A 54678-nucleotide genomic window follows, 5' to 3' on the forward strand; every position below is an offset into this window, starting at 1 on the left:
CCGAAAAGACCGGCCGGCAGGTGACCTTCTCCACCGACCTGATCTACGACGTGCTCCGCCGCCACCAGCCCGACCATCTGCTGCTGAAGACCGCCCGTACCGACGCCGCCTCGGGCCTGTTGGACGTGGCGCGCCTGGGCCAGATGCTGGCGCGGATCGAGGGTCGCATCCGGCATCAGCGGCTGACCCGTCCCTCGCCCTTCTGCGTGCCGGTCCTGGTCCAGATCGGGCGCGAGCGGGTGGGCGGCGACGCGGCCGAAATGATCCTGGACGAAAGCGCCGAACAGTTGATCGCCGAGGTCATGGACGAGGGCCCCGTATGAACGCCGCCCTGCGCCAGACCCTGTCCCCCACGCGCAAGCCCTGCGGGTCCTTGCGGGTCCAGATCGCGGGCGAGACCTGCGTGCTGCGCTGTTCCGGGGCTTTGTGGCTTCCCGCCCATCGCACCCTGGTCGCGGCGGACCTGCACCTGGAAAAGGGCTCGGCCTTCGCCGCGCGCGGCCAGATGCTGCCGCCCTACGACAGCCGCGCCACCCTGGACCGGCTGGAAGCCGAGATCGCCGAACTGGACCCGGTCCGGGTCATCCTGCTGGGCGACAGCTTCCATGACCGAAAAGCCGTGCCACGCATGGCGGTGGAAGACCGCCTCCGCCTGGACCGGCTGGCGGCCGGGCGCGACTGGACCTGGCTGGAGGGCAATCACGACCGTGAAGCCCTGACCGCCTCCACGCTCGGTTTGCCCGGCGTGGTCCTGGCGGAGATGCGGCTGGGCGGGCTTCGCCTGACCCACGAGCCCGAGCCCCGCACCGGGACGGACGACCGCCAGGGCGAGGTCGCCGGCCACCTGCATCCCGCCGCCCGCGTGGTCGCCTATGGCCGCGGCGTTCGCCGCCCCTGTTTCATCACCGACGGATCGCGCCTGATCCTGCCGGCCTTCGGCGCCTTCACCGGCGGACTGGACGTCTGCGATCCGGCCATAGCGGACCTGTTCGGCTCAGAACCGATGGCCGCCGTCCTGGGGCGCGACAAGGTTCATGCCGTGTCTTGGAAGACCTGCGCCGAGCCCGCCGGCCTGGACCGCCGGCGTTCCGGCCGGTTCGCCTGACGCCGCGATCCGACGAAATTCAGGGCTCCAGCTCGATGTCCCAGTACAGGTAATCGAGCCAGCTCTGGTGCAGATAATGGGGCGGGAAACGCCGTCCCGCCTCCTGAAGCTGCCAGGCGTTGGGGCGGTAGGGTTCGCGCCGGATCGGCATCAAGGCCTGGCGCGGCGTCCGCCCGCCCTTGGTCAGATTGCAGGGACCGCAGGCGGCGACGATGTTCTCCCAGGTCGTGCGTCCGCCCTGGGACCGAGGGATCACATGGTCGAACGTCAGTTCGGTGGAGGCGCCGCAATACTGACAGGCGAAGCCGTCGCGCAGGAAGACGTTGAACCGGGTGAAGGCCGGGCTGCGATCCTGGTCGACATAGGTCTTGAGCGCGATGACGCTGGGCAGTTGCATCTCCATCGACGGAGAGCGCACCACCTTCTCGTACAGGGACACCACGTCCACCCGGTCCTGATAGACCGCCTTGACCGCCTCCTCCCACGGCCACAGCGACAGCGGATAGTAGGACAGGGGCCGAAAATCCGCATTCAGCACCAGGGCCGGAAAGCCCGACGGCGGTCGATGGAGAACCTGCATCAGGCCCTCCCGCTCACAGCGGAGGATATGGAGGCGACAGGATTGAAGACGGATCTCCTTCCCTAGTCAGAGGCTCATAACCTAGCGCCGATTCGAAGACGTCGCCATGACGAACAGACGACGAAACCGGGTCAATTTCGCGCCGGGAACCCCGGCAGGGTCCATCCCCAGCGCAGGGCGCCCGCGCGCAGCATGAAGCCGGCGATCGCTGCGACGATGGCGGCGGGCCAGATCGGCGTCTCGGGCATCCTCAGGACGATGTAGAGGGTCGCGGCCAGGATGGCGGCGGTGACATTGATCTCGCGCCGCAGCAGGATCGACGGCTGGCCGGCCAGGGTGTCGCGCACCACCCCGCCGAAACAGGCGGTCAGGGTGCCCATGACGATGCAGATCAGCGGGTGGGCCCCGGCCGCCTCGGCCTTGGCCGCCCCCATGACCCCATAGGCGCCCAGGCCGACGGCGTCGAGCCACAGAAGGGCGCGGAACCGCCAGTCCCTCTGGCCGATCAGCCACAGCACCACCGCCGCCGACAGGCAGACGGCCATATAGCGCCAGTCCTGGACCCAGAAGACCGGCAGGCCCAGCAGCAGGTCGCGCAGGGTCCCGCCCCCGACGCCGGTGATGGCGGCGAAGAAGGCGAAGGTGACGACGTCGTGCTTTTCCCGCGCCGCCGCCAGGGCGCCCGTGGCGGCGAAGACCGCCACCCCGGCGAAGTCCAGGGCCGCCAGCATGGTCTGGGGGTTGCGCAGCGGCTCCGTCAGGGCGGGGTCCAGCGGGGTCATGGCGTGTGATCCTCCAGCGCGATCTCGCCGCGCCGCACCCCGCCATACCATCCCCAAAGCAGATGCGCCGCCACCCCGCGGTGCGGCCGCCAGATTTCGGCGCGCGCATAGGCCTGTATCTCGTTCGGCCGGACCTCGGCCCGGTCGGCCCAGCGCATGGCCTCCTGCAAGGCCACGTCCCCGCCCGGAAACACGTTCAGCCGCCCCTCGCAGAACATCAGATAGGTCTCGGCCGTCCATTTGCCGACGCCCTTGACGGCGGTCAGGGCGGCGATCGCCGCCTCGTCCGACAGGGTCTGCATATGATCCAGGTCGATCCGCCCCTCCACCTGAGCCAGGGCGATCTCGCGTCCGTAGCGGGCCTTCTGCCCCGACAGGCCGAAGGCGCGCAGCGCCTCGACGTCGTGGGCCATCACCGCCTCCGGCGTCACGGCCCCGCCCAGCCCCTCGACCGTGCGCCCCCAGATGGAGGCGGCGGCGGCGACCGAGACCTGCTGTTCCACGATCATGCGGAACAGACCCTCATAGCCGCCAGGCCGCAGCCGCCATTCGAAGGCGGGCGTCTGGGCATGGGCCCGCGCCAGGGCGGGATCGGCCTGGGCCAGAGCGTCTCGAGCGGCGGCGATGTCCTGGGCGGTCGGGGCGACGGGCATGGTCCACGCTTAGGACCGATATGGGCTCTCGAAAAGGGCGGGGCGCCGTTCGGGTCCGGAAACCGCTAGAGCATGATCGTTTCGGACGGAACCGCTTTGCGGTTCCGACAGAAGCGTGAATCATGCTCTCGCTTTAAATCTGGAGCCTGATTCACCGTTTCAGCGGAACCGCGAAGCGTTCCTCCTCAACGGATCAGGCTCTAGGATCAGGGAGATGTTCGCCACCCGTTTCGCCCCCTCGCCCACCGGCCGCCTCCACAAGGGCCACGCCTTCTCCGCCCTGACCGCCTGGACGGCGGCCCGGCGGGCCGGGGGGCGGTTCGTCCTGCGGATCGAAGACATCGACCCGACCCGCTGCCGCCCGGAGTTCGAGGTCGGGATTCTGGAGGACCTGGCCTGGCTGGGGCTGGATTGGGAGACGCCGGTGCGGCGCCAGTCGGTGCATCTGGGCGACTACGCCGCCGCTCTGGACCATCTGCGGCGTCAGGGGCTGCTGTACCGGTGTTTCCGAACGCGCAAGGACATCCTGGACGGCCTGGGGGATGCGCCCCACGGGGCGATGGAGGCGGTGCGACCCGGCCCCCATGCGGCGGAGGAGGAGGCGGCGTTTCTGGAGGATGGCCGGCCCTTCGCCTGGCGGCTGTCGCTGGACCGGGCGCGGCAGGCCCTGGGCGAGGCGGTCTGGACGAGCCTGACCTTCGTCGAGGAAGGGGCGGGACCGGGCGGCGAGACCGGCGTGATCCCGGTGCGGGCCGAGGCGGGGGGCGATGTGGTGCTGGCCCGCAAGGACGCGGGCGTCGCCTATCATCTGGCGGTCGCCCATGACGACGCCCTGCAGGGGATCGACCATGTGATCCGAGGCCAGGACCTGTTCGAGGCTGCCCATGTGCAGCGACTGATCCAGACCCTGATGGGCTGGCCCTCCCCCGTCTATCGCCACCACCCCCTGCTGACCGGGCCGGACGGGCGGCGCTACGCCAAGCGGGATCGGTCCGTGACCCTGGCGGAACTGCGCGCCGGCGGCCTGACGGCCGAGACCCTGCGGGCCGAACTGGGCTTCAGTTCCGGCGACTGAAGACGCGCGAGGCGCCGTAGCCCGTCAGGGCCGCCAGCAGGACGCAGACCAGGCCGTAAAGCCAAGGCCGACGATGGGCGAACTCATAGATGTCTCGCTCCAGACCCACCTTCTCCACCGTCAGGGTCAGGTTCGAAACCGACTGGGGCTCCCCGTCCTGGAACAGCCAGACCTCGGCGTAATATTTGCCGGTCGGGGCGACGGTGGGCAGTTTCACCTCGGCCCGGAACAGGCCACGGTCCACGAACTCGACCCCCTTGGGATCGGTGTCGTAAAGGGCCGCCGCCTCCTTCAGCCGGATCACCGCGCGCCGCCAGTCCAGATAGTCGTCGCCCAGACGGCTGACCACCACGTCGCGCACGCCGTAGCGGGTGACGGTGCGGCTCTCCTCCGGCGCGTCGATCCTCAGGTGATCGACCCCCACCCCCAGCCGCCGCAGCTGGCCGAACTCAGCGATTTCGGACAGGGGCCGGGTCGAGGCGGTCATGTAGAAGCCGGGCGCCCCCTCGAACAGTACCGGGCGGCTGTTCAGCCAGACGCCCATGTTGCGCGTCTTCTTGACCAGACGCACGGGCGCGTCCGGTCCGCGCACCACCACCACCACATCGGCGGGTTCCGGCGTCGGATTGAAGACGGCGCCGAACAGCACGATCGAGGCGCCGCGGAAGCTGGAATCGACCCGCACCCGCGCGTCGGTCAGGGCGGCTGCGACGCGCAGCTCCCCGGTCGTGGCCTCGGACCGGTCGGGCGCCGGAAGCGTGAGAGGGGCCTCGATCGCGGGCGGAGGGGGTGGAAGCGCCTGCATCAGTCGGCGACCCCGGGCGCGATCAGGAAGATGTCGCTGGGCCGGACGAACAGCTCCAGCCCCATCTGGATCCCCACCAGAAGAACGATCAGCCCCAGGGCGGCGCGCAGTTCCTCCGCCCGGAACCGACCGGCGAACCGGGCGCCGATCTGGGCCCCGACGACCCCGCCCAGAAGCAGGATGGTGGACAGGACGATGTCGACCGTCTGGTTGCGTCCGGCCTGAAGGATAGTGGTGATGGCGGTGGTGATGATGATCTGGAACAGGCTGGTGCCGACCACGGCTCCGGCCCGCATCCGCAGGACGTACAGCATGGCGGGCACCAGGATGAAGCCGCCCCCCACCCCCATGAGGGCCGACAGCACCCCTGCGAAGACGCCCAGGCCGAACGGCGGGAGGGCGCTGATGTATAGGCCCGATTTTGGAAACTTCATCTTCAGCGGCAGGCCGTACAGCCACAGGGGCCGCCGACGCTCCTTGCGCGGCGCGGGCAGACCCCGTCGGCGACGCAGGATTTCGGTCAGGCTCTCGTTCAGCATCAGCCCGCCGATGACGCCCAGGAAGACCAGATAGGACAGGGCCACCACCAGGTCCGCCTGGCCCAGCAGCCGCAGATAACGAAACAGCTCGACCCCGGCCAAGGCGCCGACGGCGCCGCCGCCCGCCATCACCAACCCCATGCGGAAATCGACCGCCCCCTGGCCGGCGTAGCGGATCACGCCCGAGGTGGAGGAGGCCACGACATGGCTGGCCTGGCTGGCGACCGCCACAGTCGGGGGAATGCCGAGGAAGACCAGGATCGGGGCCATCAGGAAGCCGCCGCCGATGCCGAACAGGCCCGAGACGAAGCCGACCACCGCCCCCAGGATCACCAGGGTCGGCCAGTTCACCGAAACCTCGGCGATCGGCAGATAGATATCCAAAGGACGCGCCTTCGGCTGGAGCGAAACGGAAAGCGCCGAACGGCGACAGCTGGTCTTTAGCGACGGGGACGGCGCGCCGCCACCCTGGTCTGGGGCTTTGATCCGAAAGCCGGCCTCAGCCCGTCGCCTTGGCGGACTGCTGCGACACAAAGGCCTCGGCGGCGGTGCGGGCGGCGCGCTGGGCCGTGGCGCTGGCGGTCGGGCGCAGACGGTTCACCGCCGCCTGAGCCTCGCTGTCGCCGCCGCGCGCGGCGATCATGTACCACTTCAGCGCCTCGGTCAGATTCTTGGCCACCCCGTCGGCGCCCGTCTCATAGATGCGCGCGACATTATACTGGCTGTCCGGCAGGCCGTGTTCGGCCGCCTTCACCAGCCAGATCAGGCCTTCCGCCTGATTGGCCGCTCCGCCGTCGCCTTCATACAGCTGCATGCCGTAAAGGTGCATGCCGCGCGGATCGCCGTTCTCGGCCGCGCGACGGCCCCAACGGCGGCTCTCGACCGGATCGGCCGCGACTCCGTCCGCCCCGGCCAGATAGAGCTGTCCCAGATAGGTCTGGGCCGGGGCGTAGCCGAGGTTGGCCGCCTTCTTCAAGGCTTCGAAGCCTTCCGGATCGCCGCTCTCGATCTGTTCCACGGCGCGGTCATAGGCCTCCGCCCCCGCCTCGGCGGTCGGAACGGCGTCGGCGGGCGTCACCGCCATGGCGAGAGGCGGAGCGGCCGGCTCGGCCGCCGCCAGCGCCGCGTCGCGTCCCGACAGGCCGGGCAGGTTGATGTCAGGCAGGCCCGAACCGTCGGCCAGGCTGAGCGAAGCATAGGCGCCGCCCGTCAAAGCCACCGCCGTCACCGAGGCCAGAAAGGCCTTCTTGACGGTCGAACCGTCGCGGGCGGCCTGTTTGTCCAGACGTTCCTGCAGCTTGGACTTGCCGCCGCGTTTCGGCGCCAGGCCGAACCCCTGGCGCGGCGCCTCGACCGGGGTCGGGACGGTCATGGCGGCGCGGGCGGCGTTGATGGTCGAGCGGGTCGAGGAGGCCCGGCCCGCCGCCGCGGCGGCGCCCATGGAGGCGCGCAGACGCCGGGGATCGACGAACTCCGTCTCGCCGCCGAAATCATCCTCGCGTGCGGATACCTCCAGGTCGGGGGTCTCCGCCGAAGCCGGAGCCGCAAAGGCCGAGGTCGCAGCCGGGGCCGTGGCGTCCAGCGCATCCTCGACATCGGCCCCGCCGAAGCCGCCGAACGGCTGAATGACCGGCGCGGCCTCGACCACAGGCGCGGGCTCGGGCGCAGGCGTGACGGGTTCAGGCTCAGGTTCGGGCGTCGCCGGGGCAGCGGCGAAGGACGAGGGGAAGGGCGCCGCCTTGGGCGTCGCCGCCGCATCGCTGGACCAGTCGTCGCCGTCGTCGAAGGAGTCGTCGGGGAAGACGGCCGCGCGCCAGTCCGGCTCCACCGGGGCGGAGACGGCGGCCTGGGCCGTCCGCGCCGCTACGGCGCGGGGCCTGGGCTCGGCCTCGGGAATGTCCCATCCCCCCGCCTCGACCGCGATGTCGGCGGTCGGCGCGGCCCGGTCTTCAAAGGCGGGACGGTCGGCGGAACCGGCTTGGCGAGCGTTGATGCTCTCGCGGGCTTCCGCCAGCAGGCGGGCCGTGCGCTCCTCGCTCAGCCGCATCCGCTCGGCCAGTTCGCCCGAGGCGCGGTCGTAACGCTGCTCGATCTTCTCGGAGCTTTCCGACAGACGCCGCGCGATGTCGTCCAGCGCCTGCTGCGAGCGGCGCTCGGACTGGACGATCCGGTCGCTGAGCTGATCGGAGATGCGGGTGATCTCGCCGCCCAGCTTCTCCAGCGCCAGGGCGTGGCGGTCCTCTGTCGCGGTCAGCCTCTGTTCGACCCGATCGACATGGCGGGCGAAGGTCTGATCGACTTGGGCCGAATGGCGCGCCAGGTCTTCGTCCACCTTGCGGCTGACGGCGCGGGTCACGGCCTCGGCCTGATCGGCGCCCGCCCGTTCGGCGGCCTGCATCCGCGCATTCAGGTTCTGGGCGATCTTCAGGACTTCGCGGCCCATGGCCTCCAGCCCCTGGGCGCCCTTGCGCTCGGAGGCCTGGACCTGGTCGTTGACGGCCTGAACCGCCCGTTCGATCCGGTCGATCCGAGCGCCCGTCTCGGCGGCGTCGAGCCGCTGCATCATCTCGGCGCGGTTGCTGTCGATCTGACGCGACAGGGTCTCGGCCAGTTTTTCGAACCGGGCGGCGTCGCGGGCCCCTTCCGGCTCGACCCGGCCCTCGGCGGCGCGCAGCCTCTGATCCAGATCGGCGAAGGACCGTTCCAGCGCCTTCAGGGCCTCGGTAGTGCGGCTTTGCGCCTGGTCCAGACGCGCCCCGACCTGGGCCAGAAGATCCGAGCCGGCGCCGGGTCCGGCGGCCTTTTCGACCGCCTCCATCCGCTGACGCAGATCCGCCACGCCGGCGCGTTGACGCTCTTCGATGTCGTACAGCCGCCCCGCCAGGGCGCCGATGGACTGTTCGACCTTGCCGAAGCTCTCCTGAACCTGAGGACCGGTGTCCCGTTCGAAGGCGCGCAGACGGCGGTGCCCTTCGCGCAGTTCCTCGGCGATGTCGTCAATGCGCCGGGCCTGCCCCTTGGTCTGGGCGTCATGACCGTCCAGGCGACGCACCAGGCCGGCGACGGCCTGATCGACCCCCTGGATGGCGACGGTCGAACGGCGCTCGGCCGCCTCCAGCCGCGCGGCCAGGGCGTCGATCGAGGCGCTGACCCTCTGCCATTTCTCGTCCGACGGCTCATAGGCGTCGTCCAGACGGCGGGCGCGATGGCGGCGGTCATAGGTGTCGGCGACAGGACCGCGGCGCGGAAGCGTGGCGTAGCCCTCTTCCTCGTCGTCCATGATCATGGAGTTCAGCCACTCGCCCAGGGTCATGCCTGAACGGCGCGCAAGATCCTTGGCGACCTCGCGGGCTTTCGGGTCGATGCCCTTAACACTCCAAGGCGCGGCTGCGCTCACTGATTCGGCTCCCGACCCATGCGGCAAGGCTATAACGCCAATATCGAGGGTGTAAACGTGTGGTTAACCGCAAGATGTTGCGGCCTCTCTCCAGCCTGTGGAAATCTCGCCGCACCCTGTGTTTCTGGGCCGATCAGGGTTAACGTCGCCTTAAGATTAAGACTTCGGCAAGACTTCCCTTGCGCAACCGACCGGGCTTGGGCAGGTGCAGCCGATGGACCTGAACGCCACACTGATCCTGCTGGTCGCCGCCCTGGCGGTCATGGTCTTCGCCGGCTGGCGGGGCGCCCAGCCGCCCAATCCGTTCAAGGGGCCGCGAATGACGCCCTGGCGGTTCATCATGCTGGGCGCCGCGGCCCTGGCCCTGCTCTTGCTGATTCATCTGGCGACCCTGTTCGGCGCCGAACGCGCGCCCTGGATTCCCTGAGCCGTCCCCCGTCAGGAACCCGATCCGAGCCCGACCATTGTCTCCGCGACCCCAAAAGGAGACGCACGACATGGCCGACACCCTGACCCCTGCCCAGGCCGAGAAGGAATTCTGGGACAGTCTGAAGGACTCCAACACCGGCATGCTGGGCCTGGACCAGGCCGGCTACCACCATCAGCCGATGACCGGCTTCGGCGAGCCAAAGACCGGGACCATCTGGTTCTTCAGTCGCGACGACACCGATTTCGCCCGTGACGTGGCCGTGGGCGGTCAGGCCGGCATGTTCTGCTACCAGGCCAAGGACCAGAAGGTTCAGGCCTGCATCCACGGCGCCCTGTCGATCGACCAGGACCGCGCCCGGATCGACAAATACTGGAACCCGGTCGTGGCCGCCTGGTACCCGGACGGCAAGGACGACCCCCACCTGACCCTTATCCGCTTCGACGCCGAGGACGGCCGGGTCTGGGTGTCGGACAAGGGCGGCGTGGGCTTCGGCTACCAGATCCTGAAGGCCAATCTGACCAAGACCCAGCCGGACGTCGGCGGCGTGTCGGACGTGAACCTGAGCTAGGATAGAGGAAGCGGGGCCGAGGTTTTCATCCCGGCCCCTTTTTCATCAGCCTGCGAAACACCAGGCCAGCACCGCCTTCTGGGCGTGGATGCGGTTCTCCGCCTCGTCCCAGACCAGGGAGCGGGGGCCGTCGATGACGGCGTCGGTCACTTCCTCGCCCCGGTGAGCGGGCAGGCAGTGCAGGAAGACCGCATTCGGATCAGCCAGGTCCATCAGGGCCTCATCCACCGTATAGGGCTCGAAGGCCGCCAGGCGCGCCTCATAGTCCTGATCGCCCATCGAGACCCAGGTGTCGGTGACCACGACGTCGGCGCCCTTGACCGCCTCGCGCGGATCGCTGGTCAGGGTCACGGCGGCCCCGCCCTTTTCGAGATCGCGCAGGTCGGGATGGTATTCCGCCGGGCAGGCGACGTTCAGGTGGAAGCCGAACCTGGGCGCCGCATGCATGAAGCTGTGGCAGACATTGTTGCCGTCGCCGACCCAGGCGACGGTCTTGCCCGCGATCGGGCCGCAATGTTCCTCGATCGTCTGCAGATCGGCCAGGATCTGGCACGGGTGCGACCGGTCGGTCAGGCCGTTGATCACCGGCACAGTCGAGACGCGGGCGAAGCGTTCGACGTCCTCATGGCTGTTGGCGCGGATCATCACGGCGTCGACCATGCGCGACAGGACGCGGGCCGTGTCCTCGACGGGTTCCCCCCGGCCCAGCTGCATGTCCGAGGCGGTGGCGATGATGGAGGCGCCGCCCAGCTGGCGGATGGCCGCGTCGAAGCTGAACCGGGTCCGGGTCGAGTTCTTCTCGAAAATCATCGCCAGGACGCGGTCCTTGGCCGGGGCGTCGGCGTCAGCACGCCCCTGGGGCCAGCCCTTGCGGGCGGCCTTTCGGGCGTGGGCGTCGTCCAGAATGGCGCGCAGGTCGGCGGCGTCCAACTGATGGATGTCGAGGAAGTGGCGGGTCATGGGTGATCCGGTCGAGGCGAAAAAAGTTTCATCACAAAGAGCACAACGGCGTCACGACGAACACGACGGAAGGCGGCCGGTGAGATCATAAAACCAGACGGCGAAAGCCGTCCTTTAGTCTGGGCGTATTGAAGTTGATCAGATAGCCCAATCTGATCTGACTAAACCTCAGATAGGTGAGTATCTGAGCAGTATGGATCGACGCCAGGGCGTCGATCGCTTTCACCTCGACGATCACCTGACTCTCCACCAGTAGATCGAGCCGGAAACCGACATCCAATCGGTCTTCGCGGTAGTGGACGGGGATGGCGACCTGCCGTTCAACGGCAAGACCCGCACGCATCAGATCGCTGGCGAGGCAATGCTCGTAAACCGACTCCAGCAAGCCCGGCCCAAGTTCCCGATGCACGGCGAAGGCCGCGTCCATAACGGCGCGACCGACCTCGTTCACTTTCGGGGAAACAGGCTCCCTCCCGTCGTGGCCGTGGTGCATTCGCCGTGCCCGTTGTGATGAAACCGATCAGGCGGCCCACCTCTCGCGGGCGGCCTCGCAGGCGGCTTCGAACCGGGTGATCAGTTCGCGGGCCTCGTCGAGCGTCAGGTTCAGCGGCGGCAGCAGGCGCACGCAGTTGTCGCCGCCCCCGGCGATCAGCAGCTGTTGCGTGTCGCGCGCCAAGGCCATGAACTCGCGATTGTTCGGGACCAGCTTGACCCCGATCAGCAGCCCCTTGCCGCGGACGTCGACGATGACGTCCGGGAAGCGGGACTGAAGCCCGGCCAGCTGCTGCTTCAGATAGCCGGCGATCTCATTGACGTTGTTCAGGATCTCGGGCGTGTTGATCAGGGACAGGGCCTTGCCGCCCACGGCCATGGCGAGCGGATTGCCGCCGAAGGTCGAGCCGTGCACCCCGACCGTCATGCCCGAGGCGGCCTCGGCCGTGGCCAGGCAGGCGCCGATGGGGAAGCCGCCGCCCAGGGCCTTGGCCACCGCCATGATGTCGGGCGACATGCCGGCCCATTCGTGGGCCCACAGCTTGCCGGTCCGGCCCATGCCGCACTGGACCTCGTCGAAGATGATCAGGACGCCGTGCTGGTCGCACAGCTCACGCAGTCCGCGCAGGCACTGTTCCGGCATGGCGCGGCAGCCGCCCTCGCCCTGGACCGGCTCGACGATGACGGCCGCCGTGGTCGGATTGGCGACGGCCGCCTTGATGGCTTCGTGGTCGCCCCACTTCAGCTGGTGAAAGCCCTGCATGGCGGGGCCGAAGCCCGCGGTATAGCTGGGGTTGGCGGCGGCGTTGATGGCGCCGTAGGTGCGGCCGTGGAAGGAGCCGTCGAAGCCGTAGATGTCGATCCGCTCGGGATGGCCCTTGGCCGAGTGATATTTGCGCGCCGTCTTCAGGGCGCATTCGACGGCTTCCGTGCCCGAGTTGGTGAAGAAGACCACGTCGGCGAAGCTGCTTTCGCACAGGGCGTCGGCCAGGGCCTCCTGGCCCGGGATGCGGAAGATGTTGGACACGTGCCACAGCTTCTCGGCCTGATCCTTGACCGCCTGGACCAGTTCGGGGTGGGCGTGGCCCAGGCCGTTGGTCGAGATGCCGGCGACGCAATCGAGATATTCGGTCCCGTCGGTCGACCACAGGCGAGCGCCTCGGCCGCGTTCCACTTCCAGCGGCGCGCGATTGTAGACACCCATCAGATGGTTCGTGGACACGGGACTAAGACCTCCAAAAGCGATACGGCCCCGACGCGAGGCGCGACGGAGCCGGTTTCATAGGGACAAGGGTTGTCGGATGAGTGACGGTGTTAGTCAACACCGGCGCCATGGGCTTTCGTCAGGGCGCCGCCCGATCCAGCCGCAGCGTCAGGTCGGCGATAAAGCGACCGAAGCGGGCCACGTCCTCGCCGTTCAGATAGGACAGCTTGTCCTCGGTCGAATGGATGCGCTGGAAGACCGGCGGGACGAAGCCCTCCTTCAGGCCGTTGTCCTCGCCGCCGTTGAAGGCCAGCCACATCTGGTGGGCGCCGACGGCGTCCTGGGTTCCCAGCGAGACTACGGGCACGCCGGCCGCTGAGAAGACCCGGTCGTCGCTGGGCGGATAGACGGGGAAGGCGACGCAGTTGACGCCCTGCTCCGCGCACTGGCTGCGCAGGGCCGTCAGGACGAAGCCGGACTGGGCGCCGTTGTTCTCGCCGTACATGACGGTGCGGCCATAGGCGGCGACGTCGGCGTTGATCACGGCGTGAATGCGGCTCTTGTCGTGGCTCTCCAGCCAGGCCTTGGCGCCGATCAGGCCCAGCTCCTCCTGGTCGGTCAGGACGAAGATCAGCCGGTGGCCGGTCGTCTGGCCCTTCAGCGTCTTCATCGCCTCGATCATGGCCAGGACCGAGCCGGCGTTGTCGACGATCCCTTGCGACATCGACCCGTCGCGCAGTTTCACCGCGTCATAGTGGGCGGTCAGGACGATGTCCTTGGGGCCGTCGCCCAGGGTGACGACGACGTTCGAGCCGGCCATGGGACCGGTGCGTTGATTGCCGCCCTCGAAGGTCTGGACTTCGTGCGGCAGACCGGCGGCGGTCAGTTGATCGACGATGACAGCCATGCGCTCGGCGTTCGTCGGCTTGACGAAGGCGGCGGCGGCCGTCTGGATCGTGGCGCCGGACTCCTGGGCGGCGGCCGGAAGGGCGACAAGAAGCGCCGCAGCGGCGACGAGCGAACGGAACAGCATGGCGGACCTCCCCAAGACGATCCGCCAGAGTTATCCGTCTAGCTCTTCAGACGCCAGCCCGAACGGAACACCAGCCAGCAGATCGTTCCCATGACAACCATCAGGACGGCCGATCCGATCACGCCGATCGTCAGATTGCTCTCAGCATGGCCGATGAAGCCGTAACGGAAACCGTCGATCAGATAGAAGAAGGGGTTGTAGCGGCTGATCGTGCGGAAGGGTTCGGGCAGGTTCTCGACCAGATAGAAGGTGCCCGAGAGGAAGGTCATCGGCATGACGATGAAGTTCTGGACCGCCGCCAGGTGATCGAACTTCTCGCTCCACAGACCCGCCAGCACCCCGGTCATCCCCATGATGAAGCTGGCCGAAAGGGCGAACCAGACGATGGCCAGCACATTGGCGACGCCAAGCGGCGCGAACGGCAGGACGCACAGGGCCGTGACCAGACCGACCACCGCGCCCCGCGTCGCCGCGCCCAGGGTAAAGCCCAGGGTCAGCTCCAGCGGGCTGAGCGGCGGGGTCAGGAAGTCGGTGGCCGTGCCCATGATCTTGGCCTGGATCAGGCTGGACGAGGCGTTGGCGAAGGCGTTGTTCAGCATCGCCATCATGATCAGGCCCGGCGCCACGAACAGGGCGAAGGGCGTGCCGTGCAGCGGCGGCCGGGCGTCCTGAAGCGCGACCACGAAGACCAGCATATAGAGCAGGGTCGTCACCACCGGCGCAGCCACCGTCTGGGCCCCCACCTTCCAGAACCGCCGCACCTCGCGCAGATACAGGGTCTGCACCCCGATCCAGTTGATCCCCGGATAGCGCCGCGGCTGCGGCAGTCCGGACGGGCGGGTGGCGATCAGGTCGGGCGTGGTCTCGGTCATGAGCCGCCAGATGCGCTTTGCGCCCTTGCTGCGCAAGGGAGTGGCGAGTGGTTAGTGACGAGTGGCGAGAAGGCGCGGGCGTTCAGAGTGCGAACCATCGCCGACCGGAAGGCTCAGAGACGGCGGACGCAGCAGGCGCCACTCGCCACTCGCCACTCGCCACTCGCCACTCGAGCGATTCAACATCTGGTTTCTGTGGACAGTGCGATTCGCACATATTGCGTCTGTTAACGGCTGGTTTACGATTAGTGGTAGGTCAAGACCCCAGAGGGGGAGCCTGAACCTAGATATTGAATCCAAACTCGCTGGAGGGTGGCATGACCGCAGGCTGGACTGACGACCGCGTAGGCGCGCTGAAGAAGCTCTGGCTGGAAGGCCAATCCGCGAGCCAGATCGCCAAACAACTGGGCGGCGGGGTCACCCGCAACGCCGTGATCGGCAAGGTGCACCGTCTGGGCCTGTCGGGCCGGGCCGCCCCGTCCCAGCCGGCCCGCACCGCCGCGACCTTCCGCACCGCCCGCCCGCGCCCTGCGGCCCCGGCCGCGACGGCGGCCGCCCAGCCGGCCGCGCCGCGCCGCCTGGAAGTGGTCCAGCCCAAGGCGGTTCAACCGGCCGCTCCGGCGCCCGCCCCGATCCCGGACCTGCCCGGCACGGCCACGGTCATGACCCTGGGCGCCCATATGTGCAAATGGCCGATCGGGGATCCGTCGTCGCGCGAGTTCAGCTTCTGCGGCCGCCGCGCCTCGGAAGGCGTCTATTGCGTCGAACACGCCCGCGTCGCCTACCAGCCCCAGGTCAAGCGCGGCAAGGACGGCTCGTCCGACCTGGCCCGCAGCCTGCGGCGCTACATCTAAGGGCGACATGTTTGGAGGCGCTACCGCGCTTCGCGCTACTTGAGCGCCGCGCGGCAGCGGCGCTCTGCGCTCAAGTCCTGAGCGACCGCGTCGCGAACATAGCGCACTAAAATGAAGCGGGTCATGCCCGCGTCACAGATGCTCCTTATGGAGCCGACCTCCCCCTCGCCGGTCGCGCAAGCGGTCGGCGAGACTCTAGGGGGCGGGGCTGCGGTTCATCCGGGTTGACGCAGCCCCATCCGCTTTCGCTCAGTTCAACACCCGTCTTGCACCGGGCGTATCCAGCGAGAAGGCCGGGATCTCGACCTCGAAACTGCGCCCCTCGGCGTCGGTCATATAATAGGCCCCGACCATGGACCCGCTGTCGGTCGGCAGGGGACAACCCGAGGCGTAGGCATAGCTGCCGCCCGGCTCGATCACCGGCTGTTCGCCCACCACGCCCGGACCGCGCACCTCCTCGACATGGCCGTGGCCGTCGGTGATGGTCCAGCGGCGCGCCATCAGCTGGACCGTCGTCCCGCTCAGGTTCACGATCTCGACCTGATAGGCCCAGACCCAGCGACCCTCGTCCGGGTCCGACTGGCCCGCCAGATAGGAGGGCCGGACCCGGATCAGTATGCCGTTCGTTTCGGCGGTATAGGCAGGACCATCGTGCATGGGCTATATGCTCGCCCCGCCGCGCGCGGGCCGCAAGCGCGACTTGGCGACAGGTCGCGAAAACCGTGTGAGACTGACGCCATGAGTTCCTTCCAAGCGCCCCGTCCCGGCATCCTGCCCGCCCAGTCCATCGAGACCCTGATCGCCGCCGGCGCCATCACGTCCGATACCCCGTTCGATCATGACCAGGTCCAGCCCGCCAGCCTGGACCTGCGCCTGTCGGACCAGGCCTGGCGCGTGCGCGCCTCCTTCCTGCCCGGCCGGCGCAAGGTCGAGGAACGGATCGCCGACGTGGCCATGCACCGGATCGTGATCACCGACGCCGGGGTCGTGCTGGAAAAGGGCTGCGTCTATATCGTGCGCCTTCAGGAGCGGCTGAACCTGCCCAAGGGCCTGATCGCCCGGGCCAATCCCAAGTCCTCGACCGGCCGGGTGGACGTCTTCGTGCGCCTGCTGACCGACCAGGGCGCCAGTTTCGACGATGTGGCCGAGGGCTATGACGGCCCCCTCTATATGGAGGTCGCGCCCCAGACCTTCTCCATCCTGGTGCGACCCGGCACCCGGCTGAACCAACTCAGGCTGAAGGCCGGCGATCCGCCCAAGCTGGAGACCCGCTCGGTCGGCGTTGATCTGCAGGGCGGCGACATCGTCGGCTTCCGCGGGCGCCGCCACGCCGGGGTGGTGGATCTGGACCATATCGACGGCCACGACCCGCGCGACTTCTGGGAGCCCCTGTCCTTGCGTCGCGGCGAACTGCTGCTGGATCCGGGCGAGTTCTACATCCTGGCCTCGTCCGACGACGTCGAAATCCCGGTCGATCAGGCCGCCGAAATGACCCCCATCGACCCGTCGGTAGGCGAGTTCCGCGTCCACTACGCCGGCTTCTTCGACCCTGGCTTCGGCACGGATGAGGCGCACGGCGCCGGCTCCAAGGGGGTGCTGGAGGTCCGCACCCACGATACGCCGTTCCTGCTCGAGCACGGCCAGATCGTCGCCCGCCTGGTCTATGAACCCCTGACGGAGCGCCCTGTGCGCCTGTATGGCGAGAGCGGCAGCCACTATCAAAACCAGGGCCTGAAGCTGTCGAAGCATTTCAGGGGGTGGTGATTAAGGGAGTGGTTAGTGGCGAGTGGCGAGTGGCGAGCCAGCCCCGCCTCTCTGGCCACTCGTCACTCGTCACTCGCCACTAACCCCTCACGTCAGCCGATCCGCCTTCCTCAGTCCCGGGAACATCGCCGACCAGGCGCCGGTCGCAGCCAGCGCTCCGAAGCCGCCGAACACCGCCGCCCCGACCGCGCCCAACATGCGGACCATGACGCCGGAATAGGCCTCGCCCAGTTCGTTCGAGGCGCCGATGAACAGCATGGAGACCGACGAGACCCGCCCGCGCATATGGTCGGGCGTGGCCAGCTGGATCAGGGTCTGGCGCACATTGACGCTGATCATGTCCGCCGCCCCGCCGATCAGCAGGGCCAGGCCGGACAGCCAGACGATCTTGGACAGGCCGAAGGTCAGGGTGCACAGGCCGAACACCGCCACGGCCGAGAACATCCAGCGCCCGCCGTTCCGTCGGATCGGGAAGCGGCTCAGATAGATGGCCATGCCCATGGCCCCGACGCCGAAGGCCGCGCGCAGCAGGCCGAAGCCCTGCGGTCCGACATGAAGGATGTCGCGGGCGAAGATCGGCGTCAGAAGCGCCACCCCCGCCAGCAGGACCACGACCAGGTCCAGCGAAATGGCGCCGAGCACGATCTTGGTCTTCCACACATAGGCCAGCCCCTCCTTGACCGCGTCGATCGGCGACAGGGGATTGGCTTGGGGCGCCGGCTTGCCGCTGGTGCGGATCAGGATGAAGGCGGCGACGGCCAAGAGGAACATCCCCAGCGACACCGCATAGGCCAGGGGCACATTGACGCCCACGATCACCCCGCCCAGGGCCGGACCGGCGATGGCCCCGGTCTGGAAGGCGATGGACTGGGCGGCGATGGCGGGCGGCAGGGCCTTGCGGCCCACCACCATCGGCAGGAAGGCCTGGCTGGCCGGCGCCAGGAAGGCGCGCGCGGCGCCGAACAGGGCCGCGACCGCCAGCAGCCCCCACAGGGGCGGGTTTCCGTGCAGGGCCATGGCCAGGAAGGAGCCGGCGCAGGCCGCCTCGACCAGGATGGAGATCCAGACGGTGCGCTTGCGGTCCCGCCGGTCGGCCATGGCCCCGGCCGGCAGGGTGAAGGCCAGAAGCGGCAGGAACTGACACAGGCCGACCAGGCCCAGATAGAGACTGGCCTGTTCGATCGGATGATCGCGCCGGGCGATCTCATAGACCTGCCACAGCAGGGCCGAGGACTGGATCTGGATCGCCAGAACCGCGACCACGCGCCCGAACCACAGGAGGCGGAAATCGCGGATGCCCCAGGGACTGTCGGGGCCCTCGGGCGGAGGCGGCGGAACCGGCGGGGCGGCGGGGGCGGTGTCGAGGGTTTCGGTGCTCACGTGCGTCTGGGGAACTTCGGATAGGGCGAACCGTCGCGGTGGAAATAGCGGTCCGCGCCCGCAGGCAGGACCATGTCGATGTCGGGGTAGTCGCAAGGGGTGACGGTCGGGCTGCGCGTGCCGACCTCCAGCAGAACCGCCTCGCGGCCGGATCGGTTCTCGAGCCTGTGTCCGTTGGCGACGCCGGCCTTGAAGCCGGCGCAGTCGCCGGGGCGCAGAACCGTCTCGCCGTCCTCCTCGACCAGGACGACCTCGCCCTCGACCACCATGACGAACTCGTCTTCGGCCTCGTGCCAGTGGCGCTGGCTGGACCAGGCGCCGTCGGGCAGGCGCAGCAGGTTGACGCCGAACTGGGTCAGGCCCGCCGCATCACCCAGCTTCCAGCGGCGGCGCGACAGACAGGGGCCGGCGAACGCGTCCGGATAGGTCGTGCCGTCGCCTCTGGGCGCGCTGTCGATGTCGATCTTGGGCATGGGCCTTCTCCCCGTTGCGCGATGTCCCTAAAGCATAGGCGCATGAGCCGCGCATCAACTCCTGTGATCGATCCTGTCGAACTGACCCGCGACCTGATCCGTATTCCATCCGTCACCCCCGCCGACGAGGGGGCCATGGACGTGCTGGAACGCCATCTGACGGCCCTGGGCTTCCACTGCCGGCGCCTGGCCTTCGAGGGACCGGGGGGCGAAGGGGTCCATGCGCGGATCGAGAACCTGTACGCCCGGCGCGGAACCGCCTCGCCCAACCTGTGCTTCGCCGGCCATACGGACGTGGTGCCGACCGGGCCGTCCGATCAGTGGTCGGCCCAGCCCTTCAACGCCGAGGTCAGGGACGGCCTGCTGTACGGCCGGGGTGCGGTGGACATGAAGGGCGGGATCGCCGCCTGGGTCGCCGCCGTGTCCCAGGTGCTGGCGGAAGGTGAGCCGAAGGGCTCCCTCTCCTTCCTGATCACCGGGGACGAGGAAGGCCCGGCGCTTCACGGCACCAAACGGGTGGTCGAGACCCTGGCGGCCGAGGGCGAGGTGATCGACGCCTGTATCGTGGGCGAACCCTCGTCGTCGCAGCACCTGGGCGACATGATCAAGGTCGGGCGGCGCGGCTCGCTGAACACCTGGATCACGGTGACGGGCAAACAGGGCCACGTCGCCTATCCCGAACGGGCGGCCAATCCGGCGCCGGTGATCGCCCGGCTGATGAGCCGGCTGAACGACCATGTCCTGGACGACGGCTATGAGAGCTTCCCGCCGTCGAACCTGGAGATCACCAGCATCGACATCGGCAATCCGGCGACCAACATCATTCCGGCCGAGGCCAGGGCGCGGCTGAACATCCGCTTCAACCCCAGCCATACGGGCGATGCCTTGATCGACTGGCTGAACCGCGAGGCCGGGGCCATGCAGGCCGAGACCGGGCTGCAGATCACTCTGGAGCACCTGTGTTCCGGCGAGGCCTTCCTGACCGAGCCGGGGGTCTTCGTGGAGGCGGTGCAGGACGCCGTCGAGGCCCAGCTGGGGCGCCGCCCCGAAGCCTCGACCACCGGCGGCACCTCCGACGCCCGCTTCATCCGCGCCCTGTGCCCGGTGCTGGAGCTAGGCCTGGTCGGCCAGACCATGCACCAGATCGACGAACGGGTGCCGACGGCGGAGCTGGAGGCGCTGACGGCCGTCTATCGCCGGGTGATCGAGACGGTGTTCGAGCGGTTGTAGTCATATCCGTCTCCTCCCCGCTCTGCGGGGAGGGATCGCGAAGCGGTGGAGGGGCCTGTCCGCCGCACCGAGTCCGGGTCAGCAGCCCCTCCGTCACGGCGCTGAAGAAGCGCCGCGCCACCTCCCCGCTAGGCGGGGAGGAGACGACGAACCCATTCCGCTTGTGCAACGACCATCGCTCGGCGACACTCGAATCATGGCCGTCGAAGAGTTCAAGAGCGCAAAGACCGAGTGGAAGGATGTGGTCCTGGTCTGCCGCAAATGCTCCAAGAAGCTGGACGGCGGGTTCGGGCCGGACGGGGACCTGACCCTGAAGAAGGCGCTGCGGAAATATCTGCACCTGAAGAAGGGCAAGAAGGGTCGGAAGGGGGCGCTGACCGTCACCAGCGCCGACTGTTTCGACATCTGTCCAAAGGGCGCCGTGGTCGCGGTCAATACGGCCCAGCCCAAGAAGCTGCTGATCATTCCGGCCGGCGCCGACCTGTTCGAGGTCAAGACGCGGTTGGGGCTGGACGACGGGCGGCGGCTGAAGATGGTCGTTCCCGACTGAGACGTCTTCCTTCCGCCGTCCAGCCGTGTCAGATCGGCGCCATGGAAGACGCCAAGATCGAACGACGCGCCGGGGTGCAGGCGACCTCTGACCGGCTCTGGGAGCTGGTCTCGGACCTGCCCGGCTGGAACCGCTGGAATCCGCACGAGACCGATGTGGAGGGCGCCATCGCCTTTGGCGGCCAGCTGACGATCACCGAGGCCTTTCCCGGCCAGGGCGAGCGGCGGGCGGCGGCCCGGGTTGCGGAATGGCGGCCCTATGTGCGGCTGGTCTGGACCGAGAACCGGGGCTTTCTGTTCCGCACCCTGCGCTACATCGACATCGAGGAGCTGGAGAAGGGGCGCTGCATCGTCTCGTCTGGCCACAAGTTCGCGGGCCTGCGCGGCGAACTGTTTCACGACAAGCACAGAAACGCCCTGCGCGAGGCGCACCAGGCCATCGTCGACGGATTGAAGGCCGCCGCAGAAGGCTGACGCTTCAGCCCTTGGCCATGGTGTCCATGATGTTCAGGATCGCCGGGCCCAGGATGACGATGAACAGGACCGGCAGGAAGAACAGGATCATCGGCACCGTCAGCTGGGCCGGCAGGGCCGCAGCCTTCTTCTCCGCCGCCGACAGGCGCAGTTCGCGGTTCTCCTTGGCCATGACGCGCAGGGCCGAGGACAGGGGGGTGCCGTAGGTCTCGGCCTGGGTCATGGCGACCGCCACCGACTTGACGCCTGGATGGTTGGTGCGCCGGCCCAGGTTCTCATAGGCCATGCGGCGGTCCGGCAGATAGCTGAGCTCGGCCGACAGCAGGGACAGTTCCTCGGCCAGTTCGATCGAGGAGGAGCCGATCTCCTGGCTGACCTTGTTGACGGCCGCCTCAATCGACATGCCCGCCTCGACGCAGATCAGCAGCAGGTCCAGGGCGTCGGGAAAGGCCAGCATGATCGAGGCCCGGCGTTTGGCGATGCGGTTCTTCACATAGAGGTTCGGCGCATAGAAGCCGGCGACCACGGCGCCCATACAGGCGCTGATCTTGTTCATCGTCGGCCAGTCGACGATCTTGAGCACGAACAGATAGAAGACCGCCACCGCCAGGAACAGGAAGGGCGAGGCGAAGCGGAAGAAGTAGAAGGTGGTCAAGGGACGCGGACCGCGATAGCCGGCTTGGGCCATCTGGTCGGCGACCTTCGGGTCTTCCAGCAGCTTGGTCAGGTTCAGCCGGTCGACGAGCAGCTTCTTGAAGCCCTCGTCATCGCTGTGGCGCAGCGCGCCCTGGCCCGACTGGATCGCGGCGCGTGAGCGACGCTTCAGGTCGTCGCGGCGCTCCGAAACCGCCTTCATCCGCTTGTCCAGCTGAACGCCCCGGGTCATGGAAGACAGCAGGGTCAGGACGGTGGCGAAGACCAGCACCCCCACCCCTATGCTGAGCAGGTTTTGCGGGTCGGTGATGAAGCGAATGAAACCGTCCATGTCCCCGCCTCAGATCTTGAACGAGATCATGCGCTTCATGACGAAGACGCCCAGTCCCATCAGAACCCCCGCCAGCAGCAACAGGGCGTTGCCGCGGATGTCGGTGAACAGGGACATCATGTAGCCGGGACTGGTGAACATCACCATGGCCATGACGGCCGGCGGCAGGGAGCCGATGATCCCGGCCGAAGCCAGGGCTTCGGACGACATGGCCTTGACCTTTTCGGCCATCATCCGGCGGGCGCGCAGAACCGCCGACAGATTGCCCAGGGCCTCGGCCAGATTGCCGCCGGTCTTCTGCTGGATGGCGATGACGATGGTGAAGAAGCGCAGCTCCGGCGACGGCATGCGCTCGTACATCCGCTCCAGCCCCTGTTCCAGCGTCATGCCGACCCCCAGGCCCTCGACCAGCAGCTTGAACTCGGGCCCCAGGGGCGCCGGGCTTTCGCGGGCGATGATCTTGAAACACTCGTGGACCGGCAGGCCGGACTTGATGCCCCGCACGATGACGTCGACGGCGTTGGGGAACTCCAGGGAGAATTTCTTCATCCGGCCCTTGGCCAGGAAGCTGACGATCCAGCGCGGCAGGCCCAGCGCCACCCCCACGCCCAGACCGAGCGCCAGAATGACGTGCAGCCCGAACACCAGGCCCAGCAGGGCCGCGATCCCGCCGGCGACGGCGCTGACGATGTAGAAGGTCCGCACGCCTATGCTCAGGCCCGCCTGTTTCAGCCGCACTGACATGGTGGCGCGGGCCTTGCGCTCGCGGCGATCGGCCTCTTTCAACTGTTCGGCGATCTGTTTGCGGCGGGCCTCGGGCGTGCTGGCCGCGGCCGCCGCCCTGCGCGCCGTGGCGGCGTTTCGCTTGGTCTCGCCCAGCTTGTTGGCCCGCTTCAGGGCCTGGCTCGAGGAATCGTCTCCACCGACGAAGACCCAGCCCAGGCCGCCGATGGTGATGAAGGCCAGAACAGCGGCGAGAATCGGCAGCATGCCCCTACTCCGCCGCGTCGAGGGCGTCGGCCAGCTCGCGCTCCAGCCCATAGTAGCGGGCGCGGTCCCAGAAGCGGGGACGCGCGATGCCGGTGGAGCGGTGGCGGCCGACGATCTTGCCGTGCTCGTCCTCGCCGGTGATGTCGTAGACGAACAGGTCCTGGGTCACGATCACATCGCCTTCCAGGCCCACGACCTCGGTGATGTGGGTGATGCGGCGCGAGCCGTCGCGCAGGCGGGCGGCCTGGATGATGACGTCGACCGAGCCGACGATCATCTCTCGGATGGTCCTGGACGGCAGGCCGTAGCCGCCCATGGTGATCATCGACTCCATCCGGCTGATGGCTTCGCGCGGGGAGTTGGCGTGCAGCGTGCCCATCGAGCCGTCGTGGCCGGTGTTCATGGCCTGGAGCAGGTCGAAGGCCTCGGGCCCGCGCACCTCGCCGACGATGATCCGCTCGGGCCGCATCCGCAGACAGTTCTTGACCAGGTCCCGCATGGTGATCTGGCCCTGGCCCTCCAGGTTGGGGGGCCGGGTCTCCAGCCGGACCACGTGCGGCTGCTGCAGCTGAAGTTCGGCCGCGTCCTCGCAGGTGATGACCCGCTCGGTCGGGTCGATGAAGGCGGTCAGGGTGTTCAGCAGCGTCGTCTTGCCCGAGCCGGTGCCGCCCGAGATGACCAGATTGCAGCGTGAAGCGCCGATGACGCCGAGGACGCGCGCCCCCTCGGGACTGATGGAGGCGTACTCCACCAGATTCTTCATCGTCAGCTTGTCCTTCTTGAACTTGCGGATCGTCAGGGTCGGTCCGTCGATCGCCAGGGGCGGAGCGATGACGTTGACGCGCGAGCCGTCGGGCAGGCGAGCGTCGCAGATGGGGCTGGATTCATCGACGCGGCGACCGACCTGAGAGACGATCCGCTGGCAGATGTTCATCAGCTGGGCGTTGTCGCGGAAGCGGACATTGGTCAGCTGGACCTTGCCCCCCACTTCGATGAAGACCCGGCCGGCGCCGTTGACCATGATGTCGGCGATGTCGTCGCGCGCCAGCAGCGGCTCCAGCGGGCCATAGCCCAGGACGTCATTGACGATGTCCTGGACCAGGTGCTCCTGCTCGGCCACCGACATGGAGACGTTCTTGATCGCCACCAGTTCGGCGACGATGTCGCGGATCTCTTCCGACGCCGTCTTGTTGTCGAGCTGAGCCAGGTTGGCCAGGTCGATGGTGTTCATCAACGCATTGAAGATGGTGGTCTTCGTGGCGTGATAATAGTCGCTCTGTTCCCGGACGATCTCGGCGACCGCCTGGGCCTTCTTCAACTGTTCGAAACCGGCGGTCGGCCGGGGCCCTGCAGCCTTGCCCCCCGACGGGGGCGGGGGCGCCTCGGACGGGGATGAAGGTCGGGCCGCCAGGGCGTCCAGCCGGTCCGGCTTGGGCGGGGCCGCCCCGACCGGGTCCATCTCGCCGAAACCGGCCGCCGCAGTCAGATCGTCAGGTCCGCCGAAGGCGAAGGCCTCGGTCTGGACGCCGGGCGTCGGCTGACGCAGGGGCGCGTCAAAACCCGTGGCGGCGGGCGGCGCGGCAGAGGGCGCCTCGCGCAGGGGCGCCGCGCCGACGCCGGGTTGACCTGTGCGTTTGCCGAACATCCGTCAGCGTTTCTTGAACAGAGAGCCGAACAGGGATTTGGACGCCCTGTGCTCGTCGGCGGGTCGCGCCGCCTTGACGGGCTTGCCTGCAGCCGCAGCCGGCAGCTCTCGGCGCGAGACGATCTGGGCCAGGGTCTGGAAGGCTTCGGCCGCCTTGGTCTTGGCGCCGGCGTCCAGGATCATCTGGCCGTTGTTGGCCGCCGCCCCGAAAGTCTTGGCGTCGAACGGGATGATCAGGCTGGGATGCACGCCCAGGGCGGCGCCGAAATCCTTGGCCGGAATTTCCGGCCGGCCGGGCACGCCGACCTGGTTCAGCACCAGACGCGGCGGAGCGTCGTTGGGCCGGCCCTGACGGACCAGGTCGATCATGTTCTTGGCGTTGCGCAGCGCCGCCAGATCGGGGGTCGCCACCACTACCACCTCGTCGGCGCTGATCAGGGTGCGGCGCATCCACGGCGACCAAAGATGCGGCAGGTCCAGGATGACGAAGGGGGCGGTGGCCCGGATGCGGGTCGTGACCTCTTCAAACGCCTCGGTCGAGATGTCCCAGTCGGTGTCCAGGGTCGCCGGGGCCGCGAACAGGCTCAGCTTGTCGGTGCAGCGGACCATCATCCGGTCCAGCAGGGTCGCATCCAGACGGTCCGGCTGGCCCAGGGCATCGACCACCCCGTTCAGCGGATCCTGGTTGAAGTCCAGCCCGGCCGTGCCGAACGGCAGGTCGTAGTCGACGATGACGGTGTTGGCGCCGATCCGCTCAGAGATCGCATAGGCGGTGTTGTGCGCCACGGCCGAGGCGCCCGCCCCGCCCCGCGCGCCGACGAAGGCGATGGAGCGGCCGACGAAGGGCTGGGCCGGATCGTTGAACAGGCCGCCGATCGCCGCGATCAGCTGCAGGGGCTGAAGGGGGGCGACCAGATATTCGCTGACGCCGCGCCGCATCAGTTCGCGGAACAGAAGGATGTCGTTGGTCGCCCCGATCACCACCACCTTGGTGCCGGTGTCGCAGACCTCGGCCAGCTGATCCACCTCCCACAGCAGGGTCTGGGGGTCCTTCAGGCATTCGACGATGATCAGGGGCGGGGTCGGCTCATGGCGATAGGTCTCGACTGCCCCCATGACCCCGCCGATGCGGATCTGGGTGGTGGCGCGCGACAGGCGCCGGTCCTGGGCCGCGCGCTCGGCTGCGGCCAGGGTGTCCTGACGTTCGGCGAAAACATGGATGGCGATGCGGGGCACCGACACCTCGCCGATGGCGCCGACGGGCGCCAGGCTGGTCTCGGCCGACATCATGGGCGCCAGAGCGGGCGCCGAATGTGGCGTCGCCGCAGGCGCGGGCGCAAGCGTCGACTGCGCCCTGGCCACCATCTCGCCGACAGGATTGAAGCTGGAGGGCGCGGGGGCCTGGGGCGAACCCCCGCCGGAGGGCGCCGGCTGGCCCGGATGGGCGCCGGCGCTCAGGAAGGCGGCCGATCGGGCGTCCGACGTCGGGAAGGCGGACGGCTCGGAAAAGTCCATGTCGACGTCGAAACCGTCGTCCAGGGCGTCGAAGGGGCGAGGCGCGGCGGGGTTCATCAGGCTCAGTCCACCGCCGTCGAAATGCGCGCGCTCTCCACCAGCGTCTCCTGGGGTGCGGCGGTCTGCTCGCCGGCGGCGTATTTGTCGAACACCACCGTGCGCCGCCCGGCCGAGGCGGGGGTCATGGCGCGCGGCCCTGCAATGTCGCGCGGGTCGGCGATCTGGGCCGCCAGATTGGCGTTGACCGCGCAGCCGAAGTTGGACGAGGACCTGTTGTCCCCGGTCCGGCTCAGATTGCCCCAGGCCGTTCCGCAGCGGGGCACGGCCGCCTGGACCGTCTCGAAACCGACCAGGACCGGCGCGCGCGGATTGGGTCCGTCGTAGCCGACGATGCGAAGCCGGTCTCCACCCACACCGAGGCGCGTCAGGGCGTCGCGCACGGCGTAGGCGGTCTGGGCGGCGACCGGATCGTCCCCGGCCGGCGCCTCGATCGTGATAGAACCGGCGCCGACGGCGGCGAACCGTTCGACCAGGGCGGCTAGGGCGGCGTTCTGATTGGCCGAAAGGCCGTCGTCGTGAACGGCGAGGGCGATCCGGTCCAGGCCGGTCTCCACCTGGAGCGCATAGCGGGAGGCCGGCGTCAGGGGCGGTTCACCGCCCAGGCTGCCCGGGCCGCCGACGCAGGCGGAGAGGCCGAGCGCCGCGCCGGCCAACAGGGCGAGAGGCAAGAACGAGAGACGGGTCATGAGCTCACTCGATCACATAGCCGACGGCGCCCTGCCAGGCGGCGCCTGAACCGGCCGGTCCGGGAGCGGGCGCGCCATAGACCTGGTTCAGCTGTCCGAACAGGATGGTCTGGGAATCCGTGGCGATCCGCAGGCCGTCGGCAGGGGTCTGCATCCGATCCGGCGAGGTGGGACTGACGATATAGGGCTCGACGATGACGACCAGCTCGGTCTCGCCGTTCAGATAGTCGCGCGAGCGGAACAGGGAGCCCAGCACCGGCAGATTGGTCATGCCGGGCAGGGAATCGACCGCCTGCCTCGTGCTTTCCTGCAACAGGCCGGCGATCATCATCGCGCCGCCTGACGGCAGTTCGACTGTGTTTTCGCTGCGTCGGACGGTCAGGCCCGGCAGGGTGATGGACGAGGCCGTGCCGGCGCCGATGGTGAACCCGCCCTGTTCGGTCAGTTCGGACACCTCGACCTTGACCTGAAGCGAGATGCGGCCGCCCGACAGGACGATGGGCCGGAAGGCCAGGCCCACGCCGTAGGGCTTATAGGTCACGGTGATGTTGCCGTCCCGATCCCGCCCGGTCGGCAGGGGAAACTCGCCCCCGGCCAGGAAGTTTGCGGATTCGCCGTTCACCGACGTCAGATTGGGCTCGGCCAGGGTCCGGGCCAGACCGACCCGCTCGAACGCCTCCAGACAGCCGGTGGCGTTCGTGCCCGTCATGGTGCGGAAGGCGGTGGAGGCGATATCCTGGATGGCGTTCGAGACCGAGGCCGCGCTCGAGGAGCCGGTCGACGCCTGGGCCAGGGCCGTTCCAGGGACCTGAACCAGATTGCCGTTGACGTCGGTGACCGTAACCGTTGTCGGGAAGGGGGCGCCCGTCCAGGTCTGGGAGGCGCTGGCGTTCGAGCCGGCGCTCGTCTGACTGCCGCTGGAGACCGTGCTGGTCCCGTTCGTCGTCCGACCGCCCGTCTGATTGTAACAGAGGCCGCCGCCCCCGGCCGCCGCCCCGTTCACTCCATAGGTGTTCGGCCGACTGAAGCCGTAGGAGTGGATGCCCGAGCCCTTCAGAATGTCGGCGTTGAAACCCAGCTGCTTCAGGCTGCTGCGCTGCACCTCGACCACGCGCACCTTCAGCGTCACCTGGTCCGAGCCGGCGACGCTGATCATGTTGATCACCTTCTCCGGCGCCGAAACGAAGGCGCGGGCGACCTGGGCCGCCTGGGCCGCCTGGGCCGGGCTGTCCGCCGTTCCGGTCAGTATGACGCTGTCGTTGACGGCCTCGGCGTGGATGCCGCCGCCGGGGGCCACGCGGCTGAGGGTGTCCTGCAGGGCGCTGACGCCCGCATCGACCCGGACGCGCAGGCTCAGAATGGTGCGGCCGGCGGCGTCCAGGAAGACGGCGTCGGTCTCACCCGGCGCGATCCCGATCACGGTGATCCGGCGCGGCGAATGCAGCATGGCCTCGGCCACCTGCGGATTGGAGACGATCACGTCACGGGCGTCGGCCGGCAGATCCACGGCGAAGGAGGTGCCGCGCGGCAGGTTGATCAGCCGCGGCGCCGTCCCCATCGACACGGCGGCGCGCGTCTGGGCCGTTCCGGCGGCCGGCGCCAGGACCAGGCCGGCGGCGGCGACCGTGATCAGGACGGCCTTGGACAGGATCGAGGCTCTCACGGCGTCACCACGGTTTCAGGCGTCCCGCCGCGATAGACCCGCACGTTGCGCGTCAGGGCCGCCGCCTGGGGCGCGCGGGTCGCGCCGGACGGCCCCGCCGTATCGGCGTAGGAGCGCAGCGACAGGGACAGTTCGCCCTCGGACTTGGCCTGGGCCAGAAGCACGGCGTCTTGGGGGCGGACCTCCAGGGTGGCGGTCGCCCCGACCACGGCCTGGGCGTCGTCGCCGACGCGGGTGGACTGGTCGATGGCCAGGACCTTGACGTTCTGCATCACTGTGGCCGACGAATATTTGGAGCCCGAGCCGCCGCCTTCCACCGCCCCGGAAGGAGTCTCCTTCTGGGCGGTCAGGACGACGTCGACCCGGTCGCCGGGCAGGATGAAGCCGCCGGCGGCCGATTCCACCGTGACCGCAATGGCCATGGCGCGCATGCCGGGCTCCAGATAGGCCGCCAGATAGCCGCTGTCGCCCGCGCGCACGATCTTGCGCGCCACGATCGGCTCTCCGGCGAGAATGGGTTCGCGCACGACCGAGCCGACATAGTCGGACTTGACTCCGGTCCCGACCAGGCGGCCGGCGGCCTCGCCGACCCGCTGAACCGCGCCGGCGGTCTTGTCGGCGACGGCCTTTTCATCAGCGGGCTTGGCCTCGGCCGGCTTGTCGGCGGCGGCGGGAAGCGGGACGGAGCCGTCGCTGATGAAGGCGGGGTTCAACTGATCGACCGGCCAGTCCTTCCAGGACAGGTCGCCGTCGGTCAGGCGTTTGCCGGGCTCCAGATCGCGGGCAGCGACCAAAATCTTGGCCATGGGGCGCGCCTCGACAGGCGCGGCGGCGGCCGGCGCGGCGGGCTCGCCCTGCCCCATGGCGCGCACGACCAGAGCCAGGCCCAGTGCGGACACGGCGGCGATGCAAAGGACGACGATGCGGGCGGGCTTCATCCAGACGATCTCCGGCAGGCGCGGCGAGCCGGACATGATCCTCGCCCCCTACCGTTAACGATCATGAGGCCCGAGAGTTAACGCTTCCTAAGCGACGCCCGCTTGCGCAACCTTAAGAAACCGCCAGGGCGTGGACGACCATATCCCCCTCGGGAAAGGTCAGCAGGGCGCCGATGGCGATGGCGACGCCATAGGGAATGTCGCCCTTGGGCTCCAGCAGGCGGGCGACCCACGGAAGGCGCGGCGGGACCGGAGACAGCAGAGGATAGTATTGGCGGGCGAGGATCAGCAGGAGGCAGAAGCCGCCGCCGGCCAGGGCGATCCACAGCAGCAGCGGCCCCAGATCGCCGAACCCCAACCACAGGCAGGCCGCAGCCAGGGCCTTGGCGTCCCCGCCCCCGATCCAGTTCAGGGCGAACAGGCCCATGCCGAGGATCAGGGCGGCGAAGCCGACGCCCAGATGGACGGCGATCTCAGGCAGGGTCAGGCCGACGAGCAGGGCCGCCGGAAAGAAGGCGGCCAGCAGGGCCAGGGAGATCCAGTTCGGAATCCGCATCGTGGTCAGGTCGTGCAGACCCGTGGCCACCATCAGGATCGGAAAGACGGCCAGGAAGGGAAGGCTCAGAAGGTCCATGACCCCATGCTGGCACGGGCGGATTAAGGCCGGGTTGCCGCGCCACAAAGAAGAAGGGCCGGAGCGTGCGCTCCGGCCCTTCCCAGGCTTCAAGACGTTGAGGCGTCTTAGGACTTCTTGCCTTCCAGGCCGTCGGAGACGGCTTGAAGCTTGGTGTTAAGGTTGGTGCCGATGGTGCCGAGCACGGTGATGATCACGACGGCGATCAGAGCGGCGATCAGGCCGTATTCGATGGCGGTGGCGCCGGATTCGTCCTTAGCGAAACGCGAGATGAACTTGGTCATGGTGAGTTCCCTTGTGTATATGTCTAGCGAGCAACTTGGCGGGGGGAGCCGGTAGCCCGCTTGACCCCCAAAACGCACGGTTAGAATGACCAAGAGGCGTTAAGGCCAGGTCACGGTTTTTAGTTACCTGCGGATTCACCACAGAAAATCCCGGATCGACGAACTTCAGCCTTTGTTGAGGAAGCCTGGGCCATCATGCGCGCCTCCGCGCTGATGCGCGCCCTTGTTTCAGAGCCGCCGATGCCCCGCCTTTCCATCGCCGTCATCACCGCCGTCCTCGCCCTGGCCGGCCTGCCCGCCCAGGCGCAGAGCCCGAACGGCGCGCTCAATGTCGAGATCGACCGCTCCGCGCGCGTCCAGCTGCGGGGCGCCGCCGCCTCGGTCATCGTCGCCAATCCTCAGATCGCCGACGTCACCGTGGTGGACGCCAACACCCTGTTCATCGTTGGAAAGGGCTATGGGGTGACCGAGGTGGTGGCGGTCGACGGCGTGGGCCGCACCCTGTTCCAGCGCGAGATCGTGGTTACCGGCGGATCGACCGGATCGGTTCGGGTCTGGCGCGGGGCCCAGGCCACGGAAATGACCTGCGGCGCCTCCTGCGCCCCCAGCCTGCGCGCCGGCGCCGCCGCGACCGGCCCGGCCTCGGCGCCCTGATCCATGGCGGCGCTGGATCGTCCTCCCCGTCGCGGCTCCGCCGGTCACCGTGAAGGCGCGGCGGCGGTGGAGTTCGCCCTGGTCGCCACCCCCTTCTTTCTTCTGCTGTTCTCGATCTTCCAGCTGGGTCTGGTCTTCATCACCGACGCCGTCGCCGAAAACGCCCTGTTGACCGTCAGCCGCGAAATTCGAACCGGCGAGGCCCAGGCCAAGGGTCTGGATCAGGCTGGGTTCAAACAGGCCTTCTGCGATCAGATGAGCGTGTTCAAGAGCGACTGCGCCGCCCGCGCCACCGTCGATGTCCGGGTCGTCGCCAAATTCTCCGACAATATCGATCCACCCAAGGACGAGAACGGCGTCCTGGATCTGTCCAAGACCGGCTACGACCCCGGCGCGGCCCAGAATCTGGTCGTCGCGCGTGTCTGGTACAAACAGCCGATGATCGTGCCCGCCCTGACCCAATCGGTGAGCGCGGCGGGGCCCGGACAGATCATGATCTCCGCCACCACCGCCTTCCGCAACGAGCCCTTCTGATGCGCCGGTCCCTGATGCGCAGGCTGGCGCGCGACGAGACCGGGGTCTCTGCGGTCGAATTCGCCCTGATCGCCCCGGTCATGATCCTGTTCTATGCGGGCATGGTCGATCTGTGTCAGGGCTATATGGCTGTGCGTCGCACCAGCCATGTGGCCGCTTCGGTCGCGGATTTGACCGCCCAGTCCCGCGACATCACCAAGGCCGACATCGACAACGTCTTCTTGGTGGGCCCCTCTATCATGGCGCCCTTCGCCCCGGCCTCGCTGGAACAGAGGGTCAGCAGCGTCAGCCGGGATACGACGACCAAATATACGGTGAACTGGAGCCGCAGTTGGGCGGCCTCGGGCGGGAGTGGGGCCCTCAGCGGCCGACTCGCCGTCGCGGACGCCGACATTCCCGCCGATCTCCTGCCGGTCGGGTCGTCGATCATCATCGCCGAGGCCCGCTACACCTACGCCTCGCCGTTCCAGCGCTTCCTGCCGTCCGCCAGCTTCACCCGCCGCGCCTATCTGAATCCGCGCGAGGTGACGCAGATCGCCTGTACGGACTGCTGACCCGTCAGAGCCTGTCTCAGGGCGGCGATCTTTGTTTCGGTCTCGGCAAGTTCGGACCGAGGGTCGCTGTCGGCGACGATTCCGGCGCCGGCCAGGGTGCGGAAGGTCCAACACTCGTCCCGGCGCTCGAACGCGGCGGTGCGGATCAGGACCGAGGCGGTCAGCCCCCCGCCGTCTTCCAGAATGAACAGCGACCCGCACCAGGCGCCGCGCGGCGGCTCATATTCGGCGATCACCTTCATGGCCTGGTGTTTGGGCGCCCCGGTGATCGAGCCGGGCGGGAAGGTCGCGTCCAGCAGGTCGGCCGGCGTCACCCCCGGCTCGGCCCGGCCGACCACGGTCGAGACCAGATGATGGACGGTCGGATGGCTCTCGATCGCGAACAGCCGCTCGACCGCGACTGAGCCGACGCGCGAGGCGCGGGCCAGGTCGTTGCGCATCAGATCGACGATCATCAGGTTCTCGGCCCGGTCCTTGGCGCTGGCCTGAAGCGCGGCGGCCAGGGCCGCGTCCTCGAGCGGGTCGGCCGACCGGGCGCGCGTGCCCTTGATCGGCCGCGCCTCGATGCGCCCGGTCTCGCCGTCCAAGGCCAGGAAGAGCTCAGGCGAATTGGACACCAGGGCCCGGTCCCCGATCCGCCAGAAGGCGCCATAGGGCGAGGCCCGCCCCTGTTGCAGCCGCAGGAAGACGTCGAACGGATCGGCCTTTGGCTTCAGCGCGCCGCCCCAGGCGCGGGCGATATTGGCCTGGAACAGTTCACCGGCCGCGATCCGGGCGACCACCTCGGCCACGGCGTCGTGATAGGCCTGGTCCGGCGCCTCGGCCGCAAAGGTCTCGGCCGGAGCGTCGGGAGTGGCCGGCGTGACCGCCGCCGCCCGCCATTGCGACGCCTGAACGGCCGCCGTCTCGGCCTGCGCCGCCGTCGCCCCCCGGCCGACGGCGCGAACACGCCGCTGATGATGGTCGAAGCTCAGCATCGCCGGATAGCGGGCCAGGATCAGGTCGGGCCACACCAAGGACCGTTCGCCGGTCGCCGGTCGCGCGCCGGCGTCATAGGCGGCCAGTCCCACCGTCCCTGCGCTCCAGGCCGGATCGCGCAGGGGGTCGAACAGATCGGCTTCGACCCCGCCCACATGAACCCGATCCGGCGCCGTCGCCACATGGGACCAGCGGCCGCCGGGACCGCCGTCCGACAGCAGGGCCAGGGCGCCGTCCGTCCCACCGATCCCGGCCGCGACAGCCAAGGGGTCCGTCCACGGATGATCGCGGACGACCACATGGGTCAGGGCGCCGTTCACGCCGACAGCCGCGCCTCGATTCGGGCGCGCAGGGCGGCGTCGACGCCCAAGGCCTGTTCCAGATAGGCGTCCAGGGATCCGTATCGCGCCTCGACCTCGGCGAAGGCGGTGTCCAGATAGGCGGCCTCCACCCCGAGGAAGGCCACCACCGCGTCGTCGGAGGCGACACGGCCGGTCATCTCGTGCAGACGCCGCGCAATGGCGGGGGCCCGACCGACCAGATCGACGGCCGTATTGGTCAGCAGATAGTCCTCGATCAGGTCGTCGTGGTGGACGCCCAGCAGATGATGCGTCAAGGCGGCGAGAAAGCCGGTCCGGTCCTTGCCCGCCGCGCAGTGGATCAGCACGGGTCGGTCCTGATCGCCCCCCATCTGTCCCAGGGCTTGGAAATAGCGGCCGAAAACGTCGATGTGGGCGGCGTCGAACGGCAGGCTGCGATAGGTCTGGGTCATGAAACGCCGACCCGAATCCGGCGTCAGGTCCGCCGTTTTCAGGAAGGTGATGTGGGGCGCCTCGGCCCCGTCGTCGATCCCGCCCTCGATCACCAGGGCGTCGAAACCGTCATGCCGTCGCGAGGGCTGGTCGCGCCTTTCGCCCGGTCGGCGCAGATCGACCACCGCCCCCAGGCCGAACCCCTTCAGCCGCTCCAGATCGGCGTCGCTGGCCCGGGCGTGATGGCCCGAACGCAGCAGGCGGCCGGGGCGGATGCGTCGCCCGGCCGCCGTGGCGTAGTCGCCATAGTCGCGGAAGTTGTCGATGGCCTCGAAGGCATGGAGACGGTGGCTCATGCCCCGCTTCTAGAGCCTGATCCGTTGAAGAGGAACCGCTTCGCGGTTCCGCTGAAACGGTGAATCAGGCTCCAGATTAAAGCGAGAGCATGATTCACGCTTCTGTCGGAACCGCAAAGCGGTTCCGTCCGAAACGATCATGCTCTAGCGCGCCGGCAGCAGGCCCGCCATGGCGTCCAGATAGGCGACGAAGGCGGCGCGGCCATCTTCGGTCAGACTGGCCTGGGTCAGGGGCTTGCGGCCGATGAAGCTCTTGGTCACGGCGACGAAACCCGCCTCCTCCAGCTTCCTCAGATGGACCGACAGATTGCCGTCGGTCGTCTGCAGCCGGGTCTTCAAGGTGTTGAAGTCGGCTGTGTCCGCACCGGACAGATAGGCCATGATCCCCAGCCGGATCCGCCCGTGGATGACGTCGTCGATCCGGCTGATGTCGAAGTCATCGGCCATCAGACGATCTCCGACGGTTCCTGCCGCATCAGGATCAGACCGGGGACCAGGGCGACGGCGGCCAGGACCAGGGCATAGACCAGATAGATGGCCGGACTGTCCGCAAACCAGGCGACGGCGACGGCGCCGGCGTAGGACATCAGGGCCGTGGCGCTCATCCACCGCACGCGCGTCATGGCCGCCGCGACCATCCAGGCCGATCCATAGGCCGTCAGAACCACCGTCGGCATGACCGCCATCCAGGCCCAGCTTCCACTCTTCACCGACAGGGCGGTGAGGGCCAACCAGGTGACGAAGATGCCGAAGCCCACGCCGGACCAGGCCGCGCCCACCGCCCGATTGCCCGACGAATTATAGCCGGGGCGTCCCTTCATCCGCCCGATCAGCACGACCAGGGCGGCCGCAAAGACCAGGGCCGAACCGATCCAAAGCCAGAGCGCCGCCCAGGGATTCAGCGCGATCAGATCCGTCGTGAGCGCCCACTGCCCCAGGCTGGCGCCTCCGAAGATGATGGCCGCAGCCACCAGTATGGGGCCCGCCAGCAGGGGCGCGTGCCGACCTTCGTGAGCCAAAGCCCGCATATAGGCGATGTCGTCTTGGATCGTCTGCGTGTCGCGCGTCATGGCGAACTCCTCCTGAAATCCGATGATCACAGGATGCACAATGCGCTTTACATTGTAAAGCGCTTTCTTAATCTACGACGGCGAACAGACCTTCTCCCGCTTGCGGGGGAAGTGTCAGCTCGTCGAGCGCAGCGAGACGGCTGACGATGGGGGAAGTCTTCTTTTCAAGTGAAACCTCCCCCTCCGACCCTGGTTCGCAGCGCGAACGCCGGGCCACCTCCCCCGCAAGCGGGAGAGGGTCTATCGCGCCCCTCTTAACGGAACGGCGGCTCGTCGAAGGCGCGGAGCTTGCGGGAGTGGAGTTTGGGTCCCTCGTCCCGCATCAGGCCGACCGCCTGGATGCCGATCTGCAAATGCTCCGAGATCGAGCCTTCGTAGAAGCGGTTGGCCTGGCCCGGCAGTTTGATCTCGCCGTGCAGCGGCTTGTCCGAGACGCACAGCAGGGTGCCGTAGGGCACCCGGAACCGATAGCCTTGCGCGGCGATGGTGGCGCTTTCCATGTCGATGGCGACGGCGCGGCTCTGGTTGAAGCGAAGCGCCGACTTGGAATAGCGCAGCTCCCAGTTCCGGTCGTCGGTGGTGACCACCGTGCCGGTGCGCAGGCGCAGCTTGACCTCGTCGCCGGGCATGCCGCTGACCGACTTGGTGGCGTCGTACAGGGCGCGCTGAACCTCGGCGATCGAAGGGATCGGAATGTCCGGCGGCAGGACCGCGTCCAGTACATGGTCGTCGCGCAGATAGGCGTGGGCCAGCACATAGTCGCCGATGGTCTGGCTGGCGCGCAGACCGCCGCAGTGACCGATCATCAGCCAGACGTGCGGACGGGTGACCGCCAGATGGTCCGTGATCGTCTTGGCGTTGGACGGGCCGACGCCGATATTGACCAGCGTCACCCCCTGATGGCCCGGGGCCGTCAGGTGATAGGCCGGCATCTGGTGCTTCTTCCAGGCCGTATCGCTGATCGCCGTCTCGGGATTGGGGGTGTCGCGCGTGATCGCCACCCCGCCGGCGCAGGACAGGGTCTGATAGGGGGTGCCCGGCGTCTGCAGCTGTTCGATGGCCCAGCGCACGAACTCGTCGACGTAGCGGTTGTAGTTGGTGAACAGGACATAGGACTGGACGTCGTCCACCGGGGTTCCGGTGTAGTGTCTCAGCCGCGCCAGGGAGAAGTCGGTCCGCAGGCCGTCGAAATGCGACAGGGGGAAGTCGCCGCCCATGTCGAACAAACCATCGGCGATCTCGTCGCCGATGTGGGCCAGGTCCGTGGTCGGGAACCAGCGCGCCAGGGCCGCCGTCATCGACCGGTCCAGCGCCACCTCCAGTCCGTCGGTCACATAGGGGAAGGGGATTTCCTGGTTCGAAATCCCGACCTCGAAGGTCGCGCCGTATTCCTTTTCCAGCAGACCCAGCTGTTCGGTCAGATAGGGGCGGAACAGGTCCGGCCGGGTGACGGTGGTCGAATAGACCCCCTGTTTGGCCAGCCGGGCATAGGCGCGCGGCTCCAGGTCCTGGGGGCGATCCCCGTCCCAGCGGATGCGAAGTTCGGGATAGGCGAACACCCCTTCGGCGCGTTTGACCGGATCGGGCCGGGCGCCGGTGTTGACGAAATCCCGCACGGCGTCGCGCAGGTTGGTCACGGATTGGGTGTAGAGGGTTTCGAGGCGGTCCAGCGCCGCCTGTGCTGTCATCTGTTCTGTCATGACTTCCTCTAGCGAAGCTTCATGACATTGGCGAGGCGCCCGGCGTTCAACCTCGATTTCGCTGCATTGCAGCAATTTATAGCCGGCGACTGGTTGCGGTTCGCGGCGCGGCGGGGCATCTGGCCCGGATGTCCGTTTCCGCCGCGTCAGCCCCCGCCAGAAGAGAACCCGGATTCGTCGAGTTCGTCTGTCTGATCGCCCTGATGATGGCGCTGAACGCCCTGGCGATCGATTCCATGCTGCCCGCCCTGCCCGCCATAGGCGCCGACCTGGGGGTGACGAACGAAAACAGCCGTCAGTGGGTGGTGACCGCCTATCTGCTGGGCTTCGGCGGGGCGCAGCTGATCTATGGTCCGGTCGCAGACCGGTTCGGGCGAAAGCCGATCCTTCTGGCCGGGGTCGGCCTCTATGTGGTCTTCAGCCTTCTGGCGACCCTGGCGCCGACCTTCGAGACCCTGATCCTGGCGCGGATCGGCCAGGGGCTGGGCAGCGCCTGCACCCGCGTGCTGGCCGTCTCCATCGTGCGCGACCGCTATGAGGGGCGCACCATGGCGCGCGTCATGTCGTTCAGCTTCCTGGTCTTCCTGGGCGTGCCCATCCTGGCGCCCTCCCTGGGGCAACTGATCATGCTGGTCGGGCCGTGGCGCTGGATCTTCGCGGGCCTCGGCCTTATCGGCGTGGCCCTGATCGTCTGGGCGTCCTTGCGCCTGCCCGAGACCCTGAAGCCGGAGGATCGTCTGCCGATCCAGGTCAAACGCCTGACCTCGGCCTATAAGACCGCCCTGACCGACCGCACCGCCATGGGCTACACCCTGGCCATGACGGCCATCACCGGCGCCCTGTTCGGCTTCATCAACTCCTCGCAGCAGATCTTCGCCGACGTCTTCGACGCCGAGGCCGCCTTCCCCGCCGTCTTCGCCCTGATCGCGGGCGGCATAGCGGTCGCCTCCCTGGTCAACGCCCGACTGGTGGTGCGGCTGGGCTCGCGCAAGATCTCCCACACCGCCCTGATCGGCTTCACCACCGTCTCGGCGGTCCATGCCGCCGTCGCCCTCAGCGGCCATGAGACGATCTGGACCTTCGCGGTCCTCCAGACCCTGACCATGTTCTGTTTCGGCCTGATCGCCGGGAACTTCGGGGCCATGGCCATGGAGACCATGGGCCATATCGCCGGCACGGCCGCCTCGATCCAGGGCTTCATCTCCACCGTCTTCGGCTCCCTGCTGGGCTTTGCGGTGGGTCAGCAGTTCAACGGCACCACCGTGCCCATGTCCCTGGGCTTCACCGTCTTCGGCCTGACGGCCCTGGCCCTGGTCCTGTTCGCCGAGCGGGGCCGGCTGTTCCGGGCCCATCACCAGCCGCCCGCACCACAAGGCTGAAGCCATCGGGCTTGAAAAGGCGCGGCCCTGGATGGCCTTCGTCACAACGCGCACGGCGAGGGTCACGGAGAACACGACGGGACCGAACGCGCCTCGGCCTTTCGGCTCCATGTCCAGACCGTCGATCAATCTGCAGCTTCACGGCCGCAGGCGGGCAAGCCCTTGCCGAACCGGCACGGCCTGGTCGTGTCCGTTGTGACCCTCGCCGTGCCCGTTGTGACGAACCCGTCTCTCGGGGGCGCAGGGGCGTTGACCGGTCCCACTGCGCTGCCGAATGCTCTGGAGCGAGGCTTGATCTTTTCGCCGTTTCCGCGCGTTCTCCGGGCCAAGCTCATGATCTGTCCCGGAAAGCCTCGATGACGCGCAAAGCCTTCGGCCTCGTCTCCGCCCTCGCCCTCGCCTCGGCCCTCGGTCTTTCGGCCTGTTCGACCACGACCGGAAGCGCGGCCCTGGCGCCGCCGGCCGTCGCGCCCGCCCCCGGCCCGGACGCCGTCGACAGCCACACCTACGCCCGTCCCGAGATCGCCCGCGTCGTCGATGTGGCCCTGGACCTGACCGCGAACTTCGAGGCCAAGACCCTGTCGGGCACGGCGACCCTGGACATCCTGGCCGTCCCCGGCGCGAACGAGATCGTGCTCGACATCCGCAATCTGGACATTCAGGACGTGCGCGACGCCTCGGGCCAGCCGCTGCGCTACGTCGTCGGCGACAATGACGCCATCAAGGGCCAGCCCCTGACCGTCTATTTCCCGGCCTTGGCCCCCAACGAACGGCGCAAGATCACCGTCCGCTATTCGACCCGGCCCGATGCGGCGGCCCTGCAATGGCTGTCGCCCAGCCAGACGGCGGGCGGACAGAAGCCCTATCTGTTCAGCCAGGGTCAGGCCATCCTGACCCGCACCTGGGTGCCGACCCAGGACAGCCCCGGCATTCGCCAGACCTATTCGGCCCGGATCACCGCCCCCGCCGACCTGACCGTGGTCATGAGCGCCGACCATCTGACGCCGAACGGCGAGCCCGCCGCCGACGGCATGAAGACCTGGCGCTTCCGGATGGACAATCCGATCCCGCCCTATCTGATCGCCATCGGCGTCGGCGACATCGCCTTCGCCCCCTTCGACGAACGCACCGGGGTCTGGACCGAGCCCAGCCGCCTGCGCGCCGCCGCCCATGAGCTGGAGCCGACCGCCGAGATGGTGGACGCGGCCGAGAAGCTGTACGGCCCCTATCGGTGGGGCCGCTACGACCTCCTGGTCCTGCCGCCCTCCTTCCCCTTCGGCGGGATGGAGAACCCCAAATTGACCTTCGCCACCCCGACGATCATCGCCGGGGACCGGTCGCTGGTCTCGCTGGTGGCGCACGAACTGGCCCACTCCTGGTCCGGCAATCTGGTGACCAACGCCACCTGGAACGACTTCTGGCTGAACGAGGGCTTCACCGTCTATTTCGAGAACCGGATCATGGAGTCGGTCTATGGCCATGACCGCGCCATGCAGGAACAGGTTCTGGGCTGGGACAGCCTTCAGGACACGCTGAAGTCCCTGCCCGCCGCCGACACCCGCCTGCATCTGGACCTGAAGGGCCGCGATCCCGACGACGGCATGAACGACATCGCCTATGAGAAGGGCGCCCTGTTCCTGCGGACCGTCGAACGCACCGTGGGGCGGGATCGGTTCGACGCCTGGCTGCGCGGCTATTTCGACCGCAACGCCTATCGCCCCATGACCACGGCCATGTTCCTGGACGACATCCGCACCCATCTGGTGAAGGGCGACGCGGCCCTGGAATCCCAGCTTCAGCTGGACGCCTGGGTCTATCAGCCCGGCCTGCCGTCCAACGCCGTCGCCCCCGTCTCGAACGCCTTCGTCCCGGTCGATGCGGCGGCCGTCGCCTTCTTTAAGGACAAGGGTCCGGCCTCGGCCATCCCGTGGGGCGAATGGAACACCCAGCAGCGCCAGCGCTTCCTGGGTTGGCGGCCCGAAGGCCTGCGCGCCGGCGCCGACTGGCTGACTGAGGCCCAGCTGGCCGATCTGGAGCGGACCCTGAACCTGGCGAACGAGGGCAACAGCGAACTGACCTTCGCCTGGCTCCAGATCGCCCTGGCCCACCGCTATCAGCCGTCGGTCGCCACGGCTGAGCGGTTCCTGACCAGCCAGGGCCGACGCAAATTCGTCCTGCCCCTGTTCCAGACCCTGTGGAACGAGGGCGACTGGGGCCGTTCCATCGCCCGCCGCATCTACGCCGAGGCCCGGCCCCTGTATCACCCGGTGACCAGCGGCTCGGTCGACGACCTGGTGGGTCGGCCGTAAAGCAAAAGACCCTCTCCCGCTTGCGGGAGAGGTGGCCCGGCGTTCGCGAAGCGAACCAGGGTCGGAGAGGGGAGTCTTGTTTCAGAGGAAAAACGCCCCCCATCGTCAGGCGTGTCGCTTCGCGCCACGACCTGACGCTTCCCCCGCAAGCGGGGGAAGGTGGGCCTCGCCACCGCCCCTACAGATTGACCACCGTCGCCCCGTCCTCCTCGGCCAGCCGCTCGGCCAACACCGCGCGGTGGCATCCCGCGTGATCGGCCTCGAAACACAGCAGGGCCACGCGCTTCTCACCCGCCAGATCCTTCAGCCGCGCATACTCCACCTGGGCCTGGGGCTCGGCCAGATGGTCGGCGAAAATCGCGCGCATCTCGGCGACATGGCCCTTGCGGGCCGCGTCGCGACCGGCCTTGGGCGTGCCCAGCCCCCGCAGATGCAGATAGTCGATCCCCTCGGCCTTCAGGCTTTCGCCCAGGACCGTCTTGGAAAAGCCGGCGCGGCGCGAGGCGGCGACCGCCCGGACGTCGATCAGCAGATCGACCCCGGCGCCCTTCAGCCGCCCGATCACCTCCGCCTGGGTCGCCCCCTCATATCCGATGGTGAAAATCTGCATGGGCCCTAGATGGGCGAGCGCCGCTCGATCGCCAAGCCGCCCTCAGCCTTTCCAACCGCTTAGGACTCCAAACCCGCCTTCTGCGCCCCTGGGCCGCCCGCCGTGCGACAGTCGCGGATCGACGGGGACGAGCGGAGGCGGCGGACGGGCGAGCAGATCGGATCGGACAGATCGGACACTTCGGACACCTTTTTTGGGAGCGCGCGACCGCGCGAACCGGACACATCGGACACATCGGACACTCTTTTTCAGGAGCGGACGACGGCGCGGATCGGACAAATCAGACACATCGGACACATCGGACACTGTTTTTGGTTTCCTCCCGCCCCGACCGGGTCGCCCGCGTTGCGATGCGGCGCCCCATCGGCTATCCCGCCGACACGGAATTCACTGGAGCTTCTCCCATGGCTGACCTCGCCCCCGGCGTCGTGACCCTCTTCGGAGGTTCGGGCTTCATCGGAGCCCAGGCGGTGCGCGCCCTGGCCCGTCGCGGCTGGCGCATCCGCGTGGCGGTGCGCAACCCGGTCCTGGCCATCGAGGTCCAGACGGCCGGCGATCCGGGCCAGATCCAGTTCATGCGCTGCGACGTCACCAGCGCCGAGGATGTGGCGGCGGCCGTGCGCGGCTCGAACGCCGTGGTCAATCTGGTCGGCGTCCTGCACGACGGCGGCGGCAAGCGCGGCTTCAAGAGCGCCCACGTCGAGGCCGCCAGGAACATCGCCCAGGCGGCCCAGGCCGCCGGCGTCGAACGTGTCGTCCAGATCTCGGCCATCGGCGCCGATGCGAACAGCCCCTCCGCCTACGCCCGCACCAAGGGCGAGGCCGAAAACGAGATCCGCGCCGTCTATCCCGACGCCGTCATCCTGCGTCCTTCGCTGGTGTTCGGCGCCGACGACGGCTTCCTGAACCGGTTCGCCGCCATGGCGACCCTGGCGCCCGCCTTGCCGCTGATCGGCGGCGGCAAGACCCGGTTCCAGCCGGTCTATGTCGGCGATGTGGCCGAGGCCGTGGCCCGGGCCGTGACCCGAGGCGACGCGGCCGGCCGAACCTATGAACTGGGCGGACCGGATATCTATACCTTCCGCGAAGTGCTGGAGCTGGTGAAGCGGGAGACGGGTCGCGACCGTCTGCTGGCGCCCATTCCCTTCCCGGTCGCCCGGCTGCTGGGCTCGCTGCTCCAGACCGTCAGCCTGATCGGTCTGACCCCGCCCCTGACCCGCGATCAGGTCGTCATGCTGCAGAAGGACAATGTGGTCTCGCCGGGCGCCGAGGGTCTGGCCGCGTTGGGCGTCGTCCATCCGGCCAGCATGGAGTCGATCGCGCCCTCCTATCTGTACCGTTATCGCGTCGGCGGCCAGTTCGCCCCCTCGCCCGCGCACTGATCCGTCCCCAGCCGCGTCAGCCGCTCGGCCGTGAAAGCGGTCAAAGGGGCTTCGCAGGCCGGAACAAAGAGTGCACAACCTTCGGATGCCGGCCCTCCAGACCCAGCCCCGCCCCGCCACGACGCCCGGTCTGGCCGACGCCCGCTCCCTGCTGTCGCGGGTCTGGGGCCATGGCGACTTCCGCGGCCTGCAAAGCCAGGTGGTGGCCGAGGTTCTGGCCGGGCGCGACGTCCTGGCCGTCCTGCCGACCGGCGGCGGCAAGAGCGTCTGCTATCAGATCCCGGCCATCCTTCGCCCCGGCCTGGGCCTGGTGGTCTCGCCCCTGATCGCCCTGATGACCGACCAGGTCGAGGCCCTGAAACAGCAGGGGGTGGCGGCCGCCCGGCTGGATTCCGGCGTCTCGCTGGACGAACGGTCGGCCATCTGGGCCGCCGCCCGCTCCGGCGCTCTGGACCTGCTGTACGTCTCGCCCGAAGGCTTGGCGGCCGGAGCCATGATGGACCGGCTGGCCGAGCTGCCGCTCAGCCTGATCGCCATCGACGAGGCCCACTGCGTCAGCCAGTGGGGCCACGACTTCCGCCCCGACTATCGCAACCTGGGCCTGCTGGCCGAGCGCTTCCCCCACGTCCCGCGCATCGCCGTGACCGCCACGGCCGACGCCCGCACGCGCGACGACATCCTGCGCTCGCTGCGGCTGGAGGGGGCCCGGGTCTTCGTCGACAGCTTCGCCCGCCCGAACCTGCAGCTGTCGGCCGAACGCAAGGAGAGCGCCTCGCGCGCCAGGACCGACGCCCGCGTCATCGAACTGGTGCGCGAACGGCGCGGCAAGTCGGGCGTAGTCTATTGCGGCAGCCGCGACGGCTGCGAACGCGTGGCCCAGGCCCTGCGCGACGCCGGGACCAACGCCATCGCCTATCACGCCGGCATGGATACGAAGGAGCGCGACCGCCGTCTGGAGCGGTTCCTGGCCGAGGACGGGGCCGTCATGGTGGCCACCATCGCCTTCGGCATGGGGGTGGACAAGGCCGACGTCCGCTTCGTCATCCACGCCGATCCGCCCGGCAGCCTGGAGGCCTATTGGCAGGAGATCGGCCGGGGCGGCCGGGACGGCGAACCGGCCGAGGGCATCACCCTGTACGGCCCCTCCGACATCGCCTGGACCCTGCGCCGGCTGGACGGCCGCCCGATGGCCGAGGAGGTCAAACAGGTTCAGGTGCGCAAGGCCCGCCAGCTGTTCGCCATGCTGGACGGCGCCGTCTGCCGCGCCCAGGCCGTGCGCCGCTATTTCGGCGAGACCGATGCGGCCCCTTGCGGCGTCTGCGACATCTGCGGCGACCCGCCCCAGACCTATGACGCCACCGTCCCCGCCCAGAAGGCCCTGGCGGCGGTCCAGCGTCTGGGCGGCCGGTTCGGCAGGGGCCGGGTGATCGACCACCTGACCGGCCGCACCAAGGACGTCCAGCCGTGGGAGCAACAGCTGTCCACCTGGGGCATAGGCGCCGACATCTCGCCCAACGGCTGGCGCGACATCGTCGACCACCTGCTGTTCGAGGGCCTGTTGGTCGAGGACCCGAACGACGGCAAGCCCCTGGTCGGCCTGGGCGACCCCGAGGCGGTGCGCGCCGTCTACAAGGCCGAACGCAAGATCGAGGTGCGCCGCGCACCGGTGCGCGCCTCCAGTTCCAGTTCGGGCCGCCGCGACCGCTCTGGCGAGGGCCGCAACGCCGCCCTGGAGACGATGGACGCCGACGTCCGCGCCCGCTTCGAGCGCTTACGCGCCTGGCGCCGCGACCGTGCTTCGGAACAGCACGTCCCGCCCTATGTCATCTTCCAGGACAAGACCCTGCTGGAGATCGCCCAGGCCGAACCGGGCGACCTGACCGCCCTGGCCGCCCTGCCCGGCGTCGGCCAGTCGAAACTGGACCGCTACGGCAAAGGGGTGCTGGAGACGTTGGCGAAGGGTCTGGAGTCCGTAGAAGGTCGTCCGTCCGACATCATCGACAAGGCGCGCGATCTGCGGCGGGACATGAGCCTGCCCGAGGTCCAGCTCTGGCAGGCGCTGCGGGGCGAGAAATTGGGCGGGCTGAGGTTCCGACGCCAGCACCCGATACCGCCCTATGTGCTCGACTTCTACTGCGCCGGCGTTCGACTGGCGGTCGAGATCGACGGCGACAGTCACGACGGCCGTGCGGCGCAGGACGCGCGCCGCGACGCCTTCCTGCTCGAGCAGGGCATACGCACCCTGCGGATTCCGGCCCGCGACGTGCTGAACGATCTTCCCGCCGTGACCGATCACATTTATCGCGAGGCCAAAGGCCAATAGGACCCTCTCCCGCTTGCGGGGGAGGTGGCCCGGCGTTCGCGCAGCGAACCAGGGTCGGAGGGGGAAGTCTTCTTTCTTGCAGAAGCGGAACTTCCCCCATCGTCAGCCGTCTCGCTGCGCTCGACGAGCTGACACTTCCCCCGCAAGCGGGGGAAGATCTTTGCCTATCCCAGAAACTGCTCCACCGCCGCCTGGAACCGGGCCGGTTGGTCGATCATCACCTGGTGGTCGGCGCCTTCGATGCGGACGAACTGGGCCGGACGCGGCAGGGTGGAGAAGCCGTAGCGGTAAAGCCCCTCCAGCCGGTTGCGCGGATTGTTCGTATCCCGCGTCCAGCCATAGACCACCGTCACCGGGGCGGTGACGTCGCGCAGGCGAGGACGCAGATCCACGGTCAGGGCCTCGTACAGCCCCTGGGCCAGAACGCGCTGGTCGCCGCCCTGAAGACCCAGGCCGTCGAACACCATGTCGCCCGCCAGACCCAAGTCCCCGCCCAGGGCCGAGACCTGGCCCTTCAGCGCCTGGTCGCCGAACAGCATCAGGGCCTGATAGCCCAGCCGCGCCAGGGGCTCGACCTCGCGCGTCGTGACGCGGGAATCGACCAGGGCCGGAAAGAAGGGGGCGGAATCGACCACCATCACCCGTCCGACTCGGCCGCGCATGTCCGCCGCCACGCGCAGCGCGATCTGACCGCCCAGGGAATGGCCGATCAGAGCGGGCCGGGACAGCCTCTGCTCGCGGATGTAGCGTTCGATCTCCAGCGCAGCCGGGGCGGCCAGGGCGCCGCGGGCGTTGGCGCCGATGTCCGTCTGACCAAAGCCGCGGATCGTCACCAGATGAACCCGATAGCGGCCCTCCAGCCTGTCCGCCGTCGACCGCCAGGCCGCCCCGGTCGATCCCAGGCCGGGGATGAAGATCACGTCCGGCCCCGCGCCTCGCGTCTCCACGATGATCCGATCAGAGCGGAAGGCGGGGGCCAGAGACGCTGGGGCTGGGGCTGGGGCTGGGGCTTGAGCCAAGGCGAGGCCCGGCAGGACGAGGGTCAGGATCGCAAGGAGCGAGAGCAGAAGGCGGCGCATGACGCCCTCCTAACGCCGGATCACGGCGATCGGTTGACGGTCGCGGCCTTGGATCACCGCCCCTTGAAGTCGGCTTTGCGCTTTTCGACGAAGGCGGCCATGCCCTCCTTCTGGTCGTCGAAGGCGAACAGGGAGTGGAACAGGCGACGTTCGAAACGGACGCCCTCGGTCAAGGTCGTCTCCAGGGCGACATTGACCATCTCCTTGTTCATCATCACCGCCAGGGGACTTTGCGAGGCGATCTTGGCGGCCGCCGCGCGGGCCTCGTCCAGCAGGGCCTCGGGGGCGACGACGCGGCTGACCAGGCCGGCGCGCTCGGCTTCCGCCGCATCCATCATCCGCGCGGTCAGGATCATGTCCATGGCCTTGGACTTGCCGACCAGGCGCGTCAGCCGCTGGGAGCCGCCGATGCCGGGCGCCACGCCCAGATTGATCTCGGGCTGGCCGAACTTGGCGGTCTCGGAGGCGATGATGAAGTCGCACAGCATGGCCAGTTCGCAGCCGCCGCCCAGGGCATAGCCCGACACCGCCGCGATGATCGGCTTTCTGAACCGGGTGATCCGGTCATGGCCCAGGGCGAAGAAATTGCCCTTGAACATGTCGGCGTAGGACTGGTCCGCCATCTCCTTGATGTCGGCCCCGGCGGCGAAGGCCTTGGCCGAGCCGGTCAGGATCAGGCAGCGCACGCTGTCGTCGGTCTCGACCGCGTCCAGGAAGGCCGCCAATTCGCCGAACAGGGTCGAGTTCAGGGCGTTCAGCGCCTCGGGCCGGTTCAGGGTCACGACCGCATAGCCGTCGGCGCAGCGTTCGATCAGAAGGGTGGAATAGGCGTCGGCCATGTGCGGTCTCCTCTGTTGACGCCGGTCATAGAGGATCGACGGCCGTTCGTCATGACGGCCGGTCGCCTCAGCGCTTCTGGCAGGACGGGCAGTAGAAGGTGGAGCGTCCGCCCTGGACGATCCGGGCGACCGTCCCCGTGCAGCCCTCGCCCCGGCACGGTTCGCCCTCGCGGCCGTAGACGTCGAACCGGTGCTGGAAATAGCCTTGGCCGCCCTCGGCGTTGGCGAAGTCCTTCAGGGTCGATCCCCCGGCGGCGATGGCGTCGTTCAGCACGTCGCGGACCACCGAGGCCAGGGTCTCCAGCCGCGCCTTCGACAGCGATCCGGCCGCCACCAGGGGCGAGATCCGGGCCCGGTACAGGGCCTCGCAGACATAGATGTTGCCCAGGCCGGCGACGATCCTCTGGTCCAGCAGGGAGACCTTGATGTTCTGGCTCTTGCCTGCGAAGGCCTCGGCCAGATGGGCGCCGGAAAAGCCATTGCCCAGCGGCTCGGGCCCCAGGCCGGCGAACCAGGGGTGGGCCTCGACCTGGGCGGTGGGGATCAGGCCCATGAAGCCGAACCGGCGCGCGTCGGCATAGCCGATGCGGGTCGCAAGGCCGTCGCGCTCGGCGCAGCCGCTGAAATGCTCGTGCTTGCCCGCGATGGGCGCCGCCTCCTCGAACTCGCCCAGCTGGGCGCCGTCCAGGGTGAAACGGCCGGTCATGCCCAGATGGGTGATCCAGGTCTCGCCGGTGGACAGGGGCAGAAGCAGATATTTGGCCCGCCGGTCCACGCGTTCGACCGTCGCCCCCTCCAACCGTTCAACGAAGCCTTCCGGGAACGGAAAGCGCAGGTCGGGCCGGTTGATCCGCACCCGCGACAGGCGCGCGCCCGCCAGCACCGGCGTCAGGCCGCGCCGGACGGTTTCGACCTCGGGAAGTTCAGGCATGGGGCGCTCCTAGCCGGTCTTGGAACCTAGGCCAAGTCGATCGTCCGTGCTCGCCCCGATGTTCGGAAAACATTGTTCGTAATGACGCGGGAACGACACCGCACTCTGGCATTGGCGTCTCCAGACCAATCCGGGGGGAATGTGTCTCAGTCCTTCATCGCACCCGCGCCGCGTCTGCGCCTCTCGTCCTGGACGGACTTGAGCGCTCGCCTTCGCCTCACGCGCGACGACGCAGCTGTTCTGGCTGCGGCGGCCGTCCTGGCGATCAGCGCCTATTTTCTGGTCTTTCCAGGGGTGGACATCGCCGTGAGCCGCTTCTTCTACCGACCTGAGGCCGGCTTCTTCCTCGCCGGCGATCCCGTGCTCAAGGCCTTGCGCAAGAGTTCCACCCTGGTCCTGGCCCTCCTGCTGCTGGGGGTGATCGGCCGCCTGATCTGGCGGGCCCTGCGCGGGCGTTCCGTCGGCGCCGCAGCGCGGCGGGCGATGTTCGCCGTCGCGGCCCTGGCCCTCGGACCGGGGCTGGTCGTCAATCTGCTGTTCAAGAGCCTTTGGGGGCGCGCTCGCCCGGTCCAGATCGACCAGTTCGGCGGCGACGCGGCCTTTACCCCGGCCTGGGTGATCAGCGACGCCTGCCAGTCCAACTGCTCCTTCGTCTCCGGCGAGGGGTCCAGCGCCGCCTGGATGGTGGGCGTCCTGCTGGTGGTCACTCCGGCGCGGTGGCGACCGGCCGTCCTGCCGCTGGGGCTCGTCTACGCCTTGGCCCTGTCGATGAACCGGCTGGCCTTCGGTGGGCATTTCCTGTCCGACATCCTGCTGTCCTGGGCCCTGACGGCCCTGGTCATGGTAGGGGTCTATCGGGTGACGGTGGCCGCCCCGGGCCTGGTTCGGCGGGCGCGCCGGCGCCTTCGCTGGAGCCAGCCCTTCCCCGCCTGAGGAGTCCGCTGAGCGTGACCAGTTGCCGCAGGGGCCGTTATGGGCTTACGTCCCGGTCGAACGTGGGAACCGATCTTCATGACTGACGCCGTCGCTGCGCCCCAAACCCGAAAGGGCCGGCTTGAACTGACCCTTCGCGCCCTGGTGCTGGGCTGCCTGCTGGCGGTGATCTTCACCGCGGCCAACACCTATCTGGGCCTTCTGGTCGGCCTGACCTTCGCCTCGGCCATTCCGGCGGCGGTCATCTCCATGGCCGTGCTGCGGGCCTTCAAGACCTCGACCATCTGGGAGAATATGACGGTCCAGACCGTGGCCTCGGTCGGCGGGGCCATGAGCTCGATCATCTTCGTCCTGCCGGGCCTGGTGATGATCGGCTGGTGGCTGGAGTTCCCCTTCTGGCAGTCGGTGGCCATCTGCATCCTGGGCGGCGTCCTGGGGGTGACCTTCTCCATTCCCTTGCGCCGCGCCCTGGTGACGGGCGGCGGCCTGCCCTATCCGGAAGGCGTCGCCGCCGCCGAGGTGCTGAAGGTCGGCTCGCGCGGAGCCGAACAGACCGAGAGCGCGGTGCGCGAGAACAAGTCCGGCCTGTGGATCGTGGTCGCCGGCGCCGTCGTCTCCGCCGGCTACGCCCTGCTGGTCGCGGGCCGCGTCTTCGCCGGCGAGGCCGCCAAGTTCTTCAAGCTTCCGGCCGCCCTGGGCGGCGGGGCCACCGGCATGGGCTTCGGCATGCAGTTCGCCCTTCTGGGCGCCGGCCACCTGATCGGCCTGACGGTCGGCCTGGCCCAGCTGTTCGGCCTGATCCTGGCCTGGGCCATCGCCGTGCCGATCCTGACCAGCCCCGACACCGTGGCCTGGCTGACGGCGCACGGCATCCCCTCCATCGCCTCCACCCTGCCCGCCGGGACGGGCGCCGAGGAGCTGGCCGGACGGGTCTGGAGCCGCGAAGTCCGCTTCATGGGCGCCGGCGTCATCGGCGTGGCCGCCATCTGGACCTTGATCAAGCTGGCCGGTCCCCTGGTCGGCGGCCTGACCTCGGCCCTGGCCGCCAACGCCCGCCGCAATCACGGCGAAGCGCTGGAACTGACCGAACAGGATCTGCCGATCAAGCTGGTGGGCGGGATCTCGGTCGTCTGCCTGATCGGCATCGCCGGCCTTCTGGCCTGGTTCGCCCAAACCGCCCCGGCCCTGGCCGGATCGACGCCCCTGCTGGTGATCGGCGGCCTGGTCTATGTCGTCCTGATCGGTTTCGCCGTCGCCGCCATCTGCGGCTATATGGCCGGCCTGATCGGCTCCTCGAACAGCCCGGTCTCGGGCGTCGGCATCCTGGCGGTCGTGATCGCCTCCGTGCTGATGCTGGGGGTCATGGCCGTGGCGGGCGTGCCCGCCGATCCGTCCATCATCGCCTTCGCCCTGATCGTGACCGCCGTGGTCTTCGCCGTCGCCGTCATCGCCAACGACAATCTTCAGGACCTGAAGACCGGCCAACTGGTCGAGGCCACGCCCTGGCGTCAGCAGACGGCCCTGATCGTCGGCGTCGGCGCCGGCGCACTGGTCATTCCGTTGATCCTGAACCTTCTGAACCAGGCCTTCGGCTTCGAGGGCGGCCCGCCCGCCATCGTCGAGGGGGCCAAGACCCTGGCGGCGCCTCAGGCCACCCTGATCTCGGCCCTGGCGCGCGGCGTCATCGGCGGCGACCTGCGCTGGGACCTGATCGGCCTGGGCGCGGTGATCGGCGTGGTCATCATCATCCTGGACGCCGTGCTGGAGAAGGCGACCGGCAAGAAGATCAAGCTGCCGCCCCTGGCCGTCGGCATCGGCTTCTATCTGCCGGCCGCCGTCACCACCATGCTGGTCATCGGCGCCGTCTGCGGCTGGATCTACGACAAGGCGGTCTCCAGCACCCGTTACGCCGATGTGGCGCGCCGCATGGGCGTGCTGCTGGCCTCGGGCCTGATCGTGGGCGAAAGCCTGTTCGGCGTCTTCACCGCCGGGGTCATCGTCGCCACCCGCGACGACGCGCCGTTCGCCATGCTGCCCGAGGGTTCGACCTGGCCGGCCATGCCGGCGGGGATCGTCGGCTTCGCCGTCGCCGTGATCGGCCTCTACGCCTGGACCCGCAGCCGCGCTTCGAAGGTGTGAGGCTTCGGCCCAAAAAGGAAAGGCCGCCCTTCGGGGCGGCCTTTCGCGTTTCAGGCCCGCGTGGCCACCATCATATAGTTGATCCCCGCGTCGTCGCTCTGGCTCCAGCGATCCGTCAGCGGGTCATAGTTCAGGCCGTAGGGGCCCTCGACCGTCACCGGCTCCGCCGCCAGCATTTCCCGAATCTCCTCGGGCTTCAGGAACTGGCGCCAGTCGTGCGTCCCGGCCGGCACCCAGCGCAGCACATATTCCGCCGCCACCTTGCCGAGCGCCAGGGACTTCAGGGTGCGGTTCAGGGTGGCGACCATCATCACCCCGCCCGGCCGGACCAGGCGCGAACAGGCGCGCACGAAGCCTTCCGGATCGGCGACATGCTCGATCACCTCCATGGTCAGGACCACATCGAACGGCCCCGCCTTTTCCGCCTCCATCTGTTCAACGGTCGCCGGGCGATAGGCGATGTCCAGCCCGACCATCTCGGCATGGGCGCGCGCTGTGCCGATGTTCTCGGTCGAGGCGTCGATGGCGGTGACGGTGAAGCCCATCCGCCGCATCGGCTCGGCGATCAGCCCGCCGCCGCAGCCGACGTCCAGCAGGGCCAGACCCTCGAACGGGCGGCGCGCTCGCGAATCCCGGCCCAGCCGGGCGCACAGTTGCTCGCGGATCAGCTTCAACCGCGCGGGATTGAACCGATGCAGAGGTGCGAACGGCCCGTGCGCATCCCACCATTCGGCCGCCTGGGCCGAGAAGCGGGCGACGTCGGCCGGGTCAATCGATGCGCCGAATGCGCCTTCGGGGGAATTTTGCGAAAAACCATGCCCTTCGCGGGGTAGGCGAGACGGTGCGGCGTCGCTAGAAGCGGTCATGACGCGAGGGATGGACCTTCGCGCCCTTTCACGCAAGCAGGGGGCGGAACGCCACGATGACGCGGCCCGAAACCACACGACTGGTGATGAAGTTCGGCGGCACCTCCATGGGGGACCTCGAACGCATTCGTCGCGCGGCGCGGATCGTCGCCGCAGAGGCCGCCTCGGGCAAGAAGGTGGCTGTCGTCGTCTCGGCCATGGCCGGCAAGACGAACGAGCTGGTCGCCTGGACCGACGGCGCCGGCCCGGCCGCCGCCGGCCTGCCGCTCAGCGACGACGAATATGATGTGGTGGTGGCCTCGGGCGAACAGGTGACGTCCGGCCTCCTGGCCATGACGCTGCGCAACATGGGTCTGAACGCCCGGTCCTGGATGGGCTGGCAGGTGCCGATCGTCACCGACGACGCCCACGGCCGCGCCCGGATCGTCGACATCCCCGGCGAAAAACTGGGCGCCGCCGTCGACGCCGGCGAAATCGCCGTCGTGCCCGGCTTCCAGGGCGTGACCCCCGACGGCAAGATCACCACCCTGGGCCGGGGCGGATCCGACACCTCGGCCGTCGCCGTGGCGGCCGCCCTGTCCTGCCCCTGCGACATCTACACCGACGTGGACGGGGTCTATACGACCGATCCCCGCATCGAGAGCCGCGCGCGGCGTCTGAACAAGGTCTCCTTCGAGGAGATGCTGGAAATGGCCTCTTTGGGGGCCAAGGTGCTGCAAACCCGATCGGTCGAACTCGCCATGGCCAAACAGGTGCCTGTGCGGGTTCTGTCCAGCTTCATCGAACCGGACGAGTCCGGCCAAATGCCCGACAAGGGCGGAACCCTGATCTGCGACGAGGAGGAGATCGTGGAAAAACGCATCGTGTCCGGCGTGACCATGAGCCGTGACGAGGCCCGCATCACCCTTTTGGGCCTGTCCGACCGGGTGGACGCCCCCGCAGACGTCTTCACCCGTCTGGCCGAGGCCAACGTCAATGTGGACATGATCGTCCAGAGCCAGGCCCGCACCGCCAATACGGTGAACCTGACCTTCACGACCGGCCGCCGCGACGCCGTGCGCGCCGCCGACATCATGAAGGCGGCCCAGGCCGACCTGGCCTTCGAGGAGATCCGTGTCGATGAGGACGTGGCCAAGGTCTCCGTCGTCGGGGTCGGCATGCGCAGCCACGCCGGCGTGGCCCAGACCATGTTCAAGGCCCTGGCCGACAAGGGGGTCAAGTTTCAGGCCATTTCGACGTCGGAGATCAAGATCAGCGTGCTGATCGACGCCGCCTATGCCGAACTGGCCGTGCGCGCCCTCCATTCGGCTTACGGCCTGGACGCTGTATAGGTGATTTGAACGGGCGCTGCGGCGCCGAGGCGCGGGAGCCATGATGCCGGCAGGCGGCGCGATGACCAGGGGACCACGCAACCTCCTGCGCCAGATCCGCGAGGCTCTGGGCGGGGCGGGCGCGGGCGCGACCCCGGCTCAGGACCGCCTGAACATGGTGGTGCAGATCATCGCCCGGTCGATGGTCGCCGAGGTCTGCTCCATCTATCTGCGCCGGGCCTCGGGCGAGCTGGAGCTTTTCGCGACCGAAGGTCTGAACCCCGGCGCCGTCCACAACACCCGTCTGCGCCCAGGCGAGGGTCTGGTCGGCGAAGTGGCGCGGACCGCCCAGCCGATCAGTCTGTCGGACGCCCCGTCGCATCCGGCCTTCTCCTATCGTCCGGAAACGGGCGAAGACCCCTATCACGCCTTCCTGGGCGCCCCGCTGCTGCGCGGCGGCCGCGCCATTGGCGTGCTGGTGGTGCAGAACCGCACCGAGCGGCGCTATGACGAGGACGAGGTCGAGGACATCCAGACCATAGCCATGGTCCTGGCCGAAACCGTCTCCTCGGGCGAACTGCTGGACCAGGAGGAGCTGCGCGACGTCGAACTGGCGCCGCATCGGCCGGAACGGCTGAAAGGCCAGAAGTTCGGCGACGGCCTGGCGTTCGGCCATGTGGTGCTGCACGAGGCGCCCCTGCCGCCGGAAAAACTGCTGGCGGAGGACCCCGGTCTGGAGGAGGCCCGGCTGAAGCTGGCCCTGGCCTCGCTGAAGACCGGTCTGGACGCCATGCTGGACAAGGGTCAGGGCTTGGCCGGTCCCTCGTTCGAGGTGCTGGAGACCTATCGGATGTTCGCCGACGATCGGGGCTGGAACCGGTCGCTGGAAGAGGCGGTGAGGAACGGCCTGACCGCAGAGGCGGCGGTGGACCGAGTCAGGAACGAACACCGCGCCCGCTTCGCCCAGGCGCGCGACCCCTATATCCGCGAGCGGCTGCACGACTTCGAAGACCTGGCCAACCGGCTGCTGCGGGTGCTGGCGGGCGACAAGCCCGGCGAGCGCGAACTGCCCGACGACGCCATAGTGGTGGCGCGCAACCTGGGTCCGGCTGATCTGCTGGAATATCCGCGCGACAAGCTGAAGGGCCTGCTGCTCGAAGAGGGATCGGCGGCCAGCCACGCCGCCATCGTGGCCCGCGCGCTGCAGATTCCCTGCGTCGGTCGTCTGATGGGACTGCGCGACCGGCTGTCGGAAGGCGATATGGTCATCGCCGACGGCGAGACCGGCGAGGCCTATCTGCGCCCTCGCCCCGACATGATCGAGGCGGTCCAGTCGCGGATGGCCGTGCGCGACCAGCGCC

Annotated in this window: 54 protein-coding genes and 1 pseudogene (2 of these 55 cut by a window edge); 22 read left to right on the top strand and 33 right to left on the bottom strand. The window is 68.6% G+C overall.

The window, feature by feature from the left end:
* Together AC1RKE_RS03695 and pdeM are read left to right on the top strand one after the other, a co-directional pair.
* Positions 1-323 carry the final stretch of a ligase-associated DNA damage response DEXH box helicase gene (locus tag AC1RKE_RS03695; protein WP_492896426.1) on the top strand. It extends 2296 nt beyond the left edge of the window, so the window shows 323 of its 2619 coding nt (coding positions 2297-2619); its start codon lies off the left edge, out of view; its stop codon occupies positions 321-323.
* Positions 320-1105: a ligase-associated DNA damage response endonuclease PdeM gene (pdeM, locus tag AC1RKE_RS03700; protein WP_287103682.1), complete on the top strand. Its 786-nt coding sequence runs from the start codon at positions 320-322 to the stop codon at positions 1103-1105. The genes AC1RKE_RS03695 and pdeM overlap by 4 nt, the downstream gene beginning before the upstream one ends.
* 19 nt (positions 1106-1124) lie before the next feature.
* Here the strand turns inward: pdeM and AC1RKE_RS03705 are convergent, their stop codons facing one another.
* The 3 genes from AC1RKE_RS03705 to AC1RKE_RS03715 form a co-directional block, all read right to left on the bottom strand.
* Entirely contained in the window at positions 1125-1685 is a 561-nt protein-coding gene (locus AC1RKE_RS03705; protein WP_054764217.1) for an HNH endonuclease, read from the bottom strand.
* Positions 1686-1816: 131 nt separating this feature from the next.
* Entirely contained in the window at positions 1817-2467 is a 651-nt protein-coding gene (locus AC1RKE_RS03710) for a trimeric intracellular cation channel family protein (RefSeq protein WP_054764218.1), read from the bottom strand.
* Positions 2464-3120: a DNA-3-methyladenine glycosylase family protein gene (locus AC1RKE_RS03715; protein ID WP_348685203.1), complete on the bottom strand. Its 657-nt coding sequence runs from the start codon at positions 3118-3120 to the stop codon at positions 2464-2466. The genes AC1RKE_RS03710 and AC1RKE_RS03715 overlap by 4 nt, the downstream gene beginning before the upstream one ends.
* A 214-nt stretch (positions 3121-3334) precedes the next feature.
* On the opposite strand from AC1RKE_RS03715, the gene gluQRS reads away from it, so the two are divergent.
* On the top strand, positions 3335-4195 hold the full coding sequence (gene gluQRS, locus AC1RKE_RS03720) for a tRNA glutamyl-Q(34) synthetase GluQRS (RefSeq protein ID WP_395941824.1): 861 nt from the start codon (positions 3335-3337) through the stop codon (positions 4193-4195).
* Here gluQRS and AC1RKE_RS03725 read toward each other — a convergent pair.
* The 3 genes from AC1RKE_RS03725 to AC1RKE_RS03735 form a co-directional block, all read right to left on the bottom strand.
* A complete protein-coding gene (locus AC1RKE_RS03725; protein ID WP_182714621.1) occupies positions 4179-5000 on the bottom strand; it encodes a TIGR02186 family protein in 822 nt (273 codons plus the stop codon). The genes gluQRS and AC1RKE_RS03725 overlap by 17 nt on opposite strands.
* The gene (locus AC1RKE_RS03730; protein ID WP_182714622.1) at positions 5000-5923 is read right to left on the bottom strand and encodes a sulfite exporter TauE/SafE family protein; all 924 of its coding nucleotides are present in this window, start codon (positions 5921-5923) and stop codon (positions 5000-5002) included. The genes AC1RKE_RS03725 and AC1RKE_RS03730 overlap by 1 nt, the downstream gene beginning before the upstream one ends.
* A 115-nt stretch (positions 5924-6038) precedes the next feature.
* Positions 6039-8936, bottom strand: a complete 2898-nt coding sequence (locus AC1RKE_RS03735) for an SEL1-like repeat protein (protein WP_395941825.1) — start codon at positions 8934-8936, stop codon at positions 6039-6041.
* A gap of 214 nt (positions 8937-9150) precedes the next feature.
* On the opposite strand from AC1RKE_RS03735, the gene AC1RKE_RS03740 reads away from it, so the two are divergent.
* Positions 9151-9363, top strand: coding sequence for a hypothetical protein (locus AC1RKE_RS03740; RefSeq protein WP_152949135.1), 213 nt, complete (start codon positions 9151-9153; stop codon positions 9361-9363).
* 70 nt (positions 9364-9433) lie between these two features.
* Entirely contained in the window at positions 9434-9934 is a 501-nt protein-coding gene (locus AC1RKE_RS03745; RefSeq protein WP_054764224.1) for a pyridoxamine 5'-phosphate oxidase family protein, read from the top strand.
* Positions 9935-9979: 45 nt separating this feature from the next.
* Here the strand turns inward: AC1RKE_RS03745 and argF are convergent, their stop codons facing one another.
* The 5 genes from argF to AC1RKE_RS03770 form a co-directional block, all read right to left on the bottom strand.
* Positions 9980-10894 (bottom strand): ornithine carbamoyltransferase, encoded by a 915-nt coding sequence (gene argF / locus AC1RKE_RS03750; RefSeq protein ID WP_348684173.1) that lies wholly within the window; start codon positions 10892-10894, stop codon positions 9980-9982.
* Between the two features lie 85 nt (positions 10895-10979).
* Positions 10980-11387, bottom strand: coding sequence for a GxxExxY protein (locus AC1RKE_RS03755; protein WP_182714625.1), 408 nt, complete (start codon positions 11385-11387; stop codon positions 10980-10982).
* Positions 11388-11414: 27 nt separating this feature from the next.
* On the bottom strand, positions 11415-12632 hold the full coding sequence (locus AC1RKE_RS03760; RefSeq protein WP_348684180.1) for an aspartate aminotransferase family protein: 1218 nt from the start codon (positions 12630-12632) through the stop codon (positions 11415-11417).
* 97 nt (positions 12633-12729) lie between these two features.
* Entirely contained in the window at positions 12730-13623 is an 894-nt protein-coding gene (locus tag AC1RKE_RS03765) for a M28 family metallopeptidase (protein WP_348684174.1), read from the bottom strand.
* A 38-nt stretch (positions 13624-13661) separates the two neighbouring features.
* Entirely contained in the window at positions 13662-14495 is an 834-nt protein-coding gene (locus AC1RKE_RS03770; protein WP_348684176.1) for an ABC transporter permease, read from the bottom strand.
* 317 nt (positions 14496-14812) lie between these two features.
* Between AC1RKE_RS03770 and gcrA the strand changes: the two genes are divergently transcribed.
* On the top strand, positions 14813-15349 hold the full coding sequence (gene gcrA / locus AC1RKE_RS03775; protein ID WP_054764228.1) for a cell cycle sigma 70 cofactor GcrA: 537 nt from the start codon (positions 14813-14815) through the stop codon (positions 15347-15349).
* A 249-nt stretch (positions 15350-15598) separates the two neighbouring features.
* On the opposite strand, the gene apaG is transcribed toward gcrA, so the two are convergent.
* On the bottom strand, positions 15599-16006 hold the full coding sequence (apaG, locus tag AC1RKE_RS03780) for a Co2+/Mg2+ efflux protein ApaG (protein ID WP_152949141.1): 408 nt from the start codon (positions 16004-16006) through the stop codon (positions 15599-15601).
* 81 nt (positions 16007-16087) lie between these two features.
* On the opposite strand from apaG, the gene AC1RKE_RS03785 reads away from it, so the two are divergent.
* Positions 16088-17113, top strand: a complete 1026-nt coding sequence (locus AC1RKE_RS03785) for a 2'-deoxycytidine 5'-triphosphate deaminase (RefSeq protein ID WP_348684179.1) — start codon at positions 16088-16090, stop codon at positions 17111-17113.
* An 87-nt stretch (positions 17114-17200) separates the two neighbouring features.
* Here AC1RKE_RS03785 and AC1RKE_RS03790 read toward each other — a convergent pair whose 3' ends face one another.
* Together AC1RKE_RS03790 and AC1RKE_RS03795 are read right to left on the bottom strand one after the other, a co-directional pair.
* Positions 17201-18493 carry an MFS transporter gene (locus AC1RKE_RS03790; RefSeq protein ID WP_442320090.1) on the bottom strand — a complete coding sequence of 431 codons (1293 nt, stop codon included), beginning with the start codon at positions 18491-18493 and terminating at the stop codon, positions 17201-17203.
* A complete protein-coding gene (locus AC1RKE_RS03795; protein ID WP_348684691.1) occupies positions 18490-18966 on the bottom strand; it encodes a cupin domain-containing protein in 477 nt (158 codons plus the stop codon). Before AC1RKE_RS03795 ends, AC1RKE_RS03790 begins: the two co-directional genes overlap by 4 nt.
* Positions 18967-19008: 42 nt before the next feature.
* Here AC1RKE_RS03795 and dapE point away from each other — a divergent pair, with 42 nt between their 5' ends.
* The 3 genes from dapE (at position 19009) to AC1RKE_RS03810 (ending at position 21219) form a co-directional block, all read left to right on the top strand.
* Complete coding sequence (gene dapE / locus AC1RKE_RS03800; protein ID WP_191554677.1) at positions 19009-20196, top strand: succinyl-diaminopimelate desuccinylase; 1188 nt, start codon at positions 19009-19011, stop codon at positions 20194-20196.
* 196 nt (positions 20197-20392) lie between these two features.
* Positions 20393-20746: a hypothetical protein gene (locus AC1RKE_RS03805; RefSeq protein ID WP_152949145.1), complete on the top strand. Its 354-nt coding sequence runs from the start codon at positions 20393-20395 to the stop codon at positions 20744-20746.
* Positions 20747-20787: 41 nt separating this feature from the next.
* On the top strand, positions 20788-21219 hold the full coding sequence (locus tag AC1RKE_RS03810; protein WP_054764234.1) for an SRPBCC domain-containing protein: 432 nt from the start codon (positions 20788-20790) through the stop codon (positions 21217-21219).
* A 4-nt stretch (positions 21220-21223) separates the two neighbouring features.
* On the opposite strand, the gene AC1RKE_RS03815 is transcribed toward AC1RKE_RS03810, so the two are convergent.
* The 9 genes from AC1RKE_RS03815 to AC1RKE_RS03855 form a co-directional block, all read right to left on the bottom strand.
* The gene (locus AC1RKE_RS03815; RefSeq protein ID WP_054764235.1) at positions 21224-22204 is read right to left on the bottom strand and encodes a type II secretion system F family protein; all 981 of its coding nucleotides are present in this window, start codon (positions 22202-22204) and stop codon (positions 21224-21226) included.
* A 9-nt stretch (positions 22205-22213) separates the two neighbouring features.
* Positions 22214-23194: a type II secretion system F family protein gene (locus AC1RKE_RS03820; RefSeq protein WP_054764236.1), complete on the bottom strand. Its 981-nt coding sequence runs from the start codon at positions 23192-23194 to the stop codon at positions 22214-22216.
* Positions 23195-23198: 4 nt separating this feature from the next.
* Entirely contained in the window at positions 23199-24653 is a 1455-nt protein-coding gene (locus AC1RKE_RS03825; protein ID WP_395941835.1) for a TadA family conjugal transfer-associated ATPase, read from the bottom strand.
* A gap of 189 nt (positions 24654-24842) precedes the next feature.
* Positions 24843-26411 (bottom strand): CpaE/TadZ family protein, encoded by a 1569-nt coding sequence (locus tag AC1RKE_RS03830; RefSeq protein WP_348683910.1) that lies wholly within the window; start codon positions 26409-26411, stop codon positions 24843-24845.
* Between the two features lie 5 nt (positions 26412-26416).
* Positions 26417-27100 carry a CpaD family pilus assembly protein gene (locus tag AC1RKE_RS03835; protein ID WP_348683912.1) on the bottom strand — a complete coding sequence of 228 codons (684 nt, stop codon included), beginning with the start codon at positions 27098-27100 and terminating at the stop codon, positions 26417-26419.
* A 4-nt stretch (positions 27101-27104) separates the two neighbouring features.
* The gene (locus tag AC1RKE_RS03840) at positions 27105-28763 is read right to left on the bottom strand and encodes a type II and III secretion system protein family protein (protein ID WP_395941826.1); all 1659 of its coding nucleotides are present in this window, start codon (positions 28761-28763) and stop codon (positions 27105-27107) included.
* Positions 28760-29737, bottom strand: a complete 978-nt coding sequence (gene cpaB, locus AC1RKE_RS03845) for a Flp pilus assembly protein CpaB (protein ID WP_224762254.1) — start codon at positions 29735-29737, stop codon at positions 28760-28762. Before cpaB ends, AC1RKE_RS03840 begins: the two co-directional genes overlap by 4 nt.
* 76 nt (positions 29738-29813) lie before the next feature.
* On the bottom strand, positions 29814-30335 hold the full coding sequence (locus AC1RKE_RS03850; RefSeq protein WP_348683914.1) for an A24 family peptidase: 522 nt from the start codon (positions 30333-30335) through the stop codon (positions 29814-29816).
* A gap of 107 nt (positions 30336-30442) precedes the next feature.
* On the bottom strand, positions 30443-30619 hold the full coding sequence (locus AC1RKE_RS03855; protein WP_182713898.1) for a Flp family type IVb pilin: 177 nt from the start codon (positions 30617-30619) through the stop codon (positions 30443-30445).
* 240 nt (positions 30620-30859) lie between these two features.
* On the opposite strand from AC1RKE_RS03855, the gene AC1RKE_RS03860 reads away from it, so the two are divergent.
* Genes AC1RKE_RS03860 through AC1RKE_RS03870 form a run of 3 tightly spaced genes read left to right on the top strand, consistent with a single transcriptional unit; the run spans position 30860 to position 32361 of the window.
* The gene (locus AC1RKE_RS03860) at positions 30860-31273 is read left to right on the top strand and encodes a pilus assembly protein N-terminal domain-containing protein (RefSeq protein WP_182713897.1); all 414 of its coding nucleotides are present in this window, start codon (positions 30860-30862) and stop codon (positions 31271-31273) included.
* A 3-nt stretch (positions 31274-31276) separates the two neighbouring features.
* Positions 31277-31807 (top strand): TadE/TadG family type IV pilus assembly protein, encoded by a 531-nt coding sequence (locus AC1RKE_RS03865; protein ID WP_348683917.1) that lies wholly within the window; start codon positions 31277-31279, stop codon positions 31805-31807.
* The gene (locus AC1RKE_RS03870; protein WP_348683919.1) at positions 31807-32361 is read left to right on the top strand and encodes a TadE/TadG family type IV pilus assembly protein; all 555 of its coding nucleotides are present in this window, start codon (positions 31807-31809) and stop codon (positions 32359-32361) included. The genes AC1RKE_RS03865 and AC1RKE_RS03870 overlap by 1 nt, the downstream gene beginning before the upstream one ends.
* On the opposite strand, the gene AC1RKE_RS03875 is transcribed toward AC1RKE_RS03870, so the two are convergent.
* The 5 genes from AC1RKE_RS03875 to AC1RKE_RS03895 all read right to left on the bottom strand — a co-directional run bounded on the left by AC1RKE_RS03875 (position 32313) and on the right by AC1RKE_RS03895 (position 37217).
* Positions 32313-33659 (bottom strand): anthranilate synthase component I family protein, encoded by a 1347-nt coding sequence (locus tag AC1RKE_RS03875; RefSeq protein WP_348683921.1) that lies wholly within the window; start codon positions 33657-33659, stop codon positions 32313-32315. The two genes, AC1RKE_RS03870 and AC1RKE_RS03875, sit on opposite strands and share 49 nt — an antisense overlap.
* On the bottom strand, positions 33656-34447 hold the full coding sequence (locus tag AC1RKE_RS03880) for a tyrosine-protein phosphatase (RefSeq protein ID WP_348683923.1): 792 nt from the start codon (positions 34445-34447) through the stop codon (positions 33656-33658). The genes AC1RKE_RS03875 and AC1RKE_RS03880 overlap by 4 nt, the downstream gene beginning before the upstream one ends.
* A 144-nt stretch (positions 34448-34591) precedes the next feature.
* Complete coding sequence (locus AC1RKE_RS03885) at positions 34592-34894, bottom strand: winged helix-turn-helix domain-containing protein (RefSeq protein ID WP_191554683.1); 303 nt, start codon at positions 34892-34894, stop codon at positions 34592-34594.
* Positions 34894-35517, bottom strand: a complete 624-nt coding sequence (locus tag AC1RKE_RS03890; protein ID WP_492896440.1) for a hypothetical protein — start codon at positions 35515-35517, stop codon at positions 34894-34896. The genes AC1RKE_RS03885 and AC1RKE_RS03890 overlap by 1 nt, the downstream gene beginning before the upstream one ends.
* A gap of 254 nt (positions 35518-35771) precedes the next feature.
* Positions 35772-37217 (bottom strand): AMP nucleosidase, encoded by a 1446-nt coding sequence (locus AC1RKE_RS03895; RefSeq protein WP_333895522.1) that lies wholly within the window; start codon positions 37215-37217, stop codon positions 35772-35774.
* Positions 37218-37345: 128 nt separating this feature from the next.
* Between AC1RKE_RS03895 and AC1RKE_RS03900 the strand changes: the two genes are divergently transcribed.
* The gene (locus tag AC1RKE_RS03900) at positions 37346-38596 is read left to right on the top strand and encodes a multidrug effflux MFS transporter (protein ID WP_333895523.1); all 1251 of its coding nucleotides are present in this window, start codon (positions 37346-37348) and stop codon (positions 38594-38596) included.
* 356 nt (positions 38597-38952) lie between these two features.
* Positions 38953-40905 carry a M1 family metallopeptidase gene (locus tag AC1RKE_RS03905; protein WP_348684216.1) on the top strand — a complete coding sequence of 651 codons (1953 nt, stop codon included), beginning with the start codon at positions 38953-38955 and terminating at the stop codon, positions 40903-40905.
* A 178-nt stretch (positions 40906-41083) separates the two neighbouring features.
* On the opposite strand, the gene AC1RKE_RS03910 is transcribed toward AC1RKE_RS03905, so the two are convergent.
* Positions 41084-41515, bottom strand: a complete 432-nt coding sequence (locus AC1RKE_RS03910; protein ID WP_152949153.1) for a DUF488 domain-containing protein — start codon at positions 41513-41515, stop codon at positions 41084-41086.
* A gap of 404 nt (positions 41516-41919) precedes the next feature.
* On the opposite strand from AC1RKE_RS03910, the gene AC1RKE_RS03915 reads away from it, so the two are divergent.
* The 3 genes and pseudogenes from AC1RKE_RS03915 (at position 41920) to AC1RKE_RS03925 (ending at position 45220) form a co-directional block, all read left to right on the top strand.
* On the top strand, positions 41920-42897 hold the full coding sequence (locus tag AC1RKE_RS03915) for a complex I NDUFA9 subunit family protein (protein ID WP_348684217.1): 978 nt from the start codon (positions 41920-41922) through the stop codon (positions 42895-42897).
* Positions 42898-42982: 85 nt separating this feature from the next.
* Positions 42983-44851, top strand: a pseudogene (recQ, locus tag AC1RKE_RS03920) (DNA helicase RecQ); the annotation flags it as partial.
* Between the two features lie 72 nt (positions 44852-44923).
* Positions 44924-45220 (top strand): endonuclease domain-containing protein, encoded by a 297-nt coding sequence (locus AC1RKE_RS03925; protein ID WP_395941836.1) that lies wholly within the window; start codon positions 44924-44926, stop codon positions 45218-45220.
* A 164-nt stretch (positions 45221-45384) separates the two neighbouring features.
* On the opposite strand, the gene AC1RKE_RS03930 is transcribed toward AC1RKE_RS03925, so the two are convergent.
* The 3 genes from AC1RKE_RS03930 to mutM all read right to left on the bottom strand — a co-directional run bounded on the left by AC1RKE_RS03930 (position 45385) and on the right by mutM (position 48069).
* Entirely contained in the window at positions 45385-46299 is a 915-nt protein-coding gene (locus AC1RKE_RS03930; RefSeq protein ID WP_348683711.1) for an alpha/beta fold hydrolase, read from the bottom strand.
* 53 nt (positions 46300-46352) lie between these two features.
* Positions 46353-47138 (bottom strand): enoyl-CoA hydratase, encoded by a 786-nt coding sequence (locus AC1RKE_RS03935; protein ID WP_054764253.1) that lies wholly within the window; start codon positions 47136-47138, stop codon positions 46353-46355.
* A 67-nt stretch (positions 47139-47205) separates the two neighbouring features.
* Positions 47206-48069, bottom strand: a complete 864-nt coding sequence (mutM, locus tag AC1RKE_RS03940; protein ID WP_054764254.1) for a bifunctional DNA-formamidopyrimidine glycosylase/DNA-(apurinic or apyrimidinic site) lyase — start codon at positions 48067-48069, stop codon at positions 47206-47208.
* A 198-nt stretch (positions 48070-48267) separates the two neighbouring features.
* Here mutM and AC1RKE_RS03945 point away from each other — a divergent pair, with 198 nt between their 5' ends.
* Together AC1RKE_RS03945 and AC1RKE_RS03950 are read left to right on the top strand one after the other, a co-directional pair.
* On the top strand, positions 48268-49002 hold the full coding sequence (locus tag AC1RKE_RS03945; protein ID WP_348683712.1) for a phosphatase PAP2 family protein: 735 nt from the start codon (positions 48268-48270) through the stop codon (positions 49000-49002).
* A gap of 78 nt (positions 49003-49080) precedes the next feature.
* Positions 49081-51141, top strand: coding sequence for an OPT family oligopeptide transporter (locus tag AC1RKE_RS03950; RefSeq protein WP_333895530.1), 2061 nt, complete (start codon positions 49081-49083; stop codon positions 51139-51141).
* A 50-nt stretch (positions 51142-51191) separates the two neighbouring features.
* Here AC1RKE_RS03950 and ubiG read toward each other — a convergent pair whose 3' ends face one another.
* On the bottom strand, positions 51192-52007 hold the full coding sequence (gene ubiG, locus AC1RKE_RS03955) for a bifunctional 2-polyprenyl-6-hydroxyphenol methylase/3-demethylubiquinol 3-O-methyltransferase UbiG (RefSeq protein WP_182713884.1): 816 nt from the start codon (positions 52005-52007) through the stop codon (positions 51192-51194).
* A gap of 56 nt (positions 52008-52063) precedes the next feature.
* Between ubiG and AC1RKE_RS03960 the strand changes: the two genes are divergently transcribed.
* Complete coding sequence (locus AC1RKE_RS03960; protein WP_182713883.1) at positions 52064-53338, top strand: aspartate kinase; 1275 nt, start codon at positions 52064-52066, stop codon at positions 53336-53338.
* A 61-nt stretch (positions 53339-53399) separates the two neighbouring features.
* A protein-coding gene (gene ptsP / locus AC1RKE_RS03965) for a phosphoenolpyruvate--protein phosphotransferase (protein ID WP_306414842.1) crosses the window boundary here: on the top strand, positions 53400-54678 show its 5' portion. The gene runs 980 nt beyond the window's last position; only the first 1279 of its 2259 coding nucleotides appear in the window; its start codon is at positions 53400-53402; its stop codon lies off the right edge, out of view.

Source organism: Brevundimonas sp. GW822-FHT03E11 (assembly GCF_058801445.1).

Bases quoted from the DNA above. Each gene is read 5' to 3' on its own strand.
- AC1RKE_RS03870 (WP_348683919.1), top strand. From the start codon at position 31,807: ATGCGCCGGTCCCTGATGCGCAGGCTGGCGCGCGACGAGACCGGGGTC.
- gcrA (WP_054764228.1), top strand. From the start codon at position 14,813: ATGACCGCAGGCTGGACTGACGACCGCGTAGGCGCGCTGAAGAAGCTC.
- AC1RKE_RS03900 (WP_333895523.1), top strand. From the start codon at position 37,346: ATGTCCGTTTCCGCCGCGTCAGCCCCCGCCAGAAGAGAACCCGGATTC.
- AC1RKE_RS03860 (WP_182713897.1), top strand. From the start codon at position 30,860: ATGCCCCGCCTTTCCATCGCCGTCATCACCGCCGTCCTCGCCCTGGCC.
- AC1RKE_RS03850 (WP_348683914.1), bottom strand. From the start codon at position 30,335: ATGGACCTTCTGAGCCTTCCCTTCCTGGCCGTCTTTCCGATCCTGATG.
- gluQRS (WP_395941824.1), top strand. From the start codon at position 3,335: ATGTTCGCCACCCGTTTCGCCCCCTCGCCCACCGGCCGCCTCCACAAG.
- AC1RKE_RS03795 (WP_348684691.1), bottom strand. From the start codon at position 18,966: ATGCCCAAGATCGACATCGACAGCGCGCCCAGAGGCGACGGCACGACC.
- argF (WP_348684173.1), bottom strand. From the start codon at position 10,894: ATGACCCGCCACTTCCTCGACATCCATCAGTTGGACGCCGCCGACCTG.
- AC1RKE_RS03910 (WP_152949153.1), bottom strand. From the start codon at position 41,515: ATGCAGATTTTCACCATCGGATATGAGGGGGCGACCCAGGCGGAGGTG.
- AC1RKE_RS03960 (WP_182713883.1), top strand. From the start codon at position 52,064: ATGACGCGGCCCGAAACCACACGACTGGTGATGAAGTTCGGCGGCACC.
- AC1RKE_RS03865 (WP_348683917.1), top strand. From the start codon at position 31,277: ATGGCGGCGCTGGATCGTCCTCCCCGTCGCGGCTCCGCCGGTCACCGT.
- AC1RKE_RS03895 (WP_333895522.1), bottom strand. From the start codon at position 37,217: ATGACAGAACAGATGACAGCACAGGCGGCGCTGGACCGCCTCGAAACC.
- mutM (WP_054764254.1), bottom strand. From the start codon at position 48,069: ATGCCTGAACTTCCCGAGGTCGAAACCGTCCGGCGCGGCCTGACGCCG.
- ubiG (WP_182713884.1), bottom strand. From the start codon at position 52,007: ATGACCGCTTCTAGCGACGCCGCACCGTCTCGCCTACCCCGCGAAGGG.
- AC1RKE_RS03885 (WP_191554683.1), bottom strand. From the start codon at position 34,894: ATGGCCGATGACTTCGACATCAGCCGGATCGACGACGTCATCCACGGG.
- AC1RKE_RS03725 (WP_182714621.1), bottom strand. From the start codon at position 5,000: ATGCAGGCGCTTCCACCCCCTCCGCCCGCGATCGAGGCCCCTCTCACG.
- AC1RKE_RS03915 (WP_348684217.1), top strand. From the start codon at position 41,920: ATGGCTGACCTCGCCCCCGGCGTCGTGACCCTCTTCGGAGGTTCGGGC.
- AC1RKE_RS03755 (WP_182714625.1), bottom strand. From the start codon at position 11,387: ATGCACCACGGCCACGACGGGAGGGAGCCTGTTTCCCCGAAAGTGAAC.
- cpaB (WP_224762254.1), bottom strand. From the start codon at position 29,737: ATGTCCGGCTCGCCGCGCCTGCCGGAGATCGTCTGGATGAAGCCCGCC.
- AC1RKE_RS03765 (WP_348684174.1), bottom strand. From the start codon at position 13,623: ATGCTGTTCCGTTCGCTCGTCGCCGCTGCGGCGCTTCTTGTCGCCCTT.
- AC1RKE_RS03935 (WP_054764253.1), bottom strand. From the start codon at position 47,138: ATGGCCGACGCCTATTCCACCCTTCTGATCGAACGCTGCGCCGACGGC.
- AC1RKE_RS03820 (WP_054764236.1), bottom strand. From the start codon at position 23,194: ATGCTGCCGATTCTCGCCGCTGTTCTGGCCTTCATCACCATCGGCGGC.
- AC1RKE_RS03905 (WP_348684216.1), top strand. From the start codon at position 38,953: ATGACGCGCAAAGCCTTCGGCCTCGTCTCCGCCCTCGCCCTCGCCTCG.
- AC1RKE_RS03890 (WP_492896440.1), bottom strand. From the start codon at position 35,517: ATGACGCGCGACACGCAGACGATCCAAGACGACATCGCCTATATGCGG.
- dapE (WP_191554677.1), top strand. From the start codon at position 19,009: ATGAGCCGCGCATCAACTCCTGTGATCGATCCTGTCGAACTGACCCGC.
- AC1RKE_RS03740 (WP_152949135.1), top strand. From the start codon at position 9,151: ATGGACCTGAACGCCACACTGATCCTGCTGGTCGCCGCCCTGGCGGTC.
- AC1RKE_RS03805 (WP_152949145.1), top strand. From the start codon at position 20,393: ATGGCCGTCGAAGAGTTCAAGAGCGCAAAGACCGAGTGGAAGGATGTG.
- AC1RKE_RS03925 (WP_395941836.1), top strand. From the start codon at position 44,924: ATGAGCCTGCCCGAGGTCCAGCTCTGGCAGGCGCTGCGGGGCGAGAAA.
- AC1RKE_RS03835 (WP_348683912.1), bottom strand. From the start codon at position 27,100: ATGACCCGTCTCTCGTTCTTGCCTCTCGCCCTGTTGGCCGGCGCGGCG.
- AC1RKE_RS03880 (WP_348683923.1), bottom strand. From the start codon at position 34,447: ATGAGCCACCGTCTCCATGCCTTCGAGGCCATCGACAACTTCCGCGAC.
- AC1RKE_RS03830 (WP_348683910.1), bottom strand. From the start codon at position 26,411: ATGAACCCCGCCGCGCCTCGCCCCTTCGACGCCCTGGACGACGGTTTC.
- apaG (WP_152949141.1), bottom strand. From the start codon at position 16,006: ATGCACGATGGTCCTGCCTATACCGCCGAAACGAACGGCATACTGATC.
- pdeM (WP_287103682.1), top strand. From the start codon at position 320: ATGAACGCCGCCCTGCGCCAGACCCTGTCCCCCACGCGCAAGCCCTGC.
- AC1RKE_RS03745 (WP_054764224.1), top strand. From the start codon at position 9,434: ATGGCCGACACCCTGACCCCTGCCCAGGCCGAGAAGGAATTCTGGGAC.
- AC1RKE_RS03825 (WP_395941835.1), bottom strand. From the start codon at position 24,653: ATGGACCCGGTCGGGGCGGCCCCGCCCAAGCCGGACCGGCTGGACGCC.
- AC1RKE_RS03715 (WP_348685203.1), bottom strand. From the start codon at position 3,120: ATGCCCGTCGCCCCGACCGCCCAGGACATCGCCGCCGCTCGAGACGCT.
- AC1RKE_RS03950 (WP_333895530.1), top strand. From the start codon at position 49,081: ATGACTGACGCCGTCGCTGCGCCCCAAACCCGAAAGGGCCGGCTTGAA.
- AC1RKE_RS03785 (WP_348684179.1), top strand. From the start codon at position 16,088: ATGAGTTCCTTCCAAGCGCCCCGTCCCGGCATCCTGCCCGCCCAGTCC.
- AC1RKE_RS03930 (WP_348683711.1), bottom strand. From the start codon at position 46,299: ATGCGCCGCCTTCTGCTCTCGCTCCTTGCGATCCTGACCCTCGTCCTG.
- AC1RKE_RS03705 (WP_054764217.1), bottom strand. From the start codon at position 1,685: ATGCAGGTTCTCCATCGACCGCCGTCGGGCTTTCCGGCCCTGGTGCTG.
- AC1RKE_RS03810 (WP_054764234.1), top strand. From the start codon at position 20,788: ATGGAAGACGCCAAGATCGAACGACGCGCCGGGGTGCAGGCGACCTCT.
- AC1RKE_RS03815 (WP_054764235.1), bottom strand. From the start codon at position 22,204: ATGGACGGTTTCATTCGCTTCATCACCGACCCGCAAAACCTGCTCAGC.
- AC1RKE_RS03770 (WP_348684176.1), bottom strand. From the start codon at position 14,495: ATGACCGAGACCACGCCCGACCTGATCGCCACCCGCCCGTCCGGACTG.
- AC1RKE_RS03855 (WP_182713898.1), bottom strand. From the start codon at position 30,619: ATGACCAAGTTCATCTCGCGTTTCGCTAAGGACGAATCCGGCGCCACC.
- AC1RKE_RS03710 (WP_054764218.1), bottom strand. From the start codon at position 2,467: ATGACCCCGCTGGACCCCGCCCTGACGGAGCCGCTGCGCAACCCCCAG.